This window comes from Marinomonas maritima (assembly GCF_024435075.2).
GTDB classification, from domain to species: Bacteria; Pseudomonadota; Gammaproteobacteria; order Pseudomonadales; family Marinomonadaceae; genus Marinomonas; species Marinomonas maritima.
In genome coordinates this window covers 344,738-402,408 of record NZ_JAMZEG020000001.1, presented here as the reverse complement: position 1 = coordinate 402,408, position 57,671 = coordinate 344,738, and the positions used below count along the sequence as shown (strand labels likewise).

The following is a 57,671-nucleotide window of genomic DNA, read 5'->3' as shown; positions in this document are numbered from 1 at the left end:
TTTTTAAGGTATGCCATTGTTTCAGGATAAGGATGACCTATCGCCAACGCGCTCCCATGACGCCTTGCTAGCTTTATTAGGCGAGAAAATTGCCTATCAATCGCTTTTTCCGTTCGAATGTTATCTAAAAACACATCACGACTGACTGTTTTCAAGCCATATTCTTGGGCTATTTTTTTCGCCACGCTTTTAGGGCTCGTTAAACTGTCAATAAAAAACAAAGAGCGGTCTTTTAGTACTTCCATGACCCACTTCATCGAATCCGCTTTGGTCGTTAATAAGCTTCCCATGTGATTATTCACACCTTGAATTCCGGGCAAACCATCTAAATCCTTATTCAACGTCACTTTTAACTGATGTTCGGTCATATTGGCATACAAGCCACCAGGGCCTAATTTCAACTCTCGCTGGTTTTCCATTGGAGCATGCAACAAAGTGATTCTACCCTGCTCTTTCGCCGTTAACGCCGTTGGTAGAGCAAAAGGGGTTTCTGGTAAAATGGCCAAAGCAACTTCATAAGGTAACGCCAAAGAAGACGCCATCCCTTGACGACTATAACCAAGATCATCAATTAGAATGGCAATCCTTGCCCTTTTTGGATGCATGTCAACGGCCAGTATTTTAGCGGGAATCACCTTACCCTCAGGCACTTTACGATCTAACTCTGGCTTAACGATCGGTGAAAGAGGCTTGTCTTTAGAATGAGAATCATACTGATGGAGACTCGGCGCATCCAAAAAAGGCACCATCGTTGGCACCCAAGGCTGGGGTTCATCCAATATTGGAAGGTTAGGCAATAAAGGGGGAGTAGAAGCGACAGGGCTATCTGACGCCTTCTCTGAGGAAGGTTTTTTTGGAACAACTAAAGGACCTAAATGCTCAGGAAGAACGGTAGGTACTTCAAAAAAAATTGGGGTTTCTTGTTCGATAATTTGAGTTTCTTCAAGTTGAACCGCATCGTCATCATTACTGATTACTGTTTGCGCACGGTCAGCAATACTATCCAACTCATTTGCCCACCCGTATAAGGAAAACAAAAAGAACATAACAACAGAGACTTTCTTTAAATCAACCAAGCGAGTGTTTACCAAAAAAATACGTTTACTTAAAAATTACTGTTTCTGAACTAGCTTAGGCAGAGTTTTCAGAATAGTAACGGCTTGAAATAACTGGAAATCCGTTTGTGCGAGTTCACTAATATCAGATTTCACATCTGCGCTTGTTCGCTCTTTACCACCCGTACCATTGTCTAAATGCCCTTTAAGTTCTGCTTCTTTAATAAAGAACTGTCCCTTTTCGAACGTCAACGTCGCTTGCGGGACAACAAGATCAGGCGTGATACCTTGCGCTTGGATGGAGCGGCCATTTGGCGTGTAGTACAAGGCCGTAGTTAACTTTACCGCATCGCCATTAGACAATGGAACCACCGTTTGAACAGAGCCTTTACCGAAGGTTTCCGTACCCAAAATCACGGCACGCTGGTGATCTTGTAAAGCACCCGCCACAATTTCAGAGGCCGAGGCGGACCCTTCATTTATCAGTACGACAAGAGGAACTGTCCCAAGTTTGGTGTTTTTCTTTGTTGCCATAAACTGCCCCTTAGACATTTCATGGCGACCGTTGGTGTAAACAATCATACCTTTATCAATAAAGGCATCTACGACGCCAACGGCACTTTGCAAAACACCGCCAGGATTATTTCGTAAATCTAAAACAACGCCTTTAATGGTTCTTTCTTGCTCCAGCTTATCAATGGATTGATAAAACTCTGATGCACTATCACCTTGAAACTGACTGAGACGAAAATACGCAATACCATCGTCTAACCACTTTTCAGTCACACTTTTATCTTCGACCAATCGTCGGGTGAGTTCGTAGTGTTTAACGTCCCCATCACGCTCAATATCCAAGGTCACTGTGGTGCCAATTTCACCGCGCATGAGTGTCACGATATCTTGCATGCCCAGATCTGTAATTAACGTATTATCAATTTTAATAATAACATCGCCCGGTAAAATCCCTGCTTCCGCTGCCGCCGAAGCATCAACCGGTGTGACGATTATCAAATGGTTGTCTCTCATTTCAACTTCCACACCAATCCCCGCATAATTTCCGGAAGTCAGCTCATTGAAATCAACCAATTCACTTTTTGTAAAATACTCTGAATGAGGATCAAGGCCTGACACCATACCTTTTAGCGCCTTGTTGAGAATATCCTCATCAGACAAGACTTCTACATAACCTTCACGAATGGTTTCAAAAGTCTCAACAAAAGATTGGATTTCAGCAGTCGGTAAAATGGATTTTTCTTGGGTGTCTGCAGAAAAAACAGGCTGCGCGAATAACACTATAAATAAAAAGGGAATGTGCTGTCGCAGTAGATTGATCATATTTATTCCTATTACTTCTTTACTGGCCGCGGGTTTGAGTGTGTCGTGTAAATCAACCAGCGTTCACCCAAGAGAGTGGTTTTAATGGCGTGCCGTTATGGCGAATCGCAAAAAACAAAGCAGTATCAGGGCGGCCGCCTGTGCTTCCTGCCATAGCGACAGTATCATTCGCACCAACCCATTCACCCACTTCTTTTAACAAGCTTTGATTATAACCGTATAATGACATGTAACCATCACCATGGTCTAAAATAAGTAAAAAGCCGAAACCTCGCATCCAATCAGAAAACACCACTCTACCTTGGAAAATAGCATGAACCGGTTCACCTTCTTTGGCGCGTAATGTCACTCCGCCTAAATTAATACTTCCATCAATCGGCAGCTCAGCAACCACTCTTAAAGGACGGACTAGCTTGCCACGTTGCGAGGAAAAAGGCACATCCTGATCAGGAATCTTTATATCCGCAAGTACTTCTTCTAAGCGCTGTAGCATTTCCTGTAAATTTTGCTGATCTTTCAGTAACTGCTTCGAGCGTTTATCCCCCTTCGCCAAGTCACTGTCTAGCTTGGCCAGCAAATTACGTCGATCGGCCTGTTGGCCAGTGAGACGACTACGCTCTGCTTTTAATAACGTTTCTTCTCTCGCTTGCTGAGCACGATGACTTCGAATGCTTTTCTCAACAAGACTCAAATCACTCACTTCATTGATAAAACCGTTGATCAGAGACTGTCGAGCATTAGAAAAATAACGATTGTATTGCACTAAACGCTGAGCGTCTTCCGAACTGTCGCCGTTCAATAATAACTTAACGCTTTCTTCATTGCCGGAACGATAAACCGCCCTTAATTGGGCGGCTATTTGTTCATTTTGTTGCTGAATACTTAACTGAAGAGAGCGCTGCTGAATTCTTAATTCTCCTAGCTGCTTCTCTCCTTTTTTTAAGCCATCTTGAATACCTTGAATCTTTTTAAGCAGCTCTTGAATATCTTTTTCTTTGCCTTCAAGCTGCTTTTCCACATCAGACCGTTCAGATTTAAGATCCTTCAGCCAACCATTAAGTTTCTTTAAATCTTTCTGCAATGTTTGAATTTGTTGCTTAGCCTCCTCTGGTGTTTGTGGCTCACCTGCTGACCAGCCAAGGCTGGGCAGCAAGATTAAACACAAAAGCAGACAACGAGATAATAAGATCATCCTAGCCTCAAGCTTGCGTGAGCAAGCTCACACCGGTCATTTCAGCAGGTTTTTCCATTCCCATCATGTCCAATAAAGTCGGCGCGAGATCACACAATGCACCTTCTTTTATGCCGACACCTTTTGTAGGAGTGAACAAAACCAAAGGCACCGGTCCAATAGTATGGGATGTCAGAGGCTGAGAACCGTCATCGCTTAGCATTTGCTCTACGTTTCCGTGATCTGCCGTGATCAAACACTGACCTCCATTCGCTTCTAACGCCTTGATAATTCGACCCAAGCAAGCGTCGACCGCTTCAACAGCTTGTACTGCCGCAGAGAAAATACCGCTGTGACCAACCATGTCACCGTTGGCAAAGTTACAAATAATGGTGTCGTATTTGCCCGCTTCGATGACTTCGACCAGTTTATCTGTCACTTCAGGCGCGCTCATTTCAGGTTTCAAATCGTACGTAGCAACATTGGGTGATGGGATCAATTCGCGTTCTTCTCCATCAAACAACGCCTCTTCGCCACCATTAAAGAAGAACGTAACATGCGCGTATTTCTCCGTTTCGGCGATACGAAGTTGTTTCTTGCCCTGTTTCGCCAATACTTCACCCAATGTATTGCTCAGCGCAATCGGAGGAAAAGCGACATCTGCTTTGATGTCTGACGCAAACTCAGTGAAGGTAACAAATGACGAAAACGTCGGATACACCGCACGTTCAAAACCATCAAAACCAGCATCGGTAAAAGCACGTGTTAATTGACGAGCACGATCTGGACGGAAATTAGCAAAGATAATGGCATCGCCGTCTTGGACTGGAGCCGGATTACCCACCACGGTTGCTTTTACAAACTCATCATTTTCATCACGTTCATAGGCCGCTTGGATGGCCTCTTCAGCGGAGTTCGCTTGAAACTCGCCTTTGCCTAGCACAATAGCGTCATAGGCTGTTTTAACTCGATCCCAGCGATTATCACGGTCCATTGCAAAATAACGCCCAGTTAATGTCGCTATCTTACCAACACCCAGTTCCGCCAATTTCGCTTCTAGCTCAGCGGTTGGTGCTTTCGCAGAACGCGGTGGAGTATCTCGACCATCGGTAAAGCCGTGTACATAAACCGCTTTTGCGCCACGCTTTACCGCTAATTCGCACATCGCCATAATTTGTTCGTGATGACTGTGAACACCACCATCAGACAACAAGCCTAAAATATGCACCGCTTTATCGGCTGTAACCGCTTTATCGACCGCATTAACTAAGGCTTTATTCTCAAAAAAAGAACCATCTTCAATGGCTTTTCCAATACGAGTAAAGTTTTGATAAACAACACGCCCAGCACCCAAATTCATATGGCCGACTTCGGAGTTACCCATTTGGCCTTCCGGTAAACCCACGGCAAGGCCAGATGTTTTAATTAAAGTATGAGGATGATTTTTCCACAGAGCGTCCCAGTTGGGTGTGTTTGCTGCGGCAATGGCATTGGATTTAGAAGTCTCGCTGTATCCCCATCCATCAAGGATAAAGAGCGCGGTGGTCTTTTTGTTCATCTTAATCTACCCCGTAAATTGATCATAATTATGACTCGATACTATCACAGGCTTGTAATTTTGTTACAGGTTAGCGCGTCTATAAAGGCTATTAGTTTCATTAATGGAGCCTCAACGACGCATTTTATTTTGCCAGCAACCAATCTCGAAAAATCACCACTTGCTCAAGATCCGCCTTGTCTACAGGATAAGATAAAAGGTATTCGTGAGGTGTTGCAACCGCTTGACCAAAAGGCGCTACCAGCTCGCCTGTTTGCAAACTGCGTTCTGCTAAAATTGTCGGCATAATCGCAATCCCCATGCCGTTTTTAGCGGCTTCCAGCAGCATATGAAAGTGTGCAAAAGAAGCCCCAGCAAAAGAACCACTTTCTAACCCTTGAGAAACCATCCAATCGGGCCATGCATTAATGCGCGACGATAAATGTAAAAATGGAAAACGCGTCACATCATCAACTTGCCATTCATCGATTGTTTTATCACCAATACGCGCTAATAGCGCCGGTGAACACACCGCCACCACATGCTCTCGCATCAGTTGATGAGAAATCGCTCGCGGCCAATGATCTCCGCCATAATGCAAAATAATATCAATGCTTTCAGGGTCGACCTTCGCAGCGTCATCTAATGAACGGACTTTAATCTGGAACTGAGGGTTAGCAAGTTGAAATTTGGCAAGGCGAGGCATCAGCCAATAAGACGCTAAGGTAGGCAACGCCGATATGGTGAGCGTCGTTTTCTCATCTTCGCGATGCAGCATGCGCAAGCAGGCGTTTTCCATACCATCAAGTAAAGGAACCACTTCTTTGTAATACGCCGCCCCGGTTCCTGTCAGCACCAGACGTTTATTTAATCGAATAAATAAGTCACGAGACAAAAATTCTTCAAGGTTTCGAATTTGTCGACTGACGGCGCTTTGGGTCAGGTGCAGCTCTTCCGCGGCCTTTGTAAAGCTTAAGTGCCTTACCGAGGCTTCAAAACATTTTAACGCGGTTGACGATGGGATATAACGGCGCATGGAGGCGTTACTCACTAACAAAACAGGAGGACAATAACTGTACCTTACATCACTCTTATTCCCAAACAGTAAAATGAAAAACGCACCACAAGGATGCGTTTTGTCATTTTAATAAACCATTCAAAACAACAAACTAATCCAAAGCATGAGACTGCTGCCCGAGATGATAGGTGTGTGCACCCACTTCATAAAACATGCGTTTTAATTCTCTAAAAGGAATGTCTCGTAGTAAAGTGGTTGGAATCGACAAACTGTCTCGCTGTCCAGCAAACCATTGAGCCAATTCTGCGCCAACCACTGTGCCAGGACCAATGCCTCGGCCACTGTAACCCGCAACACTAAACAAACCATTCTGTAATTGCTGGCAATGAGGTAAATGGTCTTCGCTGTAAGCTATTTTTCCTGTCCAGCAATAGTCCCATTCCACTTTATTTAGAATCGGAAACAATTCCTTTACTCGCTGGCTGGCCCAGTTCGATAACACACTCCCTTCGCCTCCCATTCCGCCAAATACTAAGCGCCCTTGTTTATCAAGACGAAAAGAACTCATGACAGTACAGGTATCCCAAACGCCTTCTTTGTTAGGCAGAATACTCGCTAGTTGTGCATCAGACAGCGGTTTACTCGCCAGCTGAGAATAAAAAATCGGCACAAATTTACGCGCTTGTTCTTTTACACCGTGTTCGCTGTAAGCGTTGGTCGCCAAAATGACTTTTTCAGCGTGCACTTCACCACCATCGGTGTGGATTGCCCAACCATCTGGTGTTGGCTCAATCTTATTAACTGGAGAGAATTCAAATAGTTTTGCGCCTTCTTTCAGCGCCGCGTCAGCTAACCCTCGAGCATACGCCAGAGGTTGAATTGTGCCCGCTCGCGGATCAAACAATGCGGAATTGAACTTCCCAGAACCAATACGAGACTGAGCTTCCGCCGCATTCAGCAATTGCACAGGCGCACCACGGCGAACCAATTGTTCATAACGTCGCTCTAATTGCACCAGTCCAGCCTTGCCTACGCCAGCATGCAAGGTGCCATGACGTGTTGCTTCGCATTCAATGCCGTATTCATCGATCAAGCCATAAACATAATCAGGCGCAACTGCCAGCGCGTCATAGAGTATCTTGCCTGCCTCCGCCCCAATGGTTTTATCAAGCTGATCCGGCTCTAACCATAGCCCTGCATTGGCAAGACCGACATTTCGACCAGAACCGCCAAAACCCACTTCCTGCGCTTCAACAACGGCTACTGATATCCCTAACTTCGCCATATGCAATGCCGCCGACAATCCGGTAAAACCACCGCCGACGATAACCACATCAACCTCTAAACGCCCTTCTAATGACGTTAATACAGGCGCCGCTGGCGAACTCGCACGCCACAGGGAATCACATAACAATTTAGACATAACGACCACCTCTGAAGCGACCATGGCAGACAATCAAAACGCAAAGCGCGACTCAGCATCCACCGAGCCGTGCAAGGGACGATTACTCGAAAACAATACCTTGAGCCAATGGCAAATCACCGCCATAGTTCACTGTATTGGTGGTACGGCGCATGTAGTTTCTCCATGCATCGGAACCCGACTCACGACCACCACCAGTATCTTTCTCGCCACCGAACGCACCCCCAATTTCCGCTCCAGAAGTACCGATATTAACGTTCGCAATACCACAATCAGAACCCGCTGGAGACATAAACAATTCAGCTTCACGCATGCTTTCCGTAAACACAGCAGAAGACAAACCTTGTGGTACTTCGTTCTGAATTTCAATCGCTTCTTCGAAGGTGCTGTACGTCAATACATACATAATCGGTGCAAAGGTTTCTTCATGAACAATCGGTGCATCATGAGCAATACGAACAATCGCAGGCTTCACATAAAAACCACCAGCCGGAACACCTTCTGTTACGCGCTCGCCACCACAAATAATTTCGCCACCTTGCTGCTGAGCGGTTTTCAATGCCGCTTGCATAGTGTCAAAACTTCTTTCGTCGATTAACGGTCCAACTAGATTCCCATCTACTAATGGGTTACCCACACGAAGTGAACCATAAGATTTAGCCAAACTTGCCACCAAACCATCAACCACACTTTCGTGGGTAATCAAACGACGTAGCGTGGTACAACGTTGGCCCGCTGTGCCTGCCGCAGAGAAGACGATGGCACGCAATGCAAGATCAAGGTCAGCAGACTTAGAAACGATCATCGCATTGTTGCCACCAAGCTCTAATAAAGAACGACCAAGGCGACCAGCAACGGTTTTCGCAACTGCACGACCCATTAACGTAGAACCCGTTGCTGAAACCAGAGGGAAAGTTTCGCTCGACGCAATGGCTTCACCAAGCTCACGATCACCAATCATGACAGACACCGCTGCTTTCGGGATATCTGGCATATCAGCAATCACATTTTGTGCAATTTGGTACATAGCCAACGCACACAAAGGCGCTTTTTCAGACGGTTTCAACAATACAGGATCGCCACAAACCAAACCAAGCATGGTATTCCATGCCCAAACCGCCATCGGGAAGTTAAACGCCGTGATCACAGCAACAGGACCAAGCGGGTGCCATTGCTCCATCATGCGATGCCCAGGACGTTCAGACACAATAGACAAACCATGCAACATACGAGATTGACCAACGGCAAAGTCACACACGTCAATCCACTCTTGTACTTCGCCCAATGCTTCAGGAAGGATTTTGCCGGCTTCAAGGGAAATTACTTGCGCCAATTCATGTTTGTATTTGCGTGCTTCGTCGCCAATACGACGAACCAATTCACCGCGACGTGGTGCTGGAATAGTACGCAGCACTTTAAACGCGTCTTTTAATTCCACGTTCACCGCTTCAAGTTGAGCAGGCGTGGCATTATTAAACGTAGACAACTTAGCGCCATCAATTGGGCTGTGAGCAGAAAAGACGCTGCCTTTTCCTAACGACTTGGTATTACCTGTTAACACACTGAAAAAAGTGTCGCCCTGTTTTAGAGTATTAATACCCAATGTGTCTAAGCAAGCTAATGACATGTGAAACCTCTTAAAATTAGTTTATTAAGTGAAATTCTATCCTTACACCATAACCAGCTCGTACGATAATAAGAAATACCGTTTTCCTGCCAGTGGTCTAGTTTTTTCCTATGGCTTACCCCATACTCCTATAGGTATATTTAGAAAGACGTTACTCGAAAAACAGAAGGTTTTTTCCATGGACATTCGGTCATTACGCTACTTTATCGCCGTATATGAGGAACGCAGCCTGAGCGCTGCCGCCAAACGCTGTTTCGTTGCTCAGCCCTCAATATCTACCACCGTGGCACAACTAGAAGTCGACTTAAGCACTAAACTGTTTGTGCGTCACTCCAAAGGTGTTTCCCCAACAGACAGCGGCTCGCAACTGTATCCTCATGCGTGCAAAATGGTCAGTGACCTTAGTGCGATGCGCAGCTTGTTTATCGATTCACCCGCGCCATTGGCATTGTCTATTTCACTTACGCCTTTTTTGTCGGGTGCATTGATCAGCCAAGTCATCAAAACCATGTTGGATGAAGTATCAGGTTTAACACTAAAACTGGTCGATGAATCCGAAAGCGCCGATCTGCGTTTTACTTGCAACCGGTACACCTCGGACGAAGATGTGTTTTATCCGCTTTGGGAGGATGACTATGTCATCGCCATGCCGTTGGATCATTGGTTAGCTGACTTTCCTTCTATTTCTATTAAACAAATAGACAAACAGCCTTTCATATCTCGAACACCCTGTGACATTTTAGAATCATGGAACTACCTCATGCAAAAGCAAGAACTCACCACAGATGTTCGCGCCCAGGTGAAAACCGAAGAATATGCGCTGGACTTAGTCGCAGCAGGTTTAGGCATATCATTGATTCCCGAGCATTCGTCTCGAGGGCGTAGCGATCTTTGTCTACGGCCACTTAACGATGTTAAATTAAAACGGGTTGTGGGCTTAGCGCATAAAAAAGAGCGCAGCTTCCCAGCGCATCTTATCCATACTATTTTAACGGCCAAACAGCAGTTATTAGTCAACAAGAACCCAGCGTAAAGACGACTCGTAATACTTTTATGCATCATGAAATGCATTTTTACCTTTTGCATTACCGCTCATCACTGCACTAAAGTAACTTAAACGACTTCAAGCTATTATGGGAAACCCTATGACACCTTCTGATTTTTTTAGTGCTTTGTGGAACAGTTACACTCAAATCACACCACAAGCTCAGCGTATTCAGCAACTTTTTGAAAGCCATGGCGAAACTGTATTAAACGATCATGTGGCCTTTCGTACCTTTAATAACTCGCCAATCTCTTTGGAAAAACTAGAGCCTCAACTCGAAGCCATCGGTTACAAAGCGTACGGTGCTTTTATTTTTGAGAGTAAGCATCTCAAAGCTCGTTGCTATAAGCACAAAACCGATGCGGACTCCCCAAAGATTTTCCTCTCTGAATTATTGGTAGAAGAATTGCCACAGCACTGCCAAGAAATTATCGGGAAATTCATCGCACAAATCCCTGCCGATGCGGTGCAATCTCCCGCTGTTTTCTGGGCAGGAAAGTTATGGCAAACGCCAACAGAAGCCGACTATCTTGCCTTGGCGGAACACAGTGAATACGCAGCTTGGTTATCCACAATAGGATTACAAGCGAACCACTTTACTGTCAGCATCAACCATCTTAAGAAATACCCAACCATCAAAGCTGTTAACCAGATGCTTATTGATGAAGGTTATGCATTAAATCAAGTGGGAGGCTTAGTTAAAGGTACGCCTCAATCATTCTTGGAACAGTCTTCGACCATGGCCGATAAAGTGGATTACACTTTCTCTGACGGTAAACAAAGAACCATTCCAAGTTGTTTTTATGAATTCGCTCGACGCCACTTCATGGCAGACGGCAATTTATTTGACAGCTTTATCGAAGGTAATGCCGATAAGATCTTTGACTCCACCAATACAAAGTAAAATGACCAACATCATAGCGAGCCCTTAAGGGCTCGTTATGATCCGATTTTTCTCTCATTTCCTTACTCACCCCATCATATAGTTGTCACCTTTGTCTGAGACTATGTACCGATTCCACTCGGCGTGTATAATGCTGGCAGTTTAAATATGGGCTTTACTATTATGATTAACCAACTTATCGAATTTTCTATTAACCACTGGGAAATGGTCGCTGTCTTTTTAGCGATTCTTGCCACACTACTATTTGTTGAAAGCAAGGGCGGTGCACAGGGGTTAACACCTTCAGCAGCCACCAACTTAATGAACAACGAAGACGCTGTTGTTGTCGACATTCGTCCTGAAAAAGAATTCAACACGGGCCACATCACTGGCGCATTAAACATTCCAGCTACCAAGATGAAAGAAAATCAAACACGTCTTGAGAAACACAAAGACGCCCCAATCATCATAGTATGCAAATCTGGTGTCACCTCCGGTGCAAGTGCAAAAGACTTAAAAAAGGCAGGCTTCACTAAGGTATATAAACTTCAAGGCGGCATTGCTGAATGGCAATCATCTAACTTGCCTTTAGTTAAAGGATAAGAGACTAAAATATGGCTTCTGTTACTATTTATTCGAGCAACTACTGCCCATTTTGCACTAGAGCAAAACAATTGCTATCGTCTAAAAATATTGCGTACAATGAAATTTGCGTTGATGGCAACAATAAACTTCGCCAAGAAATGACTCAAAAAAGTGGACGCACTTCGGTTCCGCAGATCTGGATCGGCGAACAACATATTGGCGGTTGCGATGATCTTTATGACCTTGAACGCCAGAAAAAAATCGATGGTTTACTGACTCAATAATGATTTACTTGCCTAATACATTTGGCAGTAACACAATATTTAAAATATAAAAAAGGAATAATCATGTCTGATACCGCAGAAACAAACGTAGCAGCAGAAACACAAGAACCTCAAACACCGCAATTATCTATGCAACGTGTTTTCTTAAAAGACATTTCTTTTGAATCGCCTCGCTCACCGATGATTTTCCAAGAAGAATGGAAACCAGAAGTTGGCTTGGAATTAAACACAAAAAGCCGCCAAGTAGGCGAAAGTGTTTATGAAATCGTTTTGGAAATTACCGTCACGGTAAAAAACAGCGGTGAGACTGGTTATCTAGTACAAGTTCAACAAGGTGGACTGTTTGTTGTTTCTGGTCTTGATGAGCAACAACTACACCATGCTTTAGGCGCTTTCTGCCCAGCAACCTTGTTTCCATATGCTCGTGAAAACATCGATGCGATTGTTGTAAAAGGCAGCTTCCCTGCCCTTATGCTTGCGCCAATCAACTTTGATGCACTGTATCTAGAAAGCCTACAAAAGCAACAAGCTGAAACAACTCAATAGAAACCATTGAGTGATGAAAAAAGGAGGCCATGTGCCTAATGCTGTTCACTTTAGGGCTGAATTTAATTGAATAGTCTCAGAAAATCCGATTAAACTTTCTTAATCGGATTTTTTTGTGTCTATTCAGTAGTTATTGCTTAGTATCGATAAGCTCCTCTCATTATCAGATCATTCAACCTTCACTCAGAATATTCCGGTTGAGTAGATTGAGTCCGCATTAACTCTTTCTTCAAAAGCCAACATCAGGCGATGATACTTACCGGAAGATCAAGTTCTTTGGTTAGTCTTAGGCATGGCTCTTTTTCGGGATGAAGCGATCGAAGAAGTCGCGAGACGCTTAAATATTTGTTCGGAAGAATTGGCATCGGAGCAGCTCTTTGCCAAAAGTGGCGTTTCTCAAGCGAGGCAGCGCCTGGGCTCTGATCCTATGCAGTGGCTTTTCCAGCGAACAGGTGAGCATTGGAGCAGTGAGCGGTTTGCTCAGGATGATTGGCAAGGGCTGCAAGTATTCGCGATTGATGGTGTCGTTTTTACGAGAACACTTCGGTAGCGCCAGCAATACAGCGGCCAAGCAAAGCGCCTATCCGTTATTGCGCGGTGTCGCTCTGATGAATACGCATTCCCACGTTATTTTAGATGCTCAGGTAGACGTTTACCGAAACGCTGAAACACCATTAGCTAAAGCGATGTTAGATAAGATTGCAGTATTACACTTTTAGATCGAAATTTTTGTAGTCCCAATCTCATGTATGCATTGATGAATGGGGAAATGAACGACATTGGTTAACCCCCAAGCGCAGCAATACTGTGTATGAGGTCATTGAAGAATATGGTGATGGTGATGCATTATGGCGTATGAAAGTCTCCCACAAGCAAGCACGCAAGAAGAACTCTAATCTGCCCGAATATTGGGATGTACGAGCCATAACCTATGACGTTCGGGGTACAGCCAAGACGGTACTGACCATGAGAGGTGGTTTACCTCCATTGACTGTATGTGACCTTTTATGGTTGTAAAACCATAGCCACTTTGTTTGTACTAGCTCAGACCTGATCTGACAGTTACCTCATTTTAAACCGGTGTCTGTTAGTTTAGATCTGGGTTAAATTCTTTTCAGCCCAGATCACTTTTCCATCAAGTAATGTGTCAAGTGGCGTCCTTCCACAACACATTTTTCCCTGATGAGTTCGGTCATTATTGTAATAGACCATCCATTGGTCCAGATCTTTTTGCAGAGCTTCTAGACTATCGTAAAGTTTTTTACGAAACGTTACCTGATAAAACTCATTCAGTATCGTTTTATGGAAGCGTTCACAGATGCCATTGGTTTGTGGCGACATGGCTTTTGTCTTGGTGTGATCAATGTCGTTGATCGCAAGATAAAGCTGATAATCGTGCTGCTCTACTTTGCCGCAATATTCTGTTCCACGATCCGTTAAGATACGAAGCATAGGCAAGTCATTGCGTTCAAAATACGGCAATACTCTGTCATTCAAAATGTCTGCGGCCGTAATGGGCGTTTTGGTTGTGTAGAGCTTTGCAAAGGCTACTTTACTGTAAGTATCAACAAAGGTCTGCTGGTAAATCCTGCCAACCCCTTTGAGATTACCAACATAAAAAGTGTCTTGAGAGCCCAAATAGCCTGGATGAGCCGTTTCTATCTCGCCACAAGCTACATCATCCTCTTTCTTTTTCTCAAGAGCCGCGACTTGAGCGTCCGTCAAGACGATGCCATCTTCGGCTACCTTTTGTTCTAAGGCTTTGAGGCGCTTTTTGAAGTTTTCTAAATCGTGCCGCAGCCAGATCGAGCGAACACCACTGCCGGATACGAAGACACCTTTTTTACGAAGTTCATTGCTAGTGCGATGCTGCCCATGCGCCGGTTCAGCAATAGCATAGTCAATGACTGCGTTTTCCGTTGCGTCATCAACTCTGTTTTTGATGTTGGGTGTGCGTCTAGATCGATTGATTAACGCATCAAGATTACCGTCTTGAGCGAGCTCTTGATAACGATAAAACGTATCTCGCGATACCCCCATGATTTTGCAAGCTTTTGAGACGTTTCCGAGCTCTTCTGCCAGATTCAGCAAACCTGCTTTGTGTTTAATGATGGGATTGTTAGTATGCAACATAGAGAGTTACCTTTTGTTTGTTTTGATTGAAGATTCGACACCTTTATCAAAACGGGTAACTCTCTACCTTTCAAGTAGAATTGTCAGATCAAGTCGAGACTAATACACTTTGTTGCATAGTCCTGTACTTCTTCTAGGGTGTCAAAAAGGTGTTTACTTACCCAACCATGTCTTGCCGTTCGATTGTAACGTTCGATATAAGCATTTTGCTGCGGATTACCAGGCTGAATATACTCAATACGAATATTATGATGTTTAGCCCAGTTAACAAAATCATGATTGATGAACTCAGGGCCATTATCGCAACGAATAATTAACGGTTTCTCGCGCCATTCTAAAAGTTGATCTAACCCTCTGATGATTCATAGTGACGACAACGAAAAGCCAGCCTCCATAGCCAGTCCCCCACGCTTTAAATCATCAATCACATTGAATAAACGATACTTTCGTCCGTCTGCGAGTCGATCGTGCATAAAATCGATTGCCCAGACTTGGTTTGGTCTAGTTGGCTCTTTTAAGGGCTCTGGAACAGTGCGATTTAGACGTCGTCTTGGGTGAATGCGTAGATTAAGTGCCAGCTCACAATAGATTCGATAAACACGTTTATGATTCCAACCATGGGCTTTTACATTCCTCAGATAGGAAAAACATAAACCAAATCCCCAGTCAGATTGATCTTCTGCAAGATCAATCCGTAAGTTCGCTATGTACGAGTTTTCATCATTAAACTTTCCCTGATAGCAATAACAGATTTCACTGATTGAAAACGCCACACACGCTAAACGAACACTCACTGGGTGGCTAGCAACAGCATGTTGTGCCATCTCACGTCGTTGAGACAGCTTCACCACTCGTTTGTACCCTTGGGTATCTTTGCCATGGCTTCCTGAATCACTTCTGCCTTAAAGTGTTCTTCGGCGTACATCTTTTTAAGTCGACGATTCTCTTCTTCAAGCTCTTTCATTCGAGCCATCAATGAAGCATCCATGCCACCATATTTAGCCCGCTATTTATAAAAGGAAGCGGCACTCGTACCATGCTCTCTGCACAGTTCAGGAATCGGGGTGCCAGCTTTGGCTTGTTTTAAAATAGCCATGATCTGGCTATCAATGTCACGAGATTTTTTCATGCAGAACCTCAACCTCCTCCGTATAGATTACGAGAAAACTCTACTTTTGACTGCTATTATTTCCTAGGGGGATTACCCTTGCCTACAACATCGTGCGTAGAGAGGCGAGTCATGCGGCGACATCACATGGTCAACGAGCAAGCGGTGTGCGTTTAAAAATGGCGTTTACTTTTATTACTTCCAACTTGATCGTGATGGCAGCCGCTAAGGCAGAATCGAAGACAGGAATGCGCCTTAAGGAGCTAAGGTCTGGGGTGTGTAATTTGTTTTTGGAGCGAAAAAAAGCGAGGACTAGTCGGCCTCGCTTGGTCAAGCAATCAAAGACGAGATATCCGGTATCTCATAATGCTGTTCCACTTAAGTGGACAGCATTATTATAGTGAGCCTCTTTTTATACAACACATAGGATATTCACATTGTCTAATCAAATACGATTCAGTAAATCGGTTTTTTTAGAGTTATATTCATTGTCAGAAATCGCGCCCATATCACGCAGCTTAGCTAATTTCTCAATTAATTGGATCACCTCGTCAACGGAAGTTGCATTGCTGAAATTTTGAGTCGTTTGCATAGCCGGTGCAGGTGTATAAGGTACTGGTACAGGCGGTTCTATGAAGTTATTTTGAGGAGCAGGTGCTCGCATTATAGGAGCAGAGCCCGTCCCAGAAACAACCGGTAATGTGTTGACTAGAATCGTGCCATATTGACTCGAAAAAGTCAGCGATGAATTACCACCTTGCTGCTGGCTTATGCCACCGATATTATTGTCTAATGTATCGTAAACCGTGACATTACCATTCACTTCAACCGCAAGACGTTTTGGAAAAATAGCGTAACGAGTGCTATTTTGTGCGCCACTGCTAAACGGTTGACCAAGATCTCCAGGCCACCATTGATTATTGGACCTTGAACCTTTTGGTAACGGCATAAACACTTGCATATTAGCAAGGCCATTCGCCAATTCATTACACAGGTTATCCACTGTCGATTTTAGACCGTAGTTAAACATGTCGCCGACCATGGTCATGCCACCGCGCATCCATTGACCACCACCACCCAACTCAGGGCAGTTAAACTGTGCCATCGATCCGCTACCATTATTCACAGCAATCAGCATGTGAAGCACCGCATCAAAACTTAGGTTGTAGCGACTGGAAAGGGAGTTAACAAGGTTTTGTCCATCTTGCGTTAAATTTTGCATTTTCGAGCTCTCTAAAAGGGACGTAGAGCTGTTCTCTTCTGTCTTGTCAGCCACAAAGGACATACATCGCCTAGTACATCGACACAAAAAAAGAGTAGGTTGCAGCATCATGCTGACCAACAGATTTCGTAGACCGACACTCTAACACATCTGCGTCTTACAAAATGGTGACAAGCACTCAAATTAGCTGTTTATTTTTTAAACATTCCGTTTATCAACCATTAAAAAAGGGACAAGCCATTAAATGACTTATCCCTTTCCCAAACGCACGGATATGTATTATATTTTATTTAATAAGACCATCAAAATCCGCAGCATCATGACGCTCATGAAGCTGCGCCCCGTCGCCAAAAGCCTTATTAACAATACGGCCACGCTGTACTGCTCGGCGTTGCTCTATCGCTTTTGCCCAACGCACGACATTTCTATAGCGGGTTACGTCTAAGAACTCAGCGGCATCATATAGGTTGCCCAATACTAAGTTACCGTACCAAGGCCAAATGGCGATATCAGCGATCGAATACTCCTCACCGGCCATGTAAGTATGATCAGCCAGTTGTTTGTCCAACACGTCTAATTGACGTTTGGTTTCCATCGTAAAGCGGTCAATCGGGTACTGCATTTTAGTCGGCGCGTACGCGTAAAAATGGCCAAAACCACCCCCTAAATAAGGAGCAGATCCCATTTGCCAGAATAACCAGTTACGACATTCTGTTTTTGCCGCTAAGTCTTTTGGTACAAAGGCGTCGAACTTTTCAGCTAAGTATTGAAGAATAGAGCCAGACTCGAAAACACGCGTTGGTGGTGTTGTACTGTAATCCATCAGGGCCGGAATTTTTGAATTAGGATTTACTTCCACAAAACCTGAGCCGAACTGATCACCTTCACCAATGTTAATCAAATAAGCATCGTATTCAGCATTGCTTTTACCCAACGCTAAAAGCTCTTCCAACATGATCGTCACTTTCTGACCATTAGGCGTGGCCAAGGAATGAAGTTGAAGTGGGTGCTTACCAACAGCGAGTACTTTTTCATGCGTTGCCCCAGAAATAGGACGATTGATGCTCGCAAATTTACCACCGCTTTGTGCATCCCATTGCCATACTTTTGGCGGTACATAGTTTTCATTATTAACTGTGTCAGAACTCATCATATCTCCTAAAAATAGTTATCGGCTAAAGCACTTTTCAAGCCGTTGCGGTCAATAGACCGACGATTATCAAGGCGTGCCTTTGAATGCTGTTTATAAAATCCATTAATGCTCAACAAAAGCGCGTTCGATGACGTAATCTCCTGGTACCCCGATCTTTGGAGACTCTTTAAAACCAAGCTCATCAAGTAAAATGGAAGTGTCTTTAAGCATACTAGGGCTGCCACAAATCATCACCCTATCATCCACTGGGTCCAACTGTGGTAAACCAATATCTTCTGCCAATTTACCACTGCGAATCAAATCAGTCAGACGACCTTGATTGCGAAAAGGTTCACGCGTCACTGTAGGATAATAGATCAATTTTTCACGAACCTGTTCGCCAAAGAACTCATTGCTAGGCAATTCTTTTTCAATAAAGTCTGCATAAGCGAGTTCACTCACATGGCGTACGCCATGAATCAAAACAATTTTGTCGTATTGTTCATAGGCATCAAAATCTTGAATAACGCTTAAAAAAGGCGCTAAACCGGTGCCAGTAGATAATAGATATAAGTGTTTACCTGGGTGCAAATCACGCGTCACTAAAGTGCCGGTAGGTTTGCGACTGACCAAAATATCATCACCTACTTGTAAGTGCTGCAAACGGGACGTTAACGGGCCATTTGGCACTTTTATACTGAAAAATTCCAAGTGCTCTTCGTAATTCGGACTGGCAATACTGTAAGCACGTATCAAAGGACGCGCTTCGGTTTCTAAGCCAATCATCACAAACTGACCATTGTCGAAACGCAAGCTTGGATTGCGTGTGGTTTTAAAGCTAAATAAATTTTCATCCCAGTGATGGACACTTAAAACGCGTTCAGTAACAAATGCACTCATGACGACCTCATTCAAATTTTAGAAAACCTCCCTGATAGAATGGAAGTTTCATTGGCTGATACGCATACTATAGGATAATTCTATATTCGTTTAATTGATTATATAGATGTCTTTAATACACTTAGCATATATAGAGCCAAGTACCAATACACCACAATTAAATTGTGATTATGTCATCCAAATGTACAAAAAATACGTTAGTAAGTAGGAAGATCAAGTATCTCAGTAAGAAAATTACTATCTACAACGTCAAAGAACAAAATAGTGTTATTTATTTGCTATCAGACTTCTTTTTAATAATTAAAGGACACTTTATATGATGATTCGAAATTCACTCAGCAGCGCCTTAGGGTTACTGTTGCTTTCCGGCACGGCGACTTTTAGCAGTGTATCACTCGCGGCACCGCAAACAATGATCGTCGCGGGCGGTTGTTTTTGGTGTGTAGAGTCCGACTTTGAATTGGTTGATGGTGTGAGCGACGTTATCTCTGGTTACACTGGAGGCCAAACTAAGAACCCAACATACAAACAAGTATCGTCAGAAAAAACAGGCCACTTTGAAGCCGTTGAAATTCATTTTGATGATGATATTGTTTCGCTAAAAGCGTTGGCTGACTATTACTGGAAAACCATTGATCCAACCGATGCCAAAGGGCAATTTTGTGACAAGGGAACCCCTTACAAAACCGCGATGTTTTATCAGAACGATCAGCAAAAAGCGGTTTTTGAAGCGTCTCTCGAAAAAGTAGAAAAAACCAAACCCTTTAAAGCAGACATCGTCACCCAGATCCTTCCAGTATCTACCTTTTATCTTGCTGAGGAATACCACCAAAGCTATTACACGAAAAACCCTATCCGATATGCTTTCTATCGATCAAGCTGTGGCCGTGATAGCAAAATTGAAAGTTTATGGGGCGACATAGCAAGCCACCAATATCACTAAGCGCGGCTAAAAAGCGCCAACTAAGGTTGACTAAACAGCCTATTGGTTGGCGCTACTATTCTTTCCTATTTTTCTTACCTCTTCTCTTTTCGCTCCTTAACCTCTCTCAAATTCTGCCTAATAGAAGTATCAGGAAAACGCTTTTTACCTACAGTAAACGCATAGAAGGTGAAGCAAATTTGTAAAAGCCACCGAAAGCCTAGCCATTCTAAAATTCATATATCAAAGTAGAAACTCAACTCGCGACGTTCTCAAAAAGTAACTAAAAGGAGTTATACAATGAACAAATTTATTCCCGTAATCGCAGGCGGCATCGTTATAGCATCATTCAGTGCTGCAGTAAGCGCGGAAAGCATGGCTAAAAATGACAGCGGTCTTTATGTTGGGGGTAATTACGGTTACCTAAAAGTAGAAAGCGAAGATGACTTCGATGATAACAACGATGTAGTACAAGGTATTGTCGGTTACCGATTAAATTCTTTTCTTGCCCTTGAAGGTAGTTACATTGACTTTGGTAGCTATGGCAGCAGCGCAGCAAACGCCAAAACAACAGGCTACACCGCCGCATTAAAAGGCACGATACCGATTACTCAAACGGTTGAAATCTTTGCTAAGGCGGGGCAACTTTGGCACGAAACGGACTATGAGATAGCCACCGTAACAGGTAGCACTGATGACAAAAGCCTATTTGCAGGCGCCGGTGTAAACTTTAAGGTTACCGACAATCTTCTACTAAACGCCCAATACACTTGGTACGATGTTGACCTAGAAGCTGACAACGTTTCCTCTGATTCGAAATTCGAAACAGACTTCAATCAAGCCAGTGTCGGTGCTGAATACCGCTTCTAATCCACGCTATTCACCTGTCCGAAAAAGAGCTTATCCAGATGGGTAAGTTCTTTTTGTATTTACAAACTCGACGTTTGCCAACAATTAGATAAATCGACAGCCATAAGCTGAACTTGACGCTCTTCACCACGGTAAACAAGGGATAAATGATGGTTATCCATGTCACTTTGAAACACAGACCATTCCCCTCCTTTAAAGCAAAGAGACAGCTGAATAGATTTTAAAGACGTTTGCTTTTGTCTATCGCTGTCCAATGCCTTAAAAAAGGCCTCTTTTGTACACCAGACCTCATAGAAGTAATGCGTTTTTCGATCATCTCTCACTATTGTCTTTAGCGTTTCAAGCTCGTCATGATGCATAAAAAAATCACTTTTATGAATCAGATCTTTTCTATTCTTTTTATGCTCAATATCAATACCGACAGGATCTGTATGTAATACACAGCACACTAGACAGCCGCTGTGTGAAATCGAAACATAGCAATTATCTAGGCTATCCACTTTCGGAGCAGCAAACGGTTCTTCTAGAATAAGAGGAAGGCTCTGTAGGTTTTTCTCACTTTGTAAGGCGTGTATTAACAATGTTCGCCCTACTACAAATTCCCTTTTCTTCTTTTTGCTTTTTAGCCCCAACACTTTATTTTTTTGGGTATCTGGCAACCTGTCAAAAAGGTGTTGCTGCTGCTCATTCGACAAGGTCTCAGTATTGGCAAAAAAAACTCGTATGTCACGCTGCATAAAAATCCATATGATTTTTGAGATTATTTTTGCCTTTGCCACAAGACATATACTTAATAAACAACAGGGTAAAATATTTCATTGATAGAATTACTTCTAAAACGACAAAACCGCTTTCACGGTTTTTTATTTCAAAAAATAATGAAAGATGGAATCGTCATACACTAATCATTCTGTTTGTCATGGTTTACTCTAGCGTCACAACCTGACCAGTCAACGCAACGCCAGCCATAACCGCACCGGTGCCACATTGAAACGTTTCGGGACTGGAAGTTAGGTTGTTTTTATAATTCGATTTAATGTCCACCACAGCATTACCGCCTTCTTTTATCGCTCTCTCTTTAAGTGCAATCATTGCAGAAAGAAAAACCCAATTACAGGCATCTTTATCACTCTTAGCAAAAGCATTCGTTTTTTTATTGGTCTTAAACCCACCAAAATTCTTAAGCACGTTGCCATAAGACTGATCACCAAAATAAAAAGAGACATCCGTTCCTAACTTTGATTTAGCCACCTCTGAACTCATTATATTAGCAATTGAATAAGCCTCAACATCATCACGGGCAAAGCTGTAAGATGAACAGAGAACAAGCGCTGAAAGGGTTAAGATTGTAATTTTTTTCATAATAGTCATTTCCATTTAAATATTAATGTAGCCGAATGATAACGCTCAGTAAAATTGGCAGCAATATACATACAGATGTATCTTTAAGCCGACTAAGTCTAACGCGAAAACCATCAATTCGAAGGGTATTATCAGATTGCCATAGATGAATACCCTAAGCGACCTGAATACAAGATTCAGGCTATTCTCCATCATTTTTTTGATTATTTAAATTACCATCAAATATATCCGGCGTCATACGTTCCCATCTATGCCTATGTTTTTAATTGCACGACTCTTTAAATCTGTAAACCCTATGTAAATATAGGCAAAAAACCAGTATCCTTAGCTAAATTTTAGACACAGGATTGCTGTGTGTAACACAGTCAAATCAGGGATAATCATCAGTGTTAAGTTTTAAAATACGTGGTTGGAATGCCTATACTCCCAGCTTAGAGTCTGCAGACTCTTGGGGAAATTGGTTACAAAACAAATATATTTTACCCACTGATGCACCAAAGCCCGGATTAAAGAACATCCCTTTAATGCTCCGCAGACGCTTTACCACCATTGGTAAGTATTCAGTAGAAGCGGCGATGCCAATATTAGCGGAAAACGAACACATACCCTTGGTTTTCGCTTCTCGTCATGGTGATGTAGAATTAACGCTCTCTTTACTTCAATCTATTGCCAACAATGAACCACTTTCTCCCACTAGTTTTAGCCTAGCAGTGCATAATGCAATAAGCGGATTATTTTCAATTGCACGTAAAGATCGAAGTGAAGCAACGGCAATATCAGCATCAGAAAACCTTATTCCATTTGCCTTACTAGAAGCCGCGACTCAGTTACAAGACAATGAACATGTGTTGTGCATTATCTGTGAATCCCCGCTACCTGATTTATACAAACCATTTGCTTCTTCGCCCCCTTTTCCTTATGCCATTGCAATGGTGTTAAGTCGTGAAGAAGGAGACACCTTTCATTTGAAAAGCGCGCCTGCAATAGCTTCTGAACAAGGCCAAAACAATGAACTAGAAGAGCTAATGGCACTTCTTTTATCTCATCGCCACTGCGCACGCTTTCCCAGCACTCAGGATGTCGAGTGGACCATACAAAGGTAAGGTATTATGCTCGATATAATCAAATATTATTGGCGCTGGCTAGCAACGGCGTTTAGCTTCTTTATTTTTGGCGTTGGGGGCGTTTTGCTCCCTATTATTGCTTTGCCTATTCTATATTGTATTCCAGCGACATCATTGATTAGAGAAGAGAGAGCCCATGCTGTGATTCATCACACATTTCGTTTTTATATCGCAATGATGAAACGCTTGGGCGTCTTAAGTTATGACATTGAAGGGGAGTCCAAACTAAAGAACGCACAGCTTATTCTAGCAAATCACCCGTCACTGATTGACGTTGTGTTTTTGATTGCCTTAGTACCAAACGCAAACTGTGTCGTGAAAGGACGTTTAGCGAAAAATGTCTTCACTCGCGGCTCAATACGAACGGCAGGATACATTATTAATGATAACAATGAGCATGTCATTGAAATGGCCGCAGAGGCTTTTGTAAAAGGTCATGCGTTAATTGTTTTTCCTGAAGGCACACGATCTACACCAGGACAAAAACTAACACTGAAACGCGGTGCCGCGAACATTGCTATTCGTGCAAAAGCAGAAATAACGACGGTTTTGATTGAGTGCAAACCAACCACTCTCACCAAGAGTGATCGTTGGTATAAAATCCCAAAAACGAAAGCGCATTTCAAAATCCAAGTAAAAGATAAAATTGATGTACGCTCTTACTTAGCGGAAAGTCCACCTTCTGTTGCTGCAAGAAAGCTAACCGCCGATTTAACAGACTATTTTAATACGGAGTTACTATTGAATGACTGATTTAAAATTAGACATAAAGAATATGATCATTGATGCGCTCGAACTAGAAGATATTAGCCCCGATGAAATTATAGATTCAGACCCTCTTTTTGTAGATGGCCTTGGCCTAGATTCAATTGATGCACTTGAAATTGGTTTAGCTTTACAAAAAAAATATGGCATTAAGCTAAAGGCTGATTCGAAAGAAACACACGAACACTTCGCTAGTGTGAATGCATTAGCCGCCTTGGTTGAGTCCTATCAAGAAAAAAATTAAGAGAAGATTATGAGTAGTATTAATCAAGACGTGTTTGACAAAGTATCGGGTGTTTTACAGGATTTGTTCGAGTTATCTGCTGATAGCATCCACCCTTCTTCAAATTTATATCAAGACCTTGATATTGATAGTATCGATGCCGTTGATTTGGTCGTCGAGCTAAAAAAAATGACGGGGAAAAAGATCAATCCTGAAGATTTTAAATCCGTTCGAACCGTTGAAGATGTGGTTATCGCCGTAGAAAAACTGTTTGTATAAGGCCTTCAAAAAGTGCGCCTCAAAATTATTTTAGTGATAGTCACCCTTGCTTATCCTTTCTTTGTCTATTTTGGGTTAACGCACTTTGATTCGACTCTGGTCATGTTTTTCGTCATTGCACTTTTGATGATAAGAGGTTTCACCGAGACACAAAAAAACACACGTAGTGTCATTTTTACATCGGCTTTTGGTGTATTAGTCGTGGCGTATTTTTGGGGCGACCAACAAGGGTTAAAATTGTACCCGGTACTGGTGAATGCCTCTATGCTACTGCTTTTCGTCTCTAGCCTTTATGCGAAACAATCGATCATTGAACGAATGGCAAGACTTAAAGAGCCCAACTTACCAGAAACTGGCGTTCGATATACGAGGAAAGTGACCATTGTTTGGTGTGTTTTTTTTACATTAAACGGCCTTGTTGCCTTGTTCACTGCATTCTGGACATCTAATGAAACCTGGTTATTTTACAATGGCTTTTTGGCTTATGTACTGATTGGTTTATTGGTTGTTATAGAATGGATTGTACGATACAGAGTTAAGCATACAGTATGAAAACATTAACGCTTTTATCTCGATGGCTGTTGGATGTTACTGATGAGCAACCAATAGCAATGATGGATGACGTCATCGTAACTAAGGCACAAGTGTCTAAAAAAGTAGCGATGTGGCAAGCCGTTTTGCCTTTATCACCAGGACAGAAATGGGCCGTGTACCATAGTGATGCGATTGAGTTTTTTACTCTTCTACTCGCCTTGTGGCAATCAAACTGTACTGCTTGCATTCCAGGTGATAATTGTACGGCAACGGTCGAACGCTTAAAAAACTCTGTGGTCGGCTTTCTGGGTGAGTTTGAAAACGCTTACCCTTCGGAGCAAAACAATAGTCAGCTGACTAGAAAAGCAGGTCCTTGGATAGAAATTGAACGCCGCTTTCCCGCAATAGAAGTTTACACTTCTGGCTCGACTGGAGAGCCAAAGCCGATCACAAAAACCATGGCTCAAATTGATGATGAACTGTGTTGCATTGAGGAATTGTGGCCACTTTCTGACACGTCCATCGTTTTGTCGACGGTTACTCACCAACACCTGTTTGGCTTAACCTTTCGCTTATTTTGGTCATTAGCAAAAGGTCGACTTTTACTTAGCAAACACAGTTCCTTCTCTGAAGAGATTTATCATCTTGCCTCACAATGTAATCAATTTATTCTGATATCAACCCCCGCCCATTTAAAGCGCTTAAATCATCAGCTTGACTGGTCCATGTTGCAGGGTAAGTGTGAAGCCGCCATTTCTTCTGCTGCACCGTTGCAATACGAAGACAGTCTGTATGCCGCTAAATTGCTTTACACTCCGATATTTGAAATATATGGCAGCTCAGAAACCGGTGCGGTAGCGTGGCGAAATCAATCTAAAATAGAGTCAGATTACTGGACCTTATTACCCCACATGTCTTTAAACGAGACAGAAAAAGGCTTTATTGTAAACGGACCTCATGTATCGTCAGAACACCAGACTCTTTCAGATAATATAGAACAACTGACATCTGATTGCTTTCGCTTACAGGGTCGAACAGACCGCATCGTCAAAGTAGAAGGGAAACGTTTATCTCTCTCTAAAATGGAAAAGTGTTTAGAACAAAGTGATTGGGTTATCATAGCAAGAGCTTTGGTTGTCACTAAAAAACGGGAAGAAGTGGCCATTGTCGCAGAGCTTAGTGACAAAGGAAGAGCGTTAGTCCAACAACATTCACAGAAATGGTTAATTGCGCGGCTCAAACAGAGCCTAAAAGCGTCTTTTGAACTTGTGTTGATTCCCAGAAGATGGCGCTTTGTCAACACACTTCCCTACAACCAACAAGGCAAGCTTCCGATGGAATCATTACAGGCATTATTTGACAATAACGAGGTGAAGTGGCCACAAGTACTAGACCGCACTCATACAAGCGAGAATACTTACCGGCTTAACTTTTATATTCCTAAAGAACTCATCTATTTTGATGGACACTTTGAGAACAACCCTATTTTACCCGGCATTGCTCAAACACATTGGGCTCAGCATTATGGCAAAGAAGTGTTTGCTTTCAAGGGTCGTTTTAGTCGCTTAGAGGCCGTAAAGTTTCAGAGTGTTATCTTCCCGGATTCTAACGTGACATTAACATTGGAGTTCCACCCAATTAAAGGGAAGCTAGCCTTTCAATATATATCAGAAAAAGGAGTTCATTCTAGTGGAAGAATCTGCTTTGAATAATCCGTTCAAACCGGCAATCGTCATTCCGGTGTACAACCACGAAGACGCTATTGAAAACACGCTAAAACAAGTGCTTGAATATGGCTATCCAGCCGTTTTAGTTGATGATGGTAGCGGCGCTAAATGTCGACAAGTGTTAGAAAAATTGACTGAAAAGTACCGTGGTCAGATTTACCTAGTCCAGCTCGATACCAATAGTGGTAAAGGGGGCGCCGTGAAGGCCGGTATGCGTTTTTTACTGGAACAAGGCTTTAGTCATGCTCTACAAGTGGACGCTGACGGGCAACATAACATCAGCGACTTACCTATTTTTATGCAGGCCGCTGAAAAAGAGCCAGAAAGCCTAATTTGCGGATGCCCTATTTATGATCACAGCGTCCCAAAACACCGCTATTACTGTCGTTATTTAAGTCATGTGTGGGTATGGATAAACACGCTGTCTTTCTCTATTAAAGATTCGATGTGTGGCTTTCGAGTTTACCCCTTGGTTAAGACCTGCGAGTTAATTGATCGCGCCTCTTGTGGGAACCGTATGTCATTCGATACCGAAGTTGTCGTACGCTGGGTCTGGTCTGGCCATAAAATAAAGAACATGCCGACTAAGGTGGTATACCCAGAAGACGGGGTTTCTCACTTTAACGCCATAAAAGACAATGTTTTGATCGTTTGGATGCACACACGTTTATTTTTTGGCATGCTTTTGCGTTCACCTGCTTTGTTATGGAATAAACTCAATGGATAACCAGCCTAAGCATTGGTCTACAATCACTGAAACAGGAACGGTTGTCGGCATGCGTATCCTATTGATGTGCTACCGACTATTTGGTCACAAAGGCTTTCGCCTACTTCTTGCGCCCGTCATTCTGTATTTTTATTTTAGAAAACACGCTACCCGAGCGGCCTCCAAAGAATACCTACAAAAGATCACCCCTTTTTTACCCGAACATAAGCGCAAAAAACTCACACCTTTTCGCCACTTTTGGATGTTTGGTGAAGTGTTATTGGATAAATTTTTGGTCTGGATGGGGAGAATCAAACCCCAAGACGTGGTTTTTGAAACCCCAGATACTTTTCAAAAAATCGAAGCGTCAAAGCTTGGTGGCATCATTGTTGTATCGCACCTTGGTAATACTGAAATTTGCAGTGCCCTTGCGCACCAATTACCCGATATTAAAGTCACTATGTTGGTCTATACCCAGCACGCAAAAAAATTCAACAAGATGTTACAACGCACCAACGCCAATGCCGCCATTAACCTAATTCAAGTAACGGATATGTCTCCTGCAACCGCCATGATTCTTTCTGAGCGCGTTGCCGCGGGAGAGTTTATTGTTATCGCAGGAGATCGAACACCGGTTAATAATGGGGGGCGCGTTTCTATTGTAGACTTTCTTGGGGCTCAAGCCGCGTTACCGCAAGGCGCGTTTATATTAGCGAGTTTGTTACGTTGCCCCGTGTATTTGATGTTCTGTTTAAAGCAGGACTCTGCTTATCATATTTATATGGAAACCTTTTCGGATAAACTCTCTTTTGCTCGTAAAGAACGAGAACAAAAACTAGAAGAAGCCGTGACCCTTTACGCTAAACGCTTAGAATATTATTGCCAGTTAGCCCCTTTACAATGGTTTAATTTTTTCCCCTTTTGGCATGTGGAATCAAAAAACCAACAGACGTTAATAAACAACCGTGACACATAATTTTGTCTTCAATGACGGCAGGATAAAGTAATGATAGACGTTGAAATAGAATTAGAAATACCATTTCACGATGTAGATGCTATTCGAGTAGCTTGGCATGGCCATTATGCCAAATACATGGAAATAGCCCGTTGTAAACTAATGGATAAAGTCAATTACAGTATTGTTGAAATGGAAGAAAGCGGCTACGTTTGGCCAGTCATAGATATGCGCATTCGTTACGCTCATCCATTAATATTTGGACAAAAATTCAAAGTTCGAGCAACATTAACCGAATGGGAAAACAGACTCAAAGTGGACTATGTCTTTTTTGATGCCCAAACTAATAAGCGCTTAACAAAAGCCTATACCATACAAGTGGCGGTTGAAAAGACATCCGGTGAAATGCAATATGCTTCTCCTCCCATTCTCCTTCAAAAACTAGGCGTCTCTACATGAGAAAAATCTTCCTCGGTATTATTTTTTCTATACTAAGCATTTCAGTATTTGCCAATAATTTGGATGACTTGAAAGCGCTAACAACAACCCCTGAAAAACTATCAGGGGTGTTTTCACAAAGTAAATATTTAGCGCAATTAGAAACCTCAATAAACTCTTCTGGGTCGTTCAACTATATACGCGATAAAAAAATTGTCTGGCATACCCTAACACCAATCAATAGCACTTTAGAGCTCACGCCAAAGACGATGTTGAGTTATCAAGATGGTGTACAGGTTAACAAACTTGATTCGGATACCAATCCGGTTGTCGCGGTATTTAGTGACATTTTTTTTGGCGTTATGACCGCTCAGTGGCAAATATTAGAAGCGTATTTTTCTGTTAGCGCAGAGGTTTCTGATGGTCAGTGGAAAGCAACACTTGTACCCGTAGATGAGAGTATCGGCGGATTTATTAATAAGGTAACGCTGGAAGGTGATAAGTACTTACAACAAATTACTCTGTATGAAGCAGAAGGGAATATCACTCACATTAAGTTTGATAAATTGCAGAAAAAATGAAACGTTTTTTAAAAATAAGTGCTCTCGTTTGGGCCATTATCATTTTTGTGATTTGTATTTTCGCCGCATTAAAGCAAACGGCCGTTGATACCAGTATCATGGCTTTATTGCCAAAATACGACCAAAAGCCTTTGCTCAACGAGCTGCAAGAGCAACAAACAGCTGAGTATGCCAACCATGTGTTTATTATGGTGTCAGCAGATAATAAACAAAGTGCTCGGTCTGCCGTTAACACCATTTCATCAGAATTAAACGTGCTTGCTGGCATCGCCAACCTCACCCAATCAGTTGACTCTTCTAGTACACAAATGGACGCTCTGTATCCATTTCGTTTTGCGCTATTAAGCGATTCTGTCGCTAAAAAACTGCAGATAAAAGATTACGATGGTCCATTTCAGTCAGCATTAAATGCGCTATTTTCGCCTATTGGGGCCGGAAAAGCAGACCCAATAAAAGATCCGTTTTTTTTGTATTCCGATATGTTGTTGGAGCAAAAAATAAACATTCAGGTAAAAGTAGAAGACACCCTGTTACGCTTAACCAATGTCGAAAAGCCGAGTTACCTTTTAGTATTAGAATTGCATAAAAACCCTTTCGACTTACCCACACAAGACCGCGTGATGCCGGTGCTGAAGAAGATCCAGCAACAAATGGACGAACAAGGTATCCGTGTTTCCTATTCCGGTTTATTACTGCACGCAGCGAAAGGAGCGGAGCAAGCTAAATTCGAAATTTCAACCATTGGGCTAGGCTCCCTTCTGGGTGTCATTTTAATCATTTTATTGGTTTTTCGTCGTATTATTCCATTATTTCAAGTGTTACTTCCCGTCATGGTTGGCTGTCTGGTTGCGGTAGCGGTTACCTGTTTATGGTTTGATCGAATACATTTAATCACCATCGCCTTTGGTGCAGGGTTAGTTGGCGTGGCTGTTGATTATTCTATGCATTTTGTCTGCGAAAGTTACCTTTATACGGGCGTCGCTGTCGTACGTAAACTCTTTTCGGGGTTGTTATTAGGATTGATTTCCAGTGTATTGGCTTATGGTGGTTTAGCGTTAACGCCCTTCCCAGGCTTACAGCAAATAGCGGTCTTTTCAGCAACCGGCTTGATTGCCGCGTGGTTAACGGTCTTACTGTTTTTACCGTTAATTACCACAAAGAACGCGTCGAAAAACAAGCAACGTCCACTGCCTGCCGCTCTCATATTGAATCGCTGTAAAGACGCTTTTCCAACATTAGATATGTACCCTAAAATGGCGAGCGTATTGGTCATTACGGTAGGTTTTATTTCTGTCGGTTTGTTTTTTTTGGCAACGCCACAAGACAGCGTGCGATTGCTACAAACTTCACCGCCCGCTTTATTAGAAGAAGATCAAAGAGTACAACAAGCATTAGGCAATAGTGTCAACTCTGCTTTTTTAGTCGTGTCTGGAAGTAGCCTTGAAGCGATGTTAGAAAATGAAGAACGATTTCGGCGACAATTGGATTCGTTGGTGAATGACGGCACGTTAGCCGATTATCAGGCCATCAGTCAGTCATTGCCATCGTTGCAACGCCAACAACAAAACATTGCCTTAGTGACGCAATTGTACCAAGCCAAGCTTGATGCTTATGCTCATGCCATAGGGCTATCAGATTCACAAAAGACATTGGCTTATCAGAGTTTACAAGAAAATCAGCAAACCTTATCCCCTGAAACATGGTCAACGCTAGCGATAAGTGCGCAATGGCAAGATGCATTGGAACCGCGATCAACGGGTGAATACGCCTCAGTCATTAGGTTACAAGGACATTTGTCGGAGGCGACCATTCGTCAATTACAAGCAGACGCCGCCGCTGATAATAATATTAACTATGTTGACCAAGTCGCTGACATTAGCGCGACCTTGGCTCAATATCGCACTAAGGTTGCAGAGTGGTTGTTCATTGCTTATGGCATCATAACGGTACTGTTATTTTTCCGCTATCGACTTGATATATGGAGAGTCATGTTGCCGCCTATTACAGGCTCGATTATTGCTTTGTCATGCGCGGTATTGATTAACGGTGGGTACAATATTTTTAACCTAGTTGCCCTGATGTTAGTGTTTGGAATCGGACTTGATATGGGCATTTTTTTACAAGAGTCTCGGGGCGGTATACACACTTGGTTAGCGGTGTCGCTATCAACACTCACCAGCCTACTCGCTTTTGGCCTATTGGCGCTGAGCCAAACGCCCGTTCTATATCATTTTGGTATCATCGTTTTACCCGGGCTATTAGTAATTTGGCTGTTATCCCCCTTAATGCAAACCAGTCAATTGGAGACACAATAAATGGAAAAACCACGATGTTGTTATGATGTGGTAGTGATTGGAGCTGGCCCATCCGGTGCGGTCGCCTCATCAATATTATCGGAAAAGGGCTATCGCGTATTAGTGTTAGAAAAACAACATTTCCCTCGCTTTTCAATTGGCGAAAGCCTATTGCCTCAATGCATGGAGATTCTAGAATCTGCGGGAATGCTTCAAGCCGTGGTTGAAGCAGGATTCCAGTATAAAAATGGAGCCGCTTTTTCAGCGAATGAGGATGACAGCTTTTTTGATTTCAGAGATAAATTTTCGCCAGGCTGGGGCACGACCTATCAAGTTCAACGCGCCCAGTTTGACAAAGTGCTGGCGGACTGTGCAGCAGAAAAAGGCGCGGAAATACGTTATGGACATGACGTAATCTCTTACAAAGACGTTGGTGATCAGGTTCAACTCGACGTTATTTCTGAAGACGATGCTTATCAGGTAGAAGCCAAATTTATATTGGATGCCAGTGGCTTCGGCCGCGTTTTACCCAGACTCCTAGGGTTAGAAAAAGAGTCTACTCTATCCCCCCGCGTTTCCCTCTTTACGCATATTGAAGATCGTATCAACCATTTAGAATACGATCGTGATAAAATATTGATTTCTGTCTGCCCTGAAAACAATAAAATTTGGTATTGGTTAATACCTTTTAGCGATGGAAGGGCATCCGTTGGCGTCATCTTACCCAGAGACGTTTACGAACAAAATCAAACAAGTAATCACGATTTATTACGTCAGTACATTGCAAAAACAACGGCCATGAATACGTTTCTTAGCAATGCAAAGTTTGACACCGATGTGAGAAAAATGGACGGTTATTCCTGCGATGTAACCCGTTTGTATGGTGATAAATTTGCTTTACTAGGCAATGCCGGAGAATTCCTTGACCCTGTTTTTTCTTCTGGCGTGACCATCGCGCTGAAATCAGCCGACTTAGCGACACACGTGTTAGATAAACAATTAAAAGGTCTCCCCGTAGATTGGGATACTGAATACGCTCAACCATTAAAACAAGGCGTGGATACCTTTAGAGCATTCGTAGACGGGTGGTACGACGGTACTTTGCAGGATGTTATTTTCGCTGAGAATAAGTCGATTCAAATCAAAAAAATGATCAGCTCAGTATTAGCAGGTTATGCTTGGGACAAAAAGAACCCTTACGTAAAAGACCCTAGCCGACTGAAGGTACTCGCCGAATTATGCCGAGCTTAATTAGAACTCTTTTGTTATTGAGCGTAGTCGTTTTGGCTGGCTGTAGTGTATTTCGCACGGTTGAAAAACCTATTGACGGTTTAATGTTACTTCCTCCCGTTAAGGGAACGGACACACAAGTACTAAAACAAAAAGTAACGTTGAAAAAATACACGCAAACCAAGCAATTTCTTGCCGTCACACGCTTTTCAGCAGAAGAAACAAAGCTTGTTGCTCTATTGCCCACAGGGCAAATTTTTCTTTACTTAATTCATGATAAAAATGGTTTTGAAGAAAGAAACGAAACTGGGATAGCCTTGCCCAGCAAAGACATTCTCGCCATGATTCAATTTACTTTTTGGCCAGAATCAGCCATTAAACTAGGCTATCCAGAGTCACAAGGATGGCAAATGGCAATAACACCAAAAAAGCGAGATTTGTATTACAAAAAAACCTTGTTATTGGAAGTGAAAATAGAAGGTGAAAACGTGTCCATCACTCACCATGGCGACAATTATAATGTAGATATTCATACATTCGACCAAGAGGTGTTACCACTTTGACTCGTTGTTTTTTAAACTCAATGTCGATGATCAGCGCACTAGGTACTGATACCAATGACGTAAGAGATCGCCTGCTCAGTGGTCATCCTCAACTGACGTTTTCTCAAGAATATCACCCTGCAGGAAACCCTCTTCCCTTAGCCTTAGTACAAGGTGCGTTGGCACTCATTCCCCTTGATGACCAAAAGTGGCATAGCCGGAATAATCAATTGGTTTGGACGGCAGCACAATCAATACTGACAGATATCCAATCCTTAATATCGAAGTTTGGAAAGGAGCGAATTGGTGTTGTCATCGGAACTTCGACTTCTGGCATTAGTGATAACGAACAAGACATGTATATAAATGCTCAGTCAGGTGCATTGCCTGAGTCTTATCATTACGGCAAGCAGGAAATGGGCGCAACCGCCTCATTTTTGGGCGCCGCTCTTGGTATATGCGGCCCTGTTTTTGGCGTCTCTACCGCCTGTTCTTCTGGTGCAAAAGCACTAGCTTCTGCCCGTCGACTTATTCGTTCCGGTGTTTGCGATGCCGTTATTGCTGGCGGTGTTGATACGCTATGCAAACTGACCGTACAGGGTTTTTCATCTTTGGAAGCCATAAGCGAGGAACAATGCAATCCCTTCAGCGTAAACCGAAAAGGGATTAATATCGGTGAAGCAGCTGCCTTGTTTATTGTTTCTAAAGACAAAAGTGATATTGAATTAGTGGGCGTTGGAGAAAGTTCAGATGCGCATCATATTTCAGCGCCAGACCCATCAGGACAAGGCGCAGTTCGCTGTATGACGGCGGCGTTGAAAGACGCCAATATCACCCCAGATAAAATACATTATTTAAATCTCCACGGCACAGCAACGCAACTGAATGATCAAATGGAAGCAAAAGCGGTCGCAGAAGTTTTTGGTAATAATACGCCTTGCAGTTCAACCAAGCCTTTTACAGGTCATACCTTAGGTGCCGCTGGCGCACTCGAAGCCGCTATTTGCTGGCTCGCTCTAAAAGAGGGATTCATTCCTAAACACCTTTGGGATGGTTATCACGACGATAGTTTACCTAAAATTGGTTTGAGTAAAGGTGAGCAAAATTGCACCTTACAGTACGCGTTAAGTAACTCTTTTGCCTTTGGTGGAAATAACATTTCGCTTATTTTGAGGAAAGTATAATGCCATCGGATTACAGCGTCGCAGAATTGGTCCCTCACTCTGGCAAAATGAGCCTCTTAACCAAGATACTAGATTATGGCGATGATTGGTTGTCTGCTGACGTTGAGATTAAAACGGATTCCATGTTTTCTGATGAGCACGGTGTACCCGCTTGGGTGGGTTTAGAGTATTTGGCACAAGCCATCGCCGCGTATGCGGGTTTGCAAGAACGCCTTCATGGTGGTGCTCCGAAGCTCGGCTTTCTACTGGGAACGAGAAAATACATTTGCACCAAAGAATACTTTTCTATTGGTTCAATATTAACGATTACCGTCAGTAAAAACCTACAAGCTGAAAATGGATTAAGCGCTTTTGATTGCATACTGAACAGCACAGATGATTGTGATGCGTCAGCGCGATTAAATGTATTTCAGCCAGAAAATGCTGATGAATTTTTAAAGGATGCACAGCGTGAATAAAACAATATTAATTACTGGGTCAAGCCGAGGAATTGGCAAAGCCATTGCCCTTCGATTAGCGAAAGATGGCTACGATATCGTTCTGCATTGCCGCTCTAGAATGGAAGAAGCAGAAGCCGTTGCAGAACAAGTCAGAGCATTCGGAAAGGAGGTTCGCATCTTACAATTTGATTTAACCGATAGAGTGCAAGCCTGTACCATTTTAGAACAAGATATGGAGGATTTTGGCGCTTACTTTGGCGTGGTTTGCAACGCAGGCATCGCTCGTGATAACGCGTTTCCAGCCATGCCTGGGGAAGAGTGGGATGAAGTACTAAGAACCAACCTTGATGGTTTTTATAATGTTCTTCACCCTGTCATTATGCCGATGATTCGCCGCCGAAAACCAGGCCGTATCGTCACCATGTCATCCGTTTCTGGTGTCATGGGGAATCGTGGACAAGTGAACTACAGTGCCGCTAAAGCAGGTATTATTGGTGCAACAAAAGCGCTATCGATAGAATTAGCAAAGCGCAAAATCACGGTGAATTGCGTGGCTCCCGGCATTATCGAAACAGACATGACTGAACACTTACCTTTAGAAGAAGCACTAAAAATGGTGCCCATGCAACGCGCTGGTAGTACCAGTGAAGTTGCGGGAACCGTTAGCTTTTTAATGTCTGAAGACGCTGGCTACATAACGCGTCAGGTAATTTCTGTCAATGGGGGTATGTTTTAATGAAACGAGTCGTCGTCACTGGAATAGCGGGCTTCTCCCCTATCGGCAATGATTGGGATACCATCTATCGTCATTTAAAAAGCTATAAAACCGGCATCAAACGCATGGATGACTGGGATAAATACGATGGGTTAAATACACGCCTAGCGGCGCCTGTTACCGACTTTACTTTGCCAAAGCATTACTCACGTAAAACCTTACGCAGTATGGGACGGGTTGCTCAGTTTGCCGTCTGTAGTACCGAACGAGCGTTAGAAGACGCAGGGTTGCTGAATTCCCCTTTGCTTAGCAGTGGTCAAATGGGGGTGGCTTACGGCTCTTCCGCAGGAGACTCTATCTCCTACATTGATTTTGGCAATATGCTAACCAAAAATTCAACCGATGGCTTAAACGCGAATTCTTATATCAAAATGATGGCCCATACCGCTCCCGTTAATATTGGTGTTTTCTTTGGTCTACAGGGTCGAGTTTTCACCACCTCTAGCGCTTGTACTTCCGGCAGCCAAGGCATTGGTTATGCCTATGAAGCGATCAAATATGGAATGCAAACGGCCATGGTGGCCGGTGGTAGTGAAGGCTTGTGCGCCACCGAGTCTGCGGTTTTCGATACCCTCTTTGCGACAAGTGTCAAAAACGACACCCCTCATTTAAGCCCAAGTCCTTTTGATAAAAACCGCGACGGTTTGGTCATCGGTGAAGGGGGTTGCTCCTTAATACTTGAAGAACTAGAGCATGCTAAAACCAGAGGGGCTAAAATCTACGCGGAGATCGTTGGGTTTGGTACTAATTCCGATGGAACCCATGTCACTCAACCCAATGCTGACACCATGCAAGAAGCCATTCGCTTGTCTTTGACCGATGCAAAAATAGAAGCGGCAGATATTGGTTATATTAATGCCCATGGCACCGCCACGGATCGCGGAGATATTGCCGAAAGTCATGCCACAGCAAAAATCATGGGCAATAAAGCCCCGATTAGCTCATTGAAAAGTTATACCGGACATACATTAGGAGCGTGCGGCGCATTAGAGGCTTGGTGTTCCATCGAAATGATGAGAAATAATTGGTTTTGTCCTACCGTAAACCTAACCACCATTGACCCACAGTGCGGTGATTTAGATTACATAATGGCGGAAGGCCGTGAGATAGAAACAGATTATGTGATGAGTAATAACTTTGCCTTTGGTGGCATCAATACGTCCTTGATCTTCAAACGCTACCAGTACTAAAGCCTAAAAAAGTAAGGTAATGGAATCCCTTTGCCTTACTTTTTTAACGTCATTGCATGTAATGCTTTATTAAGTCTATAAAACAACAGGTTGAAATAGCATTTTGTACAGAGTCTAGCCTTTATTCCCTCACTCACACTTCCCATTAATCCATTTTGACCCATCGTCACTAAGCCACTACTATCTACACATTCTATATTCAAAAGCGATTTTTCATGAACCCAATTCTTCAAGCACAAAGCACACACAAATCCATTCGCCAATACACAGACAAAACCATTGATGACACTTTACTCAAGCAGCTTATTCAATGTGCGCAAGGTGCTGCATCATCTAGCTTTATTCAGGCGTACTCCATTGTTCAAGTCACCAACAAAGCAAACCGCGCAAAAATCGCCACTCTCGCAGGCGGGCAAAAATGGGTAGAATCCGCAGCAGAATTCCTCATTATTTGCGCCGATCTTACTCGTGTTGAACTGTGCAGTTTAGAACAAGGATTAGGGGAATTAGAAGGCAACGCAGAACATTTTATTGCGGCGACAACCGATGCGACATTTATGGCGCAAAACCTGATGCTAGGCGCCGAATCTGTTGGGCTAGGCGCTGTATTTATTGGCGGTATTCGTAACGATCCAGCACAAGTGGCCGAGCTATTACACTTACCTAAGCAGGTTTATCCTGTTTTTGGACTTTGCCTTGGTTACCCAGACGCTCAACCCGACTTGAAACCACGTTTGCCTGTCGATGTAATCTTGCATAAAGATCATTATGACAGTAGTCGTTGTGCTGAAGACGTCAACGCTTACGACGCTCAAATGCAAGCCTATTATCAAAGCCGCGGCAACAATCAAAAAACCAGCAATTGGTCAGAGCAAACCGCCGGCGCTGTACAGAAAAAGAAACGCGAACACATGCTAAGCTTCCTGCAAAAACAAGGTTTCTTAAAGCGTTAATGCGTTTAAAATACTCAACTAGATCATTTAAAAATAAAGACTGCGTCTTCTTACTTCCTGATGGTAACGGCGACTTTCTCCCCAAAAGACAGACAGTCAAATGGGTTTCGATCTTTTAGGTTTCTCTTTTAGGTTTCTCTTTTTGATTAAGATAAGGCTATATCTTCTAGCACGCCTGCATCAATAAAACCTTTTTCTACGAGCTGTGACAAAAGCATTTTTGTCCGCTCTCTAAACATATCCCGTAATAGGCGAACCGTTGGCGTGATGGATTGCCGACTCGGGCAAACCAACCAGAGCTCGCCTATATCCACTTTATAATTCTGCATTAAAGGCACCAGACGACCTGTCAGTAAATCACTCGCGATGTCTAATGAAGACTTTATCGCCACGCCTTTTCCAGCCACGCACCAGCGGCGTACAAGGTCTCCATCGTTCGCTGCGCAATAGGCTTTTGGCTTAATCTTGTAGGTATTATTCGCATCAGAAAATCGCCACGTATCGTTTAAAATATCCTGTAACTGATAAAAAAGGCCTTGATGATGCGTTAAGTCTTTGGGGTGCTGAGGCGTACTATGTTGTTCAAGGTACTCAGGGCTAGCGGCAAGAATACGCGGTACATTACAAATTTTGAAGCCATACAAATTTGAATCTGCGGGCGGACCATAGCGCAACGCCATATCCAGTGCATCACGATAAAAATCAATATTACTGTCACTAATATGTGCTCTTAACGTCACCTGTGGGTGCAAGCTCATAAACTCATCAATCCAAGGAATGGCAATGTTCCGTCCTAAATCTGACGACACAGCAAGGCGTATTTCTCCGCTAACGTCATCCGAATCGGTCAATATCGTTTGCTTGGCTTGATCCAACATAGAAAGCGCCGCCGTACATTGCGGTAAATAACGCTCACCTGCGCTGGAGAGCCGAAGGTGCCGCGTGGTTCGTACAAATAGCTCCACGCCTAACGCCGACTCTATACGCTTAACCGCCGCACTGGCGGTGGCCACTTGCATGTCTAAATGCGTCGCCGCTGCCGTAATACTGCGAAACTCGGCCACCTTTAATACGACTTGAAGATCATCGAGCTGCATTATCTGTCCCTAAGAAAGTAAATCACCAATCTATTATCAAATATTATTTGATAATAATTCAATCAAAACCTTGTTCTTCATTTAATAAAAACTCGTTACTATAGCGCCATCAATGTCAGCGCTACTTACTTTAGTCGCGCCAAGCATTTAACCCTTTATGGAAATAAACATGTCACATCAGATTATTGCAGACCTAGAAAAGCGCCACACGGTAAAACACTACGATGCGTCTAAACGTATCTCAACAGTCGATTTAGAGGTTATTTACCAAACCTTGCGCCTATCGCCTTCTTCGATTAACTCTCAGCCTTGGAAATTCATCGTGATTGAAAGCGACGAAGCCAAACAACGCTTCCACGATACGTTTGCAAACAAGTTTCAGTTCAACCAAAAGCACGCCAAAGATGCATCACACATCATCTTATTTGCTCACAAAACCCATTACAAACGTGAGGACTACGCAAAAGTTGTAGACAAAGGCATTGAGGATGGTCGCACCAAGCTTGAAAACAGAGAGCAAGCATTTGGCGGTTTTGTTTTTGCAGAGATGAACATGGATGATAACGGCAACAACGCGGCGTGGACTAAGTCCCAAGTCTACATCGCCCTTGGCAACGTCATGCACACCGCAGCTCGTCTTGGCATAGACTCCACGCCAATGGAAGGTGTTGATCCAGAGCTCATCGGCGAAGCTTTCCAAGCACAACTTGAAGGCTACCAATGCGACGTAGCACTCGCCATGGGCTACAACGACGTCACTGAAGACTATAACGCTGCGTTACCAAAATCACGTCTAGCGTTAGAAAACATAATGACAGTCTTGTAACCAATGAGTTAAAAACTCAAACACGCGTTACAAACAAGAAAAACTAAAAAAAGAGCACGCCATGAAAATGGCGTGCTCTTTTTTATGACACGTAGGAGGACAGAACTTTTTCCTAAAAACTCGAATTGGGCTCTTGCAAAAAAGCCAACTCTTCCGCTGACGATGTCCGCCCCAAGATGGCATTTCTATGTGGATAACGACCAAAACGATCCACAATTTTTTTGTGTTTTAACTCAAACTCCAATGTATTAGACGTTTCCAACGTCGTAAACAAAACCACCGCCATCTCATGTATTAACGCGGATTCACTGTGCATAAACGGCATATACAAAAAGCTTCGTTCTGGTGACGACAACGCCTGATCAAATCCTTTATCAATGGCCGTTTGCGCCAGCGCCAAAGCCATCGGATCCGCTGCAAATGATTCAGCTTGATCACGATAAAGATTACGAGAAAATTGATCGAGCACAATAATCTCAGCCAACGCCCCTTGCGCCGTATCACGCCAAGAGAATAACTCTCCTTGAATCGCTTGCTGATGAAGCGCACCGAATCGAATTTGTATGTTTTTGTCGAAATCGAGGTCTTTTTGAAACCATTTTTTGGGCTCAATCTCGTTAAACCAAAAATCTAAAACGTCTTGATACATAAGCTCCGCCAAAAAATGAATGAATTAAAAAGTATAGCTGGTTGTGTTGTTTTGAAAGGCAAGCAGACCAAAAACGACTAAAGAGACATTAGCTCATCCGCCATGATGGCCGCTATTTTAACCCCAAAACTTGATATATTTGGCAGAGTCGCATTATGATGAGCGCGGATCTGTTCTGCACTGGCATGAGGTTTATCGTGCGTTGTGTGCGCATCCGACACCAACTCAACCGAATAGCCCAATCCCGCAGCGCGCCTTACCGTCGTATCCACACAAAATTCGGAGGCATAACCACAAACAATCAAATGCTCAACGTCGTTTTCTTTTAACAAGGCATCAAGATCAGTGCGCAAAAAAGAATCCGGCGTCGTCTTGCGTATAAATTCATCACCCTCTTCTACCTTTAAACCCGCTTGTAACTGCCAACCAGCAGAGCCAAACTCAATCTCAGAGCCCGCTTTTTCATGCTGTACATGAATCACGACAACATCATTAGCACGCGCCCAAGACGTGAAACGGTTTATCCGCTCAACCACAAGATCCGCCTCAAAAGGACGAGGAACAGGGTCGAATAATATACTTTGTACATCAATGATTAGAATGGCGGATTTCATTATTTCTCTTTCCAAACCTATTGGGGGGAGCTTAATAAGTATAAGGTATCTTTACTGAAGTCCTGCTCATGAGGCCATTGAATCCCACCAAACGCCACGGAAACCTGCTTAAAATAACTCTCATCTTTCAATTCTTGAAAAATACCTTTGTCAAGAAAGGAAGACACATCAAACACACGAACATCACCATTCTCAAACGTGAGTTTGAGGAGATGCTTATTCATTGCTTTTACATGAGTGACTTTTGGATTCATAGGGCACACTTATTTAAGGGGGTCTATTTTAAAAACTGATTCGCCGTTAGTAGCAAGTTCCCAATCAGCAATCAATTCATCCTTATGTATTTCAACCCAAGCATCAACCAATTTTTGCTTCGGTTTAGGTAAGGATCCTTCCAGTACGAACCCGTCTCTAATATCAATCACAGCTTCACTATCTTGATAATACACATGAATATGTGGGCTTTTATGCTTTTGGTTATCAAAATAGTACATTCGTACTATGATCCCATAGAACATTGAAATGGTTGGCATAACTGTCTTCCTTGACATGATTAAGCTTTATCGTGAATGGTACTTTAACATCACGAACACAAAGACGTAAAAGTCTTTAGTTGACGATACAATCTATATTGAACCAATTTTCTAGGAAGTACTTAAATGCGCTTTTATGCTGATGGACCAAATATACCGGATCAACTACTTGAGTTACGAGACCAAGGAAAGGTTGTCTTTTTCTGTGGAGCCGGCGTTTCAAGAAATGAAGGTTTAGATGATTTTGTGCAGCTGACTCAAGCGGTATTAGATCATTTTGATCCACCGGTAAATTTTAATTCTTATCAAACATTCTATTCAAACAAAAAAGAACACGGCATTGCCATACTAGATCAAGTATTTTACTTTCTACATCAAGAGTTTGGGGTTAATGAAGTAAACCAAGTTGTCGCAGAACGCCTTTCCTCAGACAAAAAAATAGCAAAAAGCCATCAGAATATTTTACGCATTTCAAGTAACCTTGATGGCATTCCTCAAGTTGTAACTACCAACTTTGACCATCTTTTTGAGTTATACACTTCTGTCTCTACTCCCACATATGAAGCGCCATCATTGCCTAATTTAGCTTTAACGGGCTCTGTTTCAGGTATCACATATCTACATGGAAAATTGAAATCGCCTCAAGATGAAAATCATGACTACATTCTTAGCAGCGCTGATTTTGGCAGAGCCTATTTATCACAAGCTTGGGCTACCGAGTTTGTTCGATCATTACTAGAAAACTTCACTGTTGTGCTGCTTGGTTATCAGGCAGAAGATCCGCCAATAAAATACTTATTACAAGGTTTACATCACAACAACACGGTAAAACAACACTCAATCTATGCACTCGATGTAGAGGGAAATAACACCCAATCAAAGTGGCGTGATAAAGGTGTTATACCAATACCTTGCAATGGTATTCCTGAACTATGGAGTTCTATAGAAGCATGGGCAGAACGAGCCGACAACCCACGCGATTGGCGCACAAAAACATTAGATCTCGCTACTAAAAAACCTCAAGACCTAGAAGCATTTGAGCGTGGTCAAGTTGCTCATATTGTCCATACGACAGCGGGTGCAAAAGCATTCTCAACTCAAAAGCCTACACCACCTCCTGAGTGGCTTTGTGTTTTTGATCCAAAATGTCGAATGGCTGCAGTTGCTAAAAATTTTACGGAAAATACAACTTTCGATCCATCTGAAGCTTACGGTTTAGACGGCGATCCTGCTCGCGAGGAAATAAAGTCGAAGCGTATAAAGATTGACGAAGAAAAAAATTTACTGCATTGGAATACGGGAGATATCAAACATACTCGACCACTAAACCTTACAGATTCTTATCAAGATATACCAAACCGGTTATTTGCATTGGCACAATGGATAACCTTTATCATAGACAGCCCAATTACGGTTTGGTGGGTTCTCAAACAAGATAAAGTGCATTCGTACTTATTAGACATGCTCATTTCAGCTGTTAACAGAAACGACTCTTTAGAAGAAAAAGCTAAGCAATTCTGGAATCTAGCATTCACTTACCACAAACGTCAGTACTTCTTAAACAGTGAAATAGACTCTAAATTCGAATTACTAGACCGCATAAAAAAGAATGATTGGCCTGATACAGTATTACGAGAATTCGAGGCACTAACAACCCCCTACATAAGCATTGAACAACCCATAGGATTAGCAAGAGCTAATCCACCAAAAAATAACTGGGTAGAAATTCACCCTTATGATTTAGCTGAATGGAAAATTAAAGGGATTGATATTGATCCTGAAAAGCTCAATATTCCGGCAGAGGTTCTTCCTACTGTTTTTCGTATATTAGAAACACAACTCATAAAACAAGATTCTCTACGCCATGTCGTTTCGGAATTTAGATCAAGTTCTCCTACTTGTTATAGAGAGAGGGAAGTAAAAGGTCGTTCGTATGACGGAGACGAGCTGTTCAACTTATTCTTGGCTGTTTTTAAACAACTGATTCAAGAGAACCCCCTTCTCGCCAAAAGCCATGTACTTACTTGGCCAACCAATCATTCGGAATGCTTTGAATTGTTAAAACTCTTCGCCATAAATCAAAAAACATTATTCACTCCTGAGGAAGCCTTTGATTATTTAATGGCTTTAGATGATCAGGAGTTTTGGGATACAAACGTGTGCAGAGAATTGCTGTTTCTCATTATGGATCGGTATTCTGAACTATCCGAGTCACAACAAAAAAAATTGATAGATAAATTGTTTAGTGGCCCAAAGATCAATCCAGAAAACGGTATGACCGTGGAAAAAGTAACTAGAGCCACTTGCCGATATATACGGCGCTTACAATTAGGTGGCGTTAAAATCAATTCAATACAACAGGAAAAATTTGAGGAATTAAGTAGTACTCTTCCCGACTGGTCTGATGAATGGGCGCAGCATATAACACAAATCGATAACGGAGGAAGCTATCATGTATCGACTGATGAATCAGCTGGACCGTTAGAAAAAGCACCTATTTATTCTATCGCAGATCTTGCGATAAAGGTGGGGACCCGAGACATAGGTGAACGAGTAGAAATAAAGCCGTTCATAGGACTTGTAAAAAAATCACCAAGGAAAGCTCTACTCGCTTTAGGAGCAAAACGCAAACAGAACGAGTTCCCATTCGAACTCTGGGAACAACTAATTAAATATATTTCTGTAGATATCGCACCTAGAGAAATGCGTTTTTTCTTAGCACGTGTTTCTACATTGCCTGTTACTGTTTTAAAAAAGCACTCCTATTCATTAACACAATGGATGGAAAAACAAAGGTCTTTTTTAATTGCTAACCACCCTGAACTATTTTGGTATCTTTTTGACCAGATTACCAACGCTATTCGATGTAAAGAATCAAATAAAACACGATACGAATCAGCTAAGTCTTTTCCAGCAAGCAACTTATCAGGGGGGATATTAGCTGAAATTCTTTTAAAATTAATCGACTCGTTACATTTAGAGCAGCCCCAGCGTATACCAGACAATATTAAGTTGAGATTACATAACTTACTTAATTTATCACCAGCTATATCAAACCGAGTCATTTGTGAGGTTACAGAAAACCTTTATTGGGTCAGTAATATTGATCCCGAATGGGTTCATCAAAATATCATCTGCTACTTTCAACTGGATGAACCTCAAGCCCCGGCTGCATGGAAGGGGTACATCGGATCTAACAAACTATGGCTAAATAAGGCTTGTTCACAGAAGATCTACCCATTGATAATTACGCTTTTCCCAACAATATATGGCAACGAATGGGATAAAAACCTGTCTAATAGAGCAGCCGTGATTTTGGTTGAACTGACACTAAATGGCATAGAAGAAGACTGGAAAGTTAGTTTCGACGATATGCGTCGTTGCTTAAGACATATGACACTAAAAAATATTCAAAATGTCATCAGTCGTTTAAAACAAATAGGTCAAAATGATTCATCAGACTGGGAAAAAAAGGTTATTCCATTTATTAAGCAAGCATGGCCAAAAGAAAAAAACTACCAGAAGCCAGAAATGACAACAAACTGGCTTTATCTCTTAGCTACAACAGGCGTGTATTTTCCTAGTGTATTAAACGCAGTTAGCCCATTCCTAAAACCTATTCAAGGCTTTAGTATTCCTCTAACCTCATTTTATCGGAGTAAAGATGGAACACCATTGGCTCAACTTTTCCCCAAAGATACGTTAGACCTTTTAGACAAGCTAATAATGGATACACCGAACATCATTCCTTATGAAGTACCAAAAATGCTCGATATCATTACTGAGTCAGACCCACCACTCCTGAACAGTGCAAAATACAAACGCTTGATAGCTATTATTGAGGGCGGTTAACGTATCGTTTGAATCACTAACCATACAGCGCTTTTAACGCATACTCTGGATTAGCATCAACGATTTTAAGCAAGGCTCGTGCTGGTCCCGTTGGGTGACGGCGGCCTTGTTCCCAGTTTTCTAAAGTACGCTTACTGACACCAAGCAGGTTAGCAAAACGACTTTGACTTAAACCTGTTTTGGTGCGAATTGCCTTTACTTCTGGGTCTGCAAATTCAGTGATTTTAGCTGCTGCGCTTTGGCCTTTTATAATGCTATCGGCTTGTTGCACGCTTTCAAGTAGCTCATTAAACATCTCGTCATTCATAATAATCACCTTTCAACCATTACCAAAACATCACTAAAACATCACTAAAACATCACCAAACTATACGCCATTGGCGTAATTTGTCGATTGATAATTAAACAGCAATAAATAACCGCGGAAGATACTCCATTGCACTATCGTCAAGACAAATGAGGCTAGATATTGTATTACAAAAAAATCCCCATGCCGTTTTTACGACATGGGGATTCTTAAACGCTAGCAATCAACGAGGGTTAAAAAGAAACGTGCAGACAGGCTTCTATGACGTCCTTCAATTGTTGCTGGATGAAAGCGCGTTTGCTGTCATCGAGTTGATACTCTGACTGTTTAGCGAGTTCGTCATTTAAGTAGGTTGCTTGAGAAAGCTCAAGCTGGATGGCGTGAATACCGTCGCTTGGTTGACCAAAGTGGCGGGTAATGTAGCCACCTTTAAAACGCCCGTTTAAGACTTGCGTGTAGTTTGGTCGCATGATTTGCGTGACCGCATTCGCAATGGCCACATCACAGGATTCACCGGCATTGGTGCCCCAGTTAAAATCTGGCAAGGTGCCGTCGAACAACATAGGTACTTGTGCGGCGATGCTGTGCGCATCGAATAAGATTGCGTAGCCAAATTTGGCTTTTAAACGCGCCAGCTCTTGCTCTATTGTCGAGTGATAAGGTGTCCAAATCTGTTCTTTACACAACGCTTTATGTTCGTCGCTTGGTGCTTTTCCGTCTACAAAAACCGGACTGTCTTCAAACAAAATGTCCGGAAACAAGCCCGTGGTTTTTGTTGTATAAAGGGGTTTGTCGTCATAAGGTCGATTTAGATCGATGACATAACGAGAGTAGTTCGCTTTGATAAAGCCCACACCCAGCGACTCTAGAAAGTCATAAAGTTCAGGAATATACCAATCTGTGTCAGGTAACTTTTTAGCTTGATCAGACAAACCGGCTTGCACATCGGCAGTCAGGTTTAATCCCGAATGCGGCATGCTAACCAATAAAGGCGAATCCCCTTGACGAAATTCGAATGCGGGTACAGTTAATGAGGCCTGCGTTGCCATTATGCTTTTTCCCCTTGATGTTCTTCACCATGATAAACGCGATGTTTGACTAGGTTGCCGCCTAACCAATAACTTAGCTCACTTGGACTTTCTACGTCCCAGCAAACAAAGTCCGCGGTTTTACCGACTTCCAAACTACCATGAGTATCGCCCATTCCCAGCGCTTTTGCTGCATGAATTGTCGCGCCAGCAAGCGCTTCTTCTGGCGTTAAGCCGAATAAGGTGCAAGACATGTTCATCATCAGGCGTAACGACAACGCCGGAGACGTCCCAGGGTTCGCATCCGTCGCAATGGCCATAGGAACACCGTATTGACGAAGCAAAGCAATCGGCGGGCGCTGCGTTTCTTTCAGAGTGAAAAATGCTCCCGGTAATAACACTGCCACTGTGTCAGATTCCGCCATAGCTTTCACGTCTGACTCTTCAATAAATTCAATGTGATCCGCCGACAAGGCGCTGAAAGATGCCGCCATGCGAGTTCCGCCTAGGGAAGAAAGCTGTTCTGCATGTATTTTCACCGGTAAGCCTAGCGACTTGGCGGTTTGAAAATACCGCTCAACTTGCTCTGTGCTAAACGCAATGCCTTCGCAAAACGCATCCACCGCGTCCGCCATTCCTAGCGCAGCAACTTTCGGTAATACCGTGTCACACAAAAAATCGATGTAAGCGTCTTTGTTATCAAATTCCGGCGGCATAGCATGAGCCGCTAAACACGTACGTTTGACCGTCACGGGAAATTGATTTTCCAATTCTGTCGCCACGCGGAGCATTTTTAGTTCGCTGTCGAGCGACAAACCGTAGCCCGATTTAATTTCAATGGTAGTGACACCGTCTGCCATCAAGCTTTTTAGACGACGTGACGCACTGGCGATCAACTCCGCTTCACTGGCATTGCGCGTCGCGCTGACTGACGAAGCAATGCCGCCGCCTTGTTTGGCAATATCTTGATAACTCACGCCATTCAAACGCTGCTCGAATTCTCCCGCTCTATTACCGCCAAATACTAAATGGGTGTGGCAATCAATCAAGCCGGGCGTAATCCAACCGCCACCTAAATCATGCTCTTGCTGAGCCTGATAAGCCGGTAAATGGCTGGCGTCACCAATCCAAACAATACGCCCCTCTAACACGCCTATGGCGGCGTTTTCGATCACACTGTAATGGCCATTTTTCATGGTCGCCACATGTGCTCCACGCCAAAGACTGTCTAGCATTATTGGAGTTTCGTTTGTCATACCTTTCCTTTATAAAAGCCCACGATTAAAAAAGGGCAGTTCTAAAAGAACTGCCCTTATAACTCGTTCTGATAAAACCGATTAAACCACTAAACTTGGCAACAAGCCTACTGGCATCGTCTCGTTATGAACCGCTTCCAACAATAACTCATTGGCTTTTTCAATGTCAGTCGCGAAATAACGGTCTTTGTCATAGAAAGGCACACGAGCACGCAAAGTCGCACGCGCATTTTCCAGACGTTTAGTTGATTTCAACGGCTTACGGAAATCCAAGCCTTGTACCGCAGACAGAATCTCTACCGCCAAGATACCACGTGTGTTTTCTGCCATGTCTTTTAAACGACGTGCCGCAAAGGTTGCCATAGAAACGTGATCTTCTTGGTTTGCTGACGTTGGTAAGCTGTCGACTGATGCAGGGTGCGCGTAGCTTTTGTTTTCACTCGCCAATGCAGCAGCCGTTACTTGGGCAATCATGAAGCCAGAGTTCACTCCACCGTTGTCCACTAAGAAAGGCGGTAATTTGCTTAGGTTCGTGTCGATCAATAACGCCATACGACGCTCAGACAAACTGCCAATTTCAGCAATCGCCAAGGCCAGATTATCTGCCGCCATCGCAACGGGCTCTGCGTGGAAGTTTCCACCTGAAAGAATGTCGCCTTCGGCCGCAAACACCAATGGGTTATCAGAAACTGAGTTAGCTTCGATACACAAAACACTAGACGTGCTGCGAATTTGCTCTAAACATGCACCCATTACTTGTGGCTGACAACGCAGTGAGTAAGGATCTTGAACTTTTTCACAATTCTGATGAGAATCGCCCAATTCACTAGTTTCGCCCAGGAAGTGACGATAAGCCGCCGCCGCGTCGATTTGCGTTTGATGTCCACGAACCTCATGGATACGGGCATCAAACGGGCTACGGCTACCCAATGCGGCTTCAACAGACAAAGAACCACACACAATGGCAGAGGCAAACAAATCTTCCGCTTCAAACAAACCTTCTAACGCGAATGCCGTTGACGCTTGCGTCCCGTTTAGCAACGCCAAACCTTCTTTTGGTGCCAAGGTAATTGGCTCAAGACCGGCGATAGACAACGCCGCTAGACCAGAAATCACTTCACCACGGTAACGCGCTTTCCCTTCACCTAATAAAATCGTACTCATGTGAGCCAAAGGCGCCAAATCGCCAGATGCGCCAACCGAGCCTTTTTTAGGGATGCATGGATACACTTCTTTGTTGATTAGCGTTAACAAGGCTTGAATTACTTCTAAGCGAATACCGGAAAAACCACGCGCTAGACTGTTGACCTTCAATGCCATGATCAGCTTAACGGTTTTGTCTTCCATCAAAGCACCAATGCCTGCGGCATGCGATAACACGATACTACGCTGCAATTCGTCCAAATCTTCTGGAGCGATACGCGTATTCGCTAACAAACCAAAGCCCGTGTTAATACCGTAAACTGTACGGTTTTCTGCAATCACATCATTCACGACTTGGGTGCTGGCATGGATCGCTGGAAACACGGCTTCGTCTAGGCTTAGCTTAACTTTGCGGCGACTGATTTGACGCAATTCGTTTAGGGTCAATTGGCCCGGTTTAATCATTAATTCAAACATTATATTCTCTCTAATTTGAATGCGATGTTCTGCAATAGTATTTTTAAATTTGTTATCTACTGACGTTTATTTGGTTTGATTGCCCGTGATCATTGGCAAATTCAACCCCTGCTCTTTCGCACAATCTATAGCAATATCATAACCTGCATCGGCATGACGCATCACGCCGGTCGCTGGATCATTATGAAGAACACGTGCAATACGCTCTGCCGCATCGTCGCTGCCATCACAAACAATGACCATGCCTGAGTGTTGTGAAAAGCCCATGCCTACGCCGCCGCCGTGGTGCAAAGACACCCACGTCGCGCCAGACGCGGTGTTCAATAATGCGTTCAATAATGGCCAATCGGATACCGCATCGGAACCGTCTTGCATGCCTTCTGTTTCACGGTTTGGACTTGCAACAGAGCCTGAGTCTAGGTGGTCACGACCAATCACAATCGGGGCAGATAATTCGCCGCTGCGAACCATCTCGTTAAAAGCCAGACCAAGTTTCGCACGCTGACCAAGACCAACCCAACAAATACGCGCTGGCAAACCTTGGAACTGAATACGCTCACGCGCCATGTCCAACCAATGATGCAAGTGCGCATCGTCTGCGATCACTTCTTTTACTTTCGCGTCAGTTTTATAAATGTCTTCTGGATCGCCAGACAAAGCCACCCAACGGAATGGACCAATACCACGACAGAAAAGCGGACGAATATAAGCCGGTACAAAACCTGGGAAATCAAACGCATTTTCAACGCCTTCTTCCATCGCCATTTGACGAATGTTGTTGCCGTAGTCAAAAGTAGGGATGCCCATTTTTTGGAAATCTAACATGGCTTGAACGTGCTTTGCCATGGATTGCTTCGCCGCTGTAACGATTTCTTTTGGCTGAGTTTGTGCTTTTTCTCGGTACTCTTCCCAGCTCATTCCGCTTGGCAGGTAACCGTTTAAAGGATCGTGTGCAGAAGTTTGGTCTGTCACCATATCTGGACGAATACCACGCTTAACCATTTCTGGCAAAATATCAGCGGCGTTGCCACACAAGGCAATCGAAACCGCTTCGCCTGCGTCTGTGTATTTTTTGATGCGAGCCAGTGCATCGTCTAAGTCAGTCGCTTGCTCATCCACGTAGCGGGTTTTCAAACGGAAGTCGATGCGGCTTTGCTGACATTCAATGTTCAATGAACACGCACCTGCAAGTGTTGCTGCCAATGGCTGAGCACCACCCATTCCACCAAGACCAGCGGTTAATACCCAACGACCCGCCAGTTTACCGTCGTAATGTTGACGACCGGCTTCGACGAAGGTTTCGTACGTACCTTGAACAATGCCTTGGCTACCGATGTAGATCCAAGAGCCCGCTGTCATTTGGCCATACATCGCCAAACCTTTTGCGTCTAGCTCGTTAAAATGTTCCCAGTTCGCCCAATGTGGCACTAAGTTTGAGTTGGCGATCAAGACACGTGGCGCATTGCTGTGGGTTTTGAAAACACCCACTGGCTTACCTGATTGCACTAATAACGTTTCGTCGTCTTCTAATTCTTTTAGAGACTCAACAATTTTGTCATAACTTTCCCAATCTCGCGCCGCACGGCCAATACCACCGTAAACCACCAATTCTTCTGGGTTTTCTGCTACTTCAGGGTCGAGGTTGTTCATCAGCATACGCATTGGCGCTTCGGTGAACCAAGATTTTGCGGTCAGTGTTGTTCCTGTCGCGGCTTTTACTTCACCAGCACGGAATCGTTTTTGAGCAATCGTTTGTTTTGTCATCTTCTCTACCTTAGTAATGAGCCTTAGTAAAAAGCCTTAGTAAAAAGCCTTAAAAATTACGTCGTTTTAAAATCAAATGTATATACAACTAACTCAAAGATAAAATCTTACTTTTTTAGATGCAAGGATTTTTTTAAAAAACTCTCACTTGGTTGCCCATAAAAAAGCGAATCTAGAGGAATTAACAAGTATAAAAACCATATAAAACAATGGCTAGATTAAGGCATAGGCTGTATTCAAGAAAAAACGATAAAAACCAACTTGTATATACAATATATTATCTATTACACTGAAATCATTCAAATCGACCTAGGAATGACTTGTGACTCGTCTTAACCCATCGAATTTAGACACTCAATATTATTTCGCTGAACGCGCCTTGCTTGCTTCTGGCTGGGCCAGCAATGTGCTTTTTTCGGTGAAAGACGGCCAGTTCCATTCTATTGAGGCTGACAGTACGCCAACAACCGATAGCCACCAGCTATCCGGCCCTGTTCTACCAACCATAGCCAACGTTCATTCTCATGCCTTCCAGAGAGTGATGGCGGGCGCCGCAGAAGTCAGCCTGAACCCAAACGACAGCTTCTGGAGCTGGCGTGATTTGATGTATAAAATTGTACAGAAGCTCACACCTGACGATGCTCGTATTATTGCGACTCAGCTTTATATAGACATGCTCAAAGCCGGTTACAGCCAAGTGGGTGAGTTTCATTATTTACACCACGACATTGGTGGTCATCAATATGGCCAGCTTGGCGAAATGTCGAAGCAAATGATCGCTGCAGCAGATGAGTCTGGCATTGGTCTAACCTTGCTGCCTGTGCTGTATTCTCATTCTGGCTTTGGTGGACAAGCCCCAAATGCTGGTCAAGCGCGCTTTATTAATTCAACTGACTCCTACTTAGCACTGCATCAAGAATGCGCTCGTCAGTTAGTAAATCATCCCCGCCATCAGCTTGGTATTTGCTTTCACTCTTTACGTGCTGTGACAAAACCACAAATCGAAACCGTGTTAGCAGCATTAGATACTCCCTTAACTAAAAATAGTCCCATTCATATTCATATTGCCGAGCAGCAGAAAGAAGTCAAAGACTGTATAAACTGGAGTGGGCAACGCCCTGTCGAGTGGTTAAATAATGAAATTGGTTTGAACGATCGCTGGTGCTTGGTTCACGCCACACATCTTGATGACAAAGAGTTACACGCCATCGCCACCAGCAATGCCATTGCCGGTTTATGCCCAACCACAGAAGCCAACTTAGGCGACGGTATTTTTCCTGCCGTTGAATTTGAAAAAGCCAATGGACGCTGGGGCATTGGCTCCGATAGCCATGTGAGCCTGTCCATTGTTGAAGAATTACGCACTCTCGAATACGGCCAACGCCTGCGCGATCAGCAACGTAACCGACTGCATCGCCCTGATCAAAATAGCATTGGCGACAACCTCTTTCAGCAAGCCCTTCTTGGTGGCAATCAAGCCTGCGACGTGTCACTTGGATTGGCGCAAGGAAACCGTGCTGACTTTATGGTGTTGGACGATTCGAATCCTTTTGTCGCGGCGAGTGAGTCCAAAGATCTACTCAATCGCTGGTTATTTGCCACGAATGACAACGTGATAAAAGACGTTTTCGTCGCGGGTGAGCACACCATCAATAACTTCAAACATGCACACGACGAAGCCAGCCGTCATGCGTTTACTCAAGTCATCAAAAAGGTGATGTATGACGTTTAATACCGATTCGAATTATCATCTCACTACACAAAACGACTACAAACGTATGCCGTGGAAAAATGGGTTAGGTGAAACCCTAGAAATTTATCTAAGCGAAGACGAAAGCGGACAGCGTTATCGCATCAGCCAAGCGGCGGTTAAAGACAACGGCGTATTTTCAAATTTTGACGGACTGCATCGCACCTTGGTGTTACTCAGTGGTCAAGGCATGCAGCTTAGTCATAAAAGTATCAAAGGAAATGTCGCGGAACATGACTTGAAATCACCGTTGGACATGGCCCGATTCGCCGGCGGTGACGAAACCCTCGCCACGTTACACAATGGCAGCATCGAAGATTTGAACATCATGGTGCGTGAAACGGATACAAAAGCAAACGTTAGTGCTTGTTTCGCACCGTTTGACTGGGAAGTTAAAAGCCATAAAAACCGCTTATTAACGGCTTTTTATGCGAATCAAACTTGCACAATTAGTGTGAACGAAACAGAAAACATGGTGTTAGAACAAAACAGTTTTTTAAATATTAAACAGAACGAAACGCTGTGTTTAATCGAAGGTAACGGGGTTTTTATCGAGGTTTTATCGACCAAAGTGGCCGAATAACTGAAAACGTGAACCTGGGTGTAATAATCGAGCGGCGGTGACAATGTCGTTTCCTGCCCAGGTGCGGCGTTGAATCTGCAAACATGGCTCTGTTGACGTAACTTGCAATCGCTCACACTCTTGTGGCGTCGGCAACACCGCCTCCACCAAATGCTCGCCTTCTGTCATGGGTGCTACGCGCATTAAATATTCGTAAGAGGTTTGAGTTGAAAAGTCTTGTTCCTCGTATTCTGGGGCCAAGCTTGCGTTAACCACACGCTCTTCAATTTGGATCGGTAAATCATTTTCATAGTGCAAAACCACTGAACGAAAAATACTGTGGTTGGTGCGAACCCCCAGCATCATGGCTTCTTCTACGGTGGCTTTCGCCGATTCAAGCACTAACAATTCGGAACGATGTTTATGACCGCGAGCGGCGATTTCCTCCGCTATGTTATGTACTTCGAACAACGCAGAGTGGGCTTTTTTCTCAGCAACAAACGTACCTAAACCTTGATGACGAACCAAAAAACCTTCCGCTGTTAATTCCCGCAACGCGCGATTTACCGTCATCCGGCTCACCCCTAACGCTTTAACAAATTCAGATTCCGATGGAACTCGCTGATTAACTTCCCACACGCTTGATGATATTTTTTGCGAAATCGCCTGCTTTAACTTGGCGTAAATCGGCTGAGGCACATCGGGTAAATCATCAAATAAGTGGGTTAATCTAGATACAATCGGTTCAGACACAAGGTATTCCATGGCTTATAGGTAAAAATGATTTCTATTGTGAGTCAGTCATGGGAAACAATCAACTCGTCTATACAACAAAGCGTTAGATTGGAACCATCCATAGCGCAGCCAACCAAGAAAGTCCCATAAGCAAGGAGAATACGACGCCCCAACGCGGTGTTTTTACCACCACAGGCGCTGTATTGGGGCTTTTTTTACGACCATATATCATCGCGCTGACAAGACGCTCTTTTAAACAAAGCTCATGATAAAGCACGGCTAAAACATGCAGCGCAACCAAACCAAGCAATATATTCGGTAAAAAGCGATGAATAGATGCCAACTGCTCGGCGAGTGTTTCAGGGATCAGTGAATAAAAAGGCCCATATGTAAACACTTCATCACTGTTAAAAAGACCTGTTCCCCACTGCACACTCATCGCGACCAAAAGAGCCACTACCATCAGCGCCCCCATAGGGTTATGACCTAAGTAGTGTCTAGGCTTACCTTTTAAAAGGGTTTTCAAATAGCGGATGACGATACTCGGCCCCTTAACAAACTGCCGAAAACGAGCGTAATAAGAGCCATAAAAACCATACAAAACACGCGCAATAATAACGGCAGACAAGCCATAACCCATGTAGAAATGGTATTGCAGATAATCTTCTTCAGATTTTCCAGTAAGGATCAAACCAGTGAACAGCAACACCATCAACCAATGACTGATACGAATAGGCCAATCCCATACTAATGTTGATCTCATCTTAGTCGTCCTCTCATGTTCTCATTGGGTATGTAGAATAGGTTGATAATAAACACTCGCTTGCTAAAGAGTGACATTAAACATTATGCTGTGAAAAGCAACATTCTCTTTCGCTATTCGGCTTAGCGACAAGATAAACAGGCTTTTCAATACATCATAAACTCGTGAAGGATAAGACAAATATGATCGTTATATTACTGCTAATAATGATTTTTGGCCTTGCTCTACTGTCTTATTTATTGTTGTTTAACGGCCGTTTTTTTAGCCGACAAAGCGCCGTTATCGAAGCGTCCATCGACGTTATAGCAGAGGACCTAAGCGACCTAAGCAATTGGCCTAACTGGCTTCCTTGGCTGATGTTTGAACCTGATGCCGAGGTAACATACGAATACCTCAATTCTGGGATTCTGTCTGTATTACCGTCTTGTTTGGTCTGGCGCGGGGCTCTGATTAAAGAAGGGTATATATCATTGGAGCCTGCGCGATCCAGCGCCCATTATTTTCATACTTTATTGGAAGCGCCCGCGTTTTACCCAAGTGACGTTCATTTTAATATCAACTTAACGAAGCAAAAAAAACGCACTTCCGTCACAATTCAAATAACCGGAAAATTGCCCTTTTTTAAACGCTGGAAACAAGGTAATTACCGAATTAGAGCCAATAAAGACGCTGAATTAGCGCTGTTAAAAGTATTGGCATACCTGAGTAAGTACAACACAACGTCTGACCATGATTACAAAGCGCCCTCCTTTGAATGGCTCGCAAAAACGACGTTAGAAACAGTAGATGCCGTTACTCGACCTTTTGTTGTAAGCAACCAACCCATGTCGCAAAAAATGGATCAAGGCTTCCACGATCTACTCACTGACCTAGGCCCAGAGAACCCACCTGCCGGTCCCAGTTTTGCGCTGTATAAAAAAGTAGACCTTGCACACCACTATTTTTCAGGTCGATTAGGCATTCCTGTGCAAAATTTAGTACCTTGCCCGCTATGCCCTGAACGCATTGTATTGCACGGCCACTATCTGCACTTGCGTTATGTTGGTAGCTACCAGCACTTATCTTTGGCGTGGCATGTTTTATACAGTTTCATGAGATTACACAAACTTAAAGTCCATCGCCGGCGCTATGGCGTTGAAACGTTTGAAGTTGGACCATTACAGACCAACAGTTCGAAAGACTTTGTCACATTAGTGTGTTTGCCCATCAAATAATTGGCTTAACCCTCGTTTTATGGGAGAGTCTGACTTTAAGTATTCATAAGGAAAGCAAACCGTGTTTACCTCTCCCGGCGTTATGCAACTCGTTGATAGTCTGATCCGAATCGTTATGACCATCGCTTTTTTCTATACGTTTAAAGCCTTTTTAGACGTACAGAATGATTTGTTACTCGCGTTCGGCTCAGTACTTTGCTCATTCCTCGTATTTAGAGGGTGTGTGTTTATCTTCAATAAATGGGTAGCGAAAAAAAGCCGTTCTTAATTTCTTAGTATTTAGCGTATCCTAATGACTTTCATTCCCCCGAAAAAACGCTGCGCAGATTGAACGGACACAACGCTGCGCTCTAGCCAACCATTTTGGATAAATATGAGATCTTCTATGACCACACTTTATCAAAAACATCTTGCGGTTCTCATCAACCGCTATGAAGACACCATGGTACATTTTGGCCTCGATGCCATTGTTTTAGCTTCAGGGGAAAAAAGTTATTATTTTCAGGATGACCATACACATCCTTTTCAAGCCTATTCAGGTGCGCAACAATGGTTGCCTTTTACAATAGGCGCAGAAACCTACATTTTGCTACAAACAGGTAAAAAACCAACGCTTGTTTGGCCCGTTCGTGACGATTTTTGGCACGCCCCAAATCCTGTTCCCAGCGGTGAGTGGCAACAAGATTGGAATATTTCGTTGGCAAAAAAAACCGACAAATGGTTCGCTGACTTGCCAAAAAATGTGGCTTGGCTTGGCCCACAACCAATGACATTTGCCGTTCCTTGCGAGGGATTAAAAGCCTATGTGGATTTTGCTAAAGCGGTCAAAACGCCTTTTGAAATCCAAGCAATGCGACAAGCGAACCTGCGCGGTGCAACGGGCCATATGGCCGCAAAAGAAGCATTTTTAGCCGGTATGAGCGAACTTGAAATCCACCTCGCCTTTTTGCAAGCCAGTCAACAAACTGCAGCCCAAGAACCTTATCCCGGCATTGTCGGTTTA

General features: G+C 43.3%; 58 protein-coding genes and 2 pseudogenes (2 of these 60 running past the window's edge). 34 read left to right on the top strand and 26 right to left on the bottom strand.

The window, feature by feature from the left end; genetic code table 11:
* The 7 genes from M3I01_RS02040 to amaB all read right to left on the bottom strand — a co-directional run.
* Positions 1–1,091, bottom strand: partial view of a divergent polysaccharide deacetylase family protein gene (locus M3I01_RS02040; RefSeq protein ID WP_275564890.1) — the 5' portion only. 88 nt of this gene lie to the left of the window's left edge; 1,091 of the gene's 1,179 nt are visible here — the first part of the coding sequence; its start codon is at positions 1,089–1,091; the stop codon falls past the left edge of the window.
* Between the two features lie 21 nt (positions 1,092–1,112).
* The gene (locus tag M3I01_RS02035; RefSeq protein WP_255893903.1) at positions 1,113–2,390 is read right to left on the bottom strand and encodes a S41 family peptidase; all 1,278 of its coding nucleotides are present in this window, start codon (positions 2,388–2,390) and stop codon (positions 1,113–1,115) included.
* 52 nt (positions 2,391–2,442) lie between these two features.
* The gene (locus M3I01_RS02030) at positions 2,443–3,582 is read right to left on the bottom strand and encodes a murein hydrolase activator EnvC family protein (protein ID WP_255893902.1); all 1,140 of its coding nucleotides are present in this window, start codon (positions 3,580–3,582) and stop codon (positions 2,443–2,445) included.
* A gap of 7 nt (positions 3,583–3,589) precedes the next feature.
* Positions 3,590–5,119, bottom strand: a complete 1,530-nt coding sequence (gpmI, locus tag M3I01_RS02025; RefSeq protein WP_255893900.1) for a 2,3-bisphosphoglycerate-independent phosphoglycerate mutase — start codon at positions 5,117–5,119, stop codon at positions 3,590–3,592.
* Between the two features lie 124 nt (positions 5,120–5,243).
* Entirely contained in the window at positions 5,244–6,134 is an 891-nt protein-coding gene (locus M3I01_RS02020) for a LysR substrate-binding domain-containing protein (RefSeq protein WP_255893899.1), read from the bottom strand.
* Positions 6,135–6,267: 133 nt separating this feature from the next.
* On the bottom strand, positions 6,268–7,539 hold the full coding sequence (locus M3I01_RS02015; RefSeq protein ID WP_255893898.1) for an NAD(P)/FAD-dependent oxidoreductase: 1,272 nt from the start codon (positions 7,537–7,539) through the stop codon (positions 6,268–6,270).
* An 82-nt stretch (positions 7,540–7,621) separates the two neighbouring features.
* Positions 7,622–9,166 carry an L-piperidine-6-carboxylate dehydrogenase gene (gene amaB / locus M3I01_RS02010; protein ID WP_255893897.1) on the bottom strand — a complete coding sequence of 515 codons (1,545 nt, stop codon included), beginning with the start codon at positions 9,164–9,166 and terminating at the stop codon, positions 7,622–7,624.
* A 178-nt stretch (positions 9,167–9,344) separates the two neighbouring features.
* Here amaB and M3I01_RS02005 point away from each other — a divergent pair, with 178 nt between their 5' ends.
* From M3I01_RS02005 to M3I01_RS01975, 7 genes and pseudogenes are all read left to right on the top strand, one after another.
* Entirely contained in the window at positions 9,345–10,199 is an 855-nt protein-coding gene (locus M3I01_RS02005) for a LysR family transcriptional regulator (protein ID WP_255893896.1), read from the top strand.
* A gap of 112 nt (positions 10,200–10,311) precedes the next feature.
* Entirely contained in the window at positions 10,312–11,115 is an 804-nt protein-coding gene (locus M3I01_RS02000) for a DUF1338 domain-containing protein (RefSeq protein ID WP_255893895.1), read from the top strand.
* A 162-nt stretch (positions 11,116–11,277) separates the two neighbouring features.
* Complete coding sequence (locus M3I01_RS01995; protein ID WP_317133892.1) at positions 11,278–11,697, top strand: rhodanese-like domain-containing protein; 420 nt, start codon at positions 11,278–11,280, stop codon at positions 11,695–11,697.
* Positions 11,698–11,708: 11 nt separating this feature from the next.
* Entirely contained in the window at positions 11,709–11,963 is a 255-nt protein-coding gene (gene grxC, locus M3I01_RS01990) for a glutaredoxin 3 (protein ID WP_255893893.1), read from the top strand.
* Between the two features lie 63 nt (positions 11,964–12,026).
* Entirely contained in the window at positions 12,027–12,509 is a 483-nt protein-coding gene (gene secB / locus M3I01_RS01985) for a protein-export chaperone SecB (protein ID WP_255893892.1), read from the top strand.
* A 268-nt stretch (positions 12,510–12,777) separates the two neighbouring features.
* Positions 12,778–13,059: pseudogene (locus M3I01_RS01980) on the top strand (transposase domain-containing protein); the annotation flags it as partial.
* Positions 13,025–13,228, top strand: a complete 204-nt coding sequence (locus M3I01_RS01975; RefSeq protein WP_275564889.1) for a hypothetical protein — start codon at positions 13,025–13,027, stop codon at positions 13,226–13,228. The pseudogene M3I01_RS01980 and the gene M3I01_RS01975, both read left to right, overlap by 35 nt.
* A gap of 373 nt (positions 13,229–13,601) precedes the next feature.
* Here the strand turns inward: M3I01_RS01975 and M3I01_RS01970 are convergent, their stop codons facing one another.
* The 5 genes and pseudogenes from M3I01_RS01970 to M3I01_RS01950 form a co-directional block, all read right to left on the bottom strand.
* On the bottom strand, positions 13,602–14,642 hold the full coding sequence (locus M3I01_RS01970) for an IS481 family transposase (protein ID WP_255893888.1): 1,041 nt from the start codon (positions 14,640–14,642) through the stop codon (positions 13,602–13,604).
* A gap of 107 nt (positions 14,643–14,749) precedes the next feature.
* Positions 14,750–15,771: pseudogene (locus tag M3I01_RS01965) on the bottom strand (IS3 family transposase); the annotation flags it as partial.
* Between the two features lie 424 nt (positions 15,772–16,195).
* Positions 16,196–16,972 carry an SHOCT domain-containing protein gene (locus M3I01_RS01960; RefSeq protein WP_255893887.1) on the bottom strand — a complete coding sequence of 259 codons (777 nt, stop codon included), beginning with the start codon at positions 16,970–16,972 and terminating at the stop codon, positions 16,196–16,198.
* Between the two features lie 286 nt (positions 16,973–17,258).
* Entirely contained in the window at positions 17,259–18,122 is an 864-nt protein-coding gene (gene yghU, locus M3I01_RS01955; RefSeq protein ID WP_255893886.1) for a glutathione-dependent disulfide-bond oxidoreductase, read from the bottom strand.
* A gap of 105 nt (positions 18,123–18,227) precedes the next feature.
* Positions 18,228–19,004 (bottom strand): ferredoxin--NADP reductase, encoded by a 777-nt coding sequence (locus tag M3I01_RS01950; RefSeq protein WP_255893885.1) that lies wholly within the window; start codon positions 19,002–19,004, stop codon positions 18,228–18,230.
* Between the two features lie 316 nt (positions 19,005–19,320).
* Between M3I01_RS01950 and msrA the strand changes: the two genes are divergently transcribed.
* Together msrA and M3I01_RS01940 are read left to right on the top strand one after the other, a co-directional pair.
* Entirely contained in the window at positions 19,321–19,947 is a 627-nt protein-coding gene (gene msrA, locus M3I01_RS01945; protein WP_255893884.1) for a peptide-methionine (S)-S-oxide reductase MsrA, read from the top strand.
* A gap of 279 nt (positions 19,948–20,226) precedes the next feature.
* Complete coding sequence (locus tag M3I01_RS01940) at positions 20,227–20,796, top strand: porin family protein (protein WP_255893883.1); 570 nt, start codon at positions 20,227–20,229, stop codon at positions 20,794–20,796.
* Between the two features lie 59 nt (positions 20,797–20,855).
* On the opposite strand, the gene M3I01_RS01935 is transcribed toward M3I01_RS01940, so the two are convergent.
* Complete coding sequence (locus M3I01_RS01935) at positions 20,856–21,533, bottom strand: 4'-phosphopantetheinyl transferase family protein (RefSeq protein ID WP_255893882.1); 678 nt, start codon at positions 21,531–21,533, stop codon at positions 20,856–20,858.
* 187 nt (positions 21,534–21,720) lie between these two features.
* The gene (locus M3I01_RS01930; protein ID WP_255893881.1) at positions 21,721–22,158 is read right to left on the bottom strand and encodes an excinuclease; all 438 of its coding nucleotides are present in this window, start codon (positions 22,156–22,158) and stop codon (positions 21,721–21,723) included.
* Between the two features lie 386 nt (positions 22,159–22,544).
* Here M3I01_RS01930 and M3I01_RS01925 point away from each other — a divergent pair, with 386 nt between their 5' ends.
* The 18 genes from M3I01_RS01925 to nfsA all read left to right on the top strand — a co-directional run bounded on the left by M3I01_RS01925 (position 22,545) and on the right by nfsA (position 38,098).
* On the top strand, positions 22,545–23,261 hold the full coding sequence (locus M3I01_RS01925) for a beta-ketoacyl synthase chain length factor (protein WP_255893880.1): 717 nt from the start codon (positions 22,545–22,547) through the stop codon (positions 23,259–23,261).
* 6 nt (positions 23,262–23,267) lie between these two features.
* A complete protein-coding gene (locus M3I01_RS01920; protein ID WP_255893879.1) occupies positions 23,268–24,035 on the top strand; it encodes a lysophospholipid acyltransferase family protein in 768 nt (255 codons plus the stop codon).
* Entirely contained in the window at positions 24,028–24,291 is a 264-nt protein-coding gene (locus M3I01_RS01915) for a phosphopantetheine-binding protein (RefSeq protein ID WP_255893878.1), read from the top strand. Before M3I01_RS01920 ends, M3I01_RS01915 begins: the two co-directional genes overlap by 8 nt.
* A 9-nt stretch (positions 24,292–24,300) precedes the next feature.
* Positions 24,301–24,549: an acyl carrier protein gene (locus M3I01_RS01910; protein ID WP_255893877.1), complete on the top strand. Its 249-nt coding sequence runs from the start codon at positions 24,301–24,303 to the stop codon at positions 24,547–24,549.
* 12 nt (positions 24,550–24,561) lie between these two features.
* Positions 24,562–25,101, top strand: coding sequence for a COG4648 family protein (locus M3I01_RS01905; RefSeq protein WP_255893876.1), 540 nt, complete (start codon positions 24,562–24,564; stop codon positions 25,099–25,101).
* Positions 25,098–26,795 carry an ApeI family dehydratase gene (locus M3I01_RS01900; RefSeq protein WP_255893874.1) on the top strand — a complete coding sequence of 566 codons (1,698 nt, stop codon included), beginning with the start codon at positions 25,098–25,100 and terminating at the stop codon, positions 26,793–26,795. The genes M3I01_RS01905 and M3I01_RS01900 overlap by 4 nt, the downstream gene beginning before the upstream one ends.
* On the top strand, positions 26,773–27,537 hold the full coding sequence (locus tag M3I01_RS01895; RefSeq protein ID WP_255893873.1) for a glycosyltransferase family 2 protein: 765 nt from the start codon (positions 26,773–26,775) through the stop codon (positions 27,535–27,537). The genes M3I01_RS01900 and M3I01_RS01895 overlap by 23 nt, the downstream gene beginning before the upstream one ends.
* Complete coding sequence (locus M3I01_RS01890) at positions 27,530–28,492, top strand: LpxL/LpxP family acyltransferase (RefSeq protein ID WP_255893872.1); 963 nt, start codon at positions 27,530–27,532, stop codon at positions 28,490–28,492. The genes M3I01_RS01895 and M3I01_RS01890 overlap by 8 nt, the downstream gene beginning before the upstream one ends.
* A gap of 30 nt (positions 28,493–28,522) precedes the next feature.
* Positions 28,523–28,930 (top strand): acyl-CoA thioesterase, encoded by a 408-nt coding sequence (locus M3I01_RS01885; protein WP_394358959.1) that lies wholly within the window; start codon positions 28,523–28,525, stop codon positions 28,928–28,930.
* Positions 28,927–29,490 carry an outer membrane lipoprotein carrier protein LolA gene (locus tag M3I01_RS01880; RefSeq protein ID WP_255893871.1) on the top strand — a complete coding sequence of 188 codons (564 nt, stop codon included), beginning with the start codon at positions 28,927–28,929 and terminating at the stop codon, positions 29,488–29,490. The genes M3I01_RS01885 and M3I01_RS01880 overlap by 4 nt, the downstream gene beginning before the upstream one ends.
* Positions 29,487–31,805, top strand: coding sequence for an MMPL family transporter (locus tag M3I01_RS01875; protein WP_275564888.1), 2,319 nt, complete (start codon positions 29,487–29,489; stop codon positions 31,803–31,805). The genes M3I01_RS01880 and M3I01_RS01875 overlap by 4 nt, the downstream gene beginning before the upstream one ends.
* Positions 31,806–33,035: an NAD(P)/FAD-dependent oxidoreductase gene (locus M3I01_RS01870; RefSeq protein WP_255893869.1), complete on the top strand. Its 1,230-nt coding sequence runs from the start codon at positions 31,806–31,808 to the stop codon at positions 33,033–33,035. It abuts the gene before it with no gap.
* Positions 33,023–33,577 (top strand): DUF3261 domain-containing protein, encoded by a 555-nt coding sequence (locus tag M3I01_RS01865; protein WP_255893868.1) that lies wholly within the window; start codon positions 33,023–33,025, stop codon positions 33,575–33,577. Before M3I01_RS01870 ends, M3I01_RS01865 begins: the two co-directional genes overlap by 13 nt.
* A complete protein-coding gene (locus M3I01_RS01860) occupies positions 33,574–34,740 on the top strand; it encodes a beta-ketoacyl-[acyl-carrier-protein] synthase family protein (RefSeq protein WP_255893867.1) in 1,167 nt (388 codons plus the stop codon). The genes M3I01_RS01865 and M3I01_RS01860 overlap by 4 nt, the downstream gene beginning before the upstream one ends.
* Positions 34,740–35,198: an ApeP family dehydratase gene (locus M3I01_RS01855; protein ID WP_275564887.1), complete on the top strand. Its 459-nt coding sequence runs from the start codon at positions 34,740–34,742 to the stop codon at positions 35,196–35,198. The genes M3I01_RS01860 and M3I01_RS01855 overlap by 1 nt, the downstream gene beginning before the upstream one ends.
* On the top strand, positions 35,191–35,916 hold the full coding sequence (fabG, locus tag M3I01_RS01850; RefSeq protein ID WP_255893865.1) for a 3-oxoacyl-ACP reductase FabG: 726 nt from the start codon (positions 35,191–35,193) through the stop codon (positions 35,914–35,916). Before M3I01_RS01855 ends, fabG begins: the two co-directional genes overlap by 8 nt.
* Positions 35,916–37,145 (top strand): beta-ketoacyl-ACP synthase, encoded by a 1,230-nt coding sequence (locus M3I01_RS01845; RefSeq protein ID WP_255893864.1) that lies wholly within the window; start codon positions 35,916–35,918, stop codon positions 37,143–37,145. Before fabG ends, M3I01_RS01845 begins: the two co-directional genes overlap by 1 nt.
* Before the next feature lie 215 nt (positions 37,146–37,360).
* Complete coding sequence (gene nfsA, locus M3I01_RS01840) at positions 37,361–38,098, top strand: oxygen-insensitive NADPH nitroreductase (protein ID WP_255893863.1); 738 nt, start codon at positions 37,361–37,363, stop codon at positions 38,096–38,098.
* Between the two features lie 146 nt (positions 38,099–38,244).
* Here the strand turns inward: nfsA and M3I01_RS01835 are convergent, their stop codons facing one another.
* Positions 38,245–39,195: a LysR family transcriptional regulator gene (locus M3I01_RS01835; RefSeq protein WP_255893862.1), complete on the bottom strand. Its 951-nt coding sequence runs from the start codon at positions 39,193–39,195 to the stop codon at positions 38,245–38,247.
* A gap of 169 nt (positions 39,196–39,364) precedes the next feature.
* Here M3I01_RS01835 and M3I01_RS01830 point away from each other — a divergent pair, with 169 nt between their 5' ends.
* A complete protein-coding gene (locus M3I01_RS01830; protein ID WP_255893861.1) occupies positions 39,365–40,021 on the top strand; it encodes a nitroreductase family protein in 657 nt (218 codons plus the stop codon).
* Between the two features lie 112 nt (positions 40,022–40,133).
* Here the strand turns inward: M3I01_RS01830 and M3I01_RS01825 are convergent, their stop codons facing one another.
* From M3I01_RS01825 to M3I01_RS01810, 4 genes are all read right to left on the bottom strand, one after another.
* The gene (locus M3I01_RS01825; RefSeq protein WP_255893860.1) at positions 40,134–40,670 is read right to left on the bottom strand and encodes a DUF924 family protein; all 537 of its coding nucleotides are present in this window, start codon (positions 40,668–40,670) and stop codon (positions 40,134–40,136) included.
* A 77-nt stretch (positions 40,671–40,747) separates the two neighbouring features.
* Positions 40,748–41,284, bottom strand: a complete 537-nt coding sequence (locus tag M3I01_RS01820; RefSeq protein WP_255893859.1) for a cysteine hydrolase family protein — start codon at positions 41,282–41,284, stop codon at positions 40,748–40,750.
* A 17-nt stretch (positions 41,285–41,301) separates the two neighbouring features.
* Positions 41,302–41,538: a DUF2442 domain-containing protein gene (locus M3I01_RS01815; RefSeq protein ID WP_255893857.1), complete on the bottom strand. Its 237-nt coding sequence runs from the start codon at positions 41,536–41,538 to the stop codon at positions 41,302–41,304.
* Between the two features lie 9 nt (positions 41,539–41,547).
* Entirely contained in the window at positions 41,548–41,817 is a 270-nt protein-coding gene (locus M3I01_RS01810; RefSeq protein WP_255893856.1) for a DUF4160 domain-containing protein, read from the bottom strand.
* A 126-nt stretch (positions 41,818–41,943) separates the two neighbouring features.
* Between M3I01_RS01810 and M3I01_RS01805 the strand changes: the two genes are divergently transcribed.
* Complete coding sequence (locus M3I01_RS01805) at positions 41,944–45,669, top strand: SIR2 family protein (protein WP_255893855.1); 3,726 nt, start codon at positions 41,944–41,946, stop codon at positions 45,667–45,669.
* 16 nt (positions 45,670–45,685) lie between these two features.
* Here M3I01_RS01805 and nadS read toward each other — a convergent pair whose 3' ends face one another.
* The 5 genes from nadS to hutU form a co-directional block, all read right to left on the bottom strand.
* Positions 45,686–45,976 (bottom strand): NadS family protein, encoded by a 291-nt coding sequence (gene nadS, locus M3I01_RS01800; RefSeq protein WP_255893854.1) that lies wholly within the window; start codon positions 45,974–45,976, stop codon positions 45,686–45,688.
* A 233-nt stretch (positions 45,977–46,209) separates the two neighbouring features.
* Positions 46,210–47,025: an N-formylglutamate deformylase gene (gene hutG / locus M3I01_RS01795; RefSeq protein WP_255893853.1), complete on the bottom strand. Its 816-nt coding sequence runs from the start codon at positions 47,023–47,025 to the stop codon at positions 46,210–46,212.
* Complete coding sequence (gene hutI, locus M3I01_RS01790) at positions 47,025–48,260, bottom strand: imidazolonepropionase (protein WP_255893852.1); 1,236 nt, start codon at positions 48,258–48,260, stop codon at positions 47,025–47,027. Before hutI ends, hutG begins: the two co-directional genes overlap by 1 nt.
* Positions 48,261–48,341: 81 nt before the next feature.
* The gene (gene hutH, locus M3I01_RS01785; protein WP_255893851.1) at positions 48,342–49,880 is read right to left on the bottom strand and encodes a histidine ammonia-lyase; all 1,539 of its coding nucleotides are present in this window, start codon (positions 49,878–49,880) and stop codon (positions 48,342–48,344) included.
* A gap of 66 nt (positions 49,881–49,946) precedes the next feature.
* Positions 49,947–51,644 carry a urocanate hydratase gene (gene hutU, locus M3I01_RS01780; protein WP_255893850.1) on the bottom strand — a complete coding sequence of 566 codons (1,698 nt, stop codon included), beginning with the start codon at positions 51,642–51,644 and terminating at the stop codon, positions 49,947–49,949.
* Positions 51,645–51,966: 322 nt separating this feature from the next.
* On the opposite strand from hutU, the gene M3I01_RS01775 reads away from it, so the two are divergent.
* Together M3I01_RS01775 and M3I01_RS01770 are read left to right on the top strand one after the other, a co-directional pair.
* A complete protein-coding gene (locus tag M3I01_RS01775; RefSeq protein WP_255893849.1) occupies positions 51,967–53,376 on the top strand; it encodes a formimidoylglutamate deiminase in 1,410 nt (469 codons plus the stop codon).
* Positions 53,366–53,977: a HutD/Ves family protein gene (locus tag M3I01_RS01770; protein ID WP_255893848.1), complete on the top strand. Its 612-nt coding sequence runs from the start codon at positions 53,366–53,368 to the stop codon at positions 53,975–53,977. The genes M3I01_RS01775 and M3I01_RS01770 overlap by 11 nt, the downstream gene beginning before the upstream one ends.
* Here M3I01_RS01770 and hutC read toward each other — a convergent pair.
* Both hutC and M3I01_RS01760 read right to left on the bottom strand, forming a co-directional pair.
* The gene (hutC, locus tag M3I01_RS01765; RefSeq protein ID WP_255893847.1) at positions 53,954–54,709 is read right to left on the bottom strand and encodes a histidine utilization repressor; all 756 of its coding nucleotides are present in this window, start codon (positions 54,707–54,709) and stop codon (positions 53,954–53,956) included. The genes M3I01_RS01770 and hutC overlap by 24 nt on opposite strands.
* An 85-nt stretch (positions 54,710–54,794) precedes the next feature.
* Positions 54,795–55,454, bottom strand: coding sequence for a cytochrome b/b6 domain-containing protein (locus tag M3I01_RS01760; protein ID WP_255893846.1), 660 nt, complete (start codon positions 55,452–55,454; stop codon positions 54,795–54,797).
* 182 nt (positions 55,455–55,636) lie between these two features.
* Between M3I01_RS01760 and M3I01_RS01755 the strand changes: the two genes are divergently transcribed.
* From M3I01_RS01755 to pepQ, 3 genes are all read left to right on the top strand, one after another.
* The gene (locus M3I01_RS01755) at positions 55,637–56,668 is read left to right on the top strand and encodes an SRPBCC family protein (protein ID WP_255893845.1); all 1,032 of its coding nucleotides are present in this window, start codon (positions 55,637–55,639) and stop codon (positions 56,666–56,668) included.
* 61 nt (positions 56,669–56,729) lie between these two features.
* Positions 56,730–56,936 carry a hypothetical protein gene (locus M3I01_RS01750; protein WP_255893844.1) on the top strand — a complete coding sequence of 69 codons (207 nt, stop codon included), beginning with the start codon at positions 56,730–56,732 and terminating at the stop codon, positions 56,934–56,936.
* Positions 56,937–57,053: 117 nt separating this feature from the next.
* Positions 57,054–57,671: the beginning of a Xaa-Pro dipeptidase gene (gene pepQ / locus M3I01_RS01745; protein ID WP_275564886.1), read on the top strand. 672 nt of this gene lie beyond the right edge of the window; only the first 618 of its 1,290 coding nucleotides appear in the window; it begins with the start codon at positions 57,054–57,056; its stop codon lies beyond the right edge, outside the window.

Coding starts and splice junctions, on each gene's coding strand:
- M3I01_RS01920 (WP_255893879.1), top strand. CDS start 23,268: ATGCTCGATATAATCAAATATTATTGGCGCTGGCTAGCAACGGCGTTT.
- M3I01_RS01875 (WP_275564888.1), top strand. CDS start 29,487: ATGAAACGTTTTTTAAAAATAAGTGCTCTCGTTTGGGCCATTATCATT.
- M3I01_RS01845 (WP_255893864.1), top strand. CDS start 35,916: ATGAAACGAGTCGTCGTCACTGGAATAGCGGGCTTCTCCCCTATCGGC.
- M3I01_RS02005 (WP_255893896.1), top strand. CDS start 9,345: ATGGACATTCGGTCATTACGCTACTTTATCGCCGTATATGAGGAACGC.
- M3I01_RS01900 (WP_255893874.1), top strand. CDS start 25,098: ATGAAAACATTAACGCTTTTATCTCGATGGCTGTTGGATGTTACTGAT.
- M3I01_RS01755 (WP_255893845.1), top strand. CDS start 55,637: ATGATCGTTATATTACTGCTAATAATGATTTTTGGCCTTGCTCTACTG.
- M3I01_RS01810 (WP_255893856.1), bottom strand. CDS start 41,817: ATGCCAACCATTTCAATGTTCTATGGGATCATAGTACGAATGTACTAT.
- M3I01_RS01915 (WP_255893878.1), top strand. CDS start 24,028: ATGACTGATTTAAAATTAGACATAAAGAATATGATCATTGATGCGCTC.
- M3I01_RS01930 (WP_255893881.1), bottom strand. CDS start 22,158: ATGAAAAAAATTACAATCTTAACCCTTTCAGCGCTTGTTCTCTGTTCA.
- M3I01_RS02015 (WP_255893898.1), bottom strand. CDS start 7,539: ATGTCTAAATTGTTATGTGATTCCCTGTGGCGTGCGAGTTCGCCAGCG.
- M3I01_RS01995 (WP_317133892.1), top strand. CDS start 11,278: ATGATTAACCAACTTATCGAATTTTCTATTAACCACTGGGAAATGGTC.
- M3I01_RS01960 (WP_255893887.1), bottom strand. CDS start 16,972: ATGCAAAATTTAACGCAAGATGGACAAAACCTTGTTAACTCCCTTTCC.
- M3I01_RS01940 (WP_255893883.1), top strand. CDS start 20,227: ATGAACAAATTTATTCCCGTAATCGCAGGCGGCATCGTTATAGCATCA.
- grxC (WP_255893893.1), top strand. CDS start 11,709: ATGGCTTCTGTTACTATTTATTCGAGCAACTACTGCCCATTTTGCACT.
- nfsA (WP_255893863.1), top strand. CDS start 37,361: ATGAACCCAATTCTTCAAGCACAAAGCACACACAAATCCATTCGCCAA.
- M3I01_RS01910 (WP_255893877.1), top strand. CDS start 24,301: ATGAGTAGTATTAATCAAGACGTGTTTGACAAAGTATCGGGTGTTTTA.
- nadS (WP_255893854.1), bottom strand. CDS start 45,976: ATGAATGACGAGATGTTTAATGAGCTACTTGAAAGCGTGCAACAAGCC.
- M3I01_RS01885 (WP_394358959.1), top strand. CDS start 28,523: ATGATAGACGTTGAAATAGAATTAGAAATACCATTTCACGATGTAGAT.
- M3I01_RS01820 (WP_255893859.1), bottom strand. CDS start 41,284: ATGAAATCCGCCATTCTAATCATTGATGTACAAAGTATATTATTCGAC.
- secB (WP_255893892.1), top strand. CDS start 12,027: ATGTCTGATACCGCAGAAACAAACGTAGCAGCAGAAACACAAGAACCT.
- M3I01_RS01825 (WP_255893860.1), bottom strand. CDS start 40,670: ATGTATCAAGACGTTTTAGATTTTTGGTTTAACGAGATTGAGCCCAAA.
- M3I01_RS02035 (WP_255893903.1), bottom strand. CDS start 2,390: ATGATCAATCTACTGCGACAGCACATTCCCTTTTTATTTATAGTGTTA.
- gpmI (WP_255893900.1), bottom strand. CDS start 5,119: ATGAACAAAAAGACCACCGCGCTCTTTATCCTTGATGGATGGGGATAC.
- M3I01_RS01855 (WP_275564887.1), top strand. CDS start 34,740: ATGCCATCGGATTACAGCGTCGCAGAATTGGTCCCTCACTCTGGCAAA.
- M3I01_RS02020 (WP_255893899.1), bottom strand. CDS start 6,134: ATGCGCCGTTATATCCCATCGTCAACCGCGTTAAAATGTTTTGAAGCC.
- M3I01_RS01830 (WP_255893861.1), top strand. CDS start 39,365: ATGTCACATCAGATTATTGCAGACCTAGAAAAGCGCCACACGGTAAAA.
- M3I01_RS01760 (WP_255893846.1), bottom strand. CDS start 55,454: ATGAGATCAACATTAGTATGGGATTGGCCTATTCGTATCAGTCATTGG.
- M3I01_RS01935 (WP_255893882.1), bottom strand. CDS start 21,533: ATGCAGCGTGACATACGAGTTTTTTTTGCCAATACTGAGACCTTGTCG.
- M3I01_RS01835 (WP_255893862.1), bottom strand. CDS start 39,195: ATGCAGCTCGATGATCTTCAAGTCGTATTAAAGGTGGCCGAGTTTCGC.
- M3I01_RS01890 (WP_255893872.1), top strand. CDS start 27,530: ATGGATAACCAGCCTAAGCATTGGTCTACAATCACTGAAACAGGAACG.
- M3I01_RS02000 (WP_255893895.1), top strand. CDS start 10,312: ATGACACCTTCTGATTTTTTTAGTGCTTTGTGGAACAGTTACACTCAA.
- M3I01_RS01770 (WP_255893848.1), top strand. CDS start 53,366: ATGACGTTTAATACCGATTCGAATTATCATCTCACTACACAAAACGAC.
- M3I01_RS01870 (WP_255893869.1), top strand. CDS start 31,806: ATGGAAAAACCACGATGTTGTTATGATGTGGTAGTGATTGGAGCTGGC.
- M3I01_RS01805 (WP_255893855.1), top strand. CDS start 41,944: ATGCGCTTTTATGCTGATGGACCAAATATACCGGATCAACTACTTGAG.
- amaB (WP_255893897.1), bottom strand. CDS start 9,166: ATGTCATTAGCTTGCTTAGACACATTGGGTATTAATACTCTAAAACAG.
- hutI (WP_255893852.1), bottom strand. CDS start 48,260: ATGACAAACGAAACTCCAATAATGCTAGACAGTCTTTGGCGTGGAGCA.
- msrA (WP_255893884.1), top strand. CDS start 19,321: ATGATGATTCGAAATTCACTCAGCAGCGCCTTAGGGTTACTGTTGCTT.
- M3I01_RS01880 (WP_255893871.1), top strand. CDS start 28,927: ATGAGAAAAATCTTCCTCGGTATTATTTTTTCTATACTAAGCATTTCA.
- M3I01_RS02030 (WP_255893902.1), bottom strand. CDS start 3,582: ATGATCTTATTATCTCGTTGTCTGCTTTTGTGTTTAATCTTGCTGCCC.
- hutG (WP_255893853.1), bottom strand. CDS start 47,025: ATGGCAACGCAGGCCTCATTAACTGTACCCGCATTCGAATTTCGTCAA.
- hutU (WP_255893850.1), bottom strand. CDS start 51,644: ATGACAAAACAAACGATTGCTCAAAAACGATTCCGTGCTGGTGAAGTA.
- M3I01_RS01865 (WP_255893868.1), top strand. CDS start 33,023: ATGCCGAGCTTAATTAGAACTCTTTTGTTATTGAGCGTAGTCGTTTTG.
- hutH (WP_255893851.1), bottom strand. CDS start 49,880: ATGTTTGAATTAATGATTAAACCGGGCCAATTGACCCTAAACGAATTG.
- yghU (WP_255893886.1), bottom strand. CDS start 18,122: ATGAGTTCTGACACAGTTAATAATGAAAACTATGTACCGCCAAAAGTA.
- M3I01_RS01950 (WP_255893885.1), bottom strand. CDS start 19,004: ATGAGTGCATTTGTTACTGAACGCGTTTTAAGTGTCCATCACTGGGAT.
- M3I01_RS01815 (WP_255893857.1), bottom strand. CDS start 41,538: ATGAATCCAAAAGTCACTCATGTAAAAGCAATGAATAAGCATCTCCTC.
- M3I01_RS01970 (WP_255893888.1), bottom strand. CDS start 14,642: ATGTTGCATACTAACAATCCCATCATTAAACACAAAGCAGGTTTGCTG.